Annotated in this window: 59 protein-coding genes and 1 pseudogene (2 of these 60 cut by a window edge); all 60 read left to right on the forward strand. The window is 39.3% G+C overall.

The window, feature by feature from the left end:
* On the forward strand, positions 1-335 hold the 3' portion of the coding sequence (xerC, locus tag ACNHOZ_RS03625; protein ID WP_014458427.1) for a tyrosine recombinase XerC. It extends 568 nt beyond the left edge of the window; 335 of the gene's 903 nt are visible here — the last part of the coding sequence; the start codon falls outside the window, past its left edge; the stop codon is at positions 333-335.
* A gap of 14 nt (positions 336-349) precedes the next feature.
* Positions 350-892, forward strand: a complete 543-nt coding sequence (gene hslV, locus ACNHOZ_RS03630; protein WP_013058884.1) for an ATP-dependent protease subunit HslV — start codon at positions 350-352, stop codon at positions 890-892.
* Positions 893-908: 16 nt separating this feature from the next.
* Positions 909-2,309 carry an HslU--HslV peptidase ATPase subunit gene (hslU, locus tag ACNHOZ_RS03635; RefSeq protein WP_013084801.1) on the forward strand — a complete coding sequence of 467 codons (1,401 nt, stop codon included), beginning with the start codon at positions 909-911 and terminating at the stop codon, positions 2,307-2,309.
* Between the two features lie 28 nt (positions 2,310-2,337).
* The gene (codY, locus tag ACNHOZ_RS03640; RefSeq protein WP_013058882.1) at positions 2,338-3,117 is read left to right on the forward strand and encodes a GTP-sensing pleiotropic transcriptional regulator CodY; all 780 of its coding nucleotides are present in this window, start codon (positions 2,338-2,340) and stop codon (positions 3,115-3,117) included.
* 443 nt (positions 3,118-3,560) lie between these two features.
* Positions 3,561-3,950 (forward strand): flagellar basal body rod protein FlgB, encoded by a 390-nt coding sequence (flgB, locus tag ACNHOZ_RS03645; RefSeq protein WP_028411435.1) that lies wholly within the window; start codon positions 3,561-3,563, stop codon positions 3,948-3,950.
* 2 nt (positions 3,951-3,952) lie between these two features.
* Positions 3,953-4,402 carry a flagellar basal body rod protein FlgC gene (flgC, locus tag ACNHOZ_RS03650; protein WP_028411434.1) on the forward strand — a complete coding sequence of 150 codons (450 nt, stop codon included), beginning with the start codon at positions 3,953-3,955 and terminating at the stop codon, positions 4,400-4,402.
* A gap of 12 nt (positions 4,403-4,414) precedes the next feature.
* Positions 4,415-4,705 carry a flagellar hook-basal body complex protein FliE gene (gene fliE / locus ACNHOZ_RS03655; RefSeq protein WP_028411433.1) on the forward strand — a complete coding sequence of 97 codons (291 nt, stop codon included), beginning with the start codon at positions 4,415-4,417 and terminating at the stop codon, positions 4,703-4,705.
* Positions 4,706-4,754: 49 nt separating this feature from the next.
* Positions 4,755-6,347 (forward strand): flagellar basal-body MS-ring/collar protein FliF, encoded by a 1,593-nt coding sequence (fliF, locus tag ACNHOZ_RS03660; RefSeq protein WP_048019845.1) that lies wholly within the window; start codon positions 4,755-4,757, stop codon positions 6,345-6,347.
* A gap of 11 nt (positions 6,348-6,358) precedes the next feature.
* On the forward strand, positions 6,359-7,378 hold the full coding sequence (fliG, locus tag ACNHOZ_RS03665; RefSeq protein WP_025750326.1) for a flagellar motor switch protein FliG: 1,020 nt from the start codon (positions 6,359-6,361) through the stop codon (positions 7,376-7,378).
* Complete coding sequence (gene fliH, locus ACNHOZ_RS03670; RefSeq protein WP_033579779.1) at positions 7,371-8,159, forward strand: flagellar assembly protein FliH; 789 nt, start codon at positions 7,371-7,373, stop codon at positions 8,157-8,159. The genes fliG and fliH overlap by 8 nt, the downstream gene beginning before the upstream one ends.
* Positions 8,134-9,447: a flagellar protein export ATPase FliI gene (fliI, locus tag ACNHOZ_RS03675; protein ID WP_028411430.1), complete on the forward strand. Its 1,314-nt coding sequence runs from the start codon at positions 8,134-8,136 to the stop codon at positions 9,445-9,447. The genes fliH and fliI overlap by 26 nt, the downstream gene beginning before the upstream one ends.
* Positions 9,448-9,449: 2 nt before the next feature.
* Positions 9,450-9,893 (forward strand): flagellar export protein FliJ, encoded by a 444-nt coding sequence (gene fliJ / locus ACNHOZ_RS03680; RefSeq protein ID WP_028411429.1) that lies wholly within the window; start codon positions 9,450-9,452, stop codon positions 9,891-9,893.
* A gap of 9 nt (positions 9,894-9,902) precedes the next feature.
* Positions 9,903-10,535, forward strand: coding sequence for a MotE family protein (locus tag ACNHOZ_RS03685; protein WP_033579781.1), 633 nt, complete (start codon positions 9,903-9,905; stop codon positions 10,533-10,535).
* A gap of 17 nt (positions 10,536-10,552) precedes the next feature.
* Positions 10,553-13,171 (forward strand): flagellar hook-length control protein FliK, encoded by a 2,619-nt coding sequence (locus ACNHOZ_RS03690; protein WP_255904309.1) that lies wholly within the window; start codon positions 10,553-10,555, stop codon positions 13,169-13,171.
* Positions 13,172-13,180: 9 nt separating this feature from the next.
* On the forward strand, positions 13,181-13,609 hold the full coding sequence (flgD, locus tag ACNHOZ_RS03695; RefSeq protein WP_048019847.1) for a flagellar hook assembly protein FlgD: 429 nt from the start codon (positions 13,181-13,183) through the stop codon (positions 13,607-13,609).
* A 25-nt stretch (positions 13,610-13,634) separates the two neighbouring features.
* Positions 13,635-14,429 (forward strand): flagellar basal body rod protein FlgG, encoded by a 795-nt coding sequence (flgG, locus tag ACNHOZ_RS03700; RefSeq protein WP_033579783.1) that lies wholly within the window; start codon positions 13,635-13,637, stop codon positions 14,427-14,429.
* A 35-nt stretch (positions 14,430-14,464) separates the two neighbouring features.
* Entirely contained in the window at positions 14,465-14,674 is a 210-nt protein-coding gene (locus tag ACNHOZ_RS03705) for a flagellar FlbD family protein (protein WP_025750317.1), read from the forward strand.
* Positions 14,675-14,677: 3 nt separating this feature from the next.
* Entirely contained in the window at positions 14,678-15,109 is a 432-nt protein-coding gene (fliL, locus tag ACNHOZ_RS03710; RefSeq protein WP_028411424.1) for a flagellar basal body-associated protein FliL, read from the forward strand.
* A 20-nt stretch (positions 15,110-15,129) separates the two neighbouring features.
* Complete coding sequence (gene fliM / locus ACNHOZ_RS03715; RefSeq protein WP_243495118.1) at positions 15,130-16,131, forward strand: flagellar motor switch protein FliM; 1,002 nt, start codon at positions 15,130-15,132, stop codon at positions 16,129-16,131.
* Complete coding sequence (gene fliY / locus ACNHOZ_RS03720; RefSeq protein WP_230683450.1) at positions 16,121-17,251, forward strand: flagellar motor switch phosphatase FliY; 1,131 nt, start codon at positions 16,121-16,123, stop codon at positions 17,249-17,251. Before fliM ends, fliY begins: the two co-directional genes overlap by 11 nt.
* Positions 17,252-17,272: 21 nt before the next feature.
* The gene (locus ACNHOZ_RS03725) at positions 17,273-17,635 is read left to right on the forward strand and encodes a response regulator (RefSeq protein WP_033579786.1); all 363 of its coding nucleotides are present in this window, start codon (positions 17,273-17,275) and stop codon (positions 17,633-17,635) included.
* Between the two features lie 63 nt (positions 17,636-17,698).
* Positions 17,699-18,340 (forward strand): flagellar biosynthetic protein FliO, encoded by a 642-nt coding sequence (locus ACNHOZ_RS03730; protein WP_028411421.1) that lies wholly within the window; start codon positions 17,699-17,701, stop codon positions 18,338-18,340.
* Positions 18,333-19,001: a flagellar type III secretion system pore protein FliP gene (gene fliP, locus ACNHOZ_RS03735; RefSeq protein WP_048019849.1), complete on the forward strand. Its 669-nt coding sequence runs from the start codon at positions 18,333-18,335 to the stop codon at positions 18,999-19,001. Before ACNHOZ_RS03730 ends, fliP begins: the two co-directional genes overlap by 8 nt.
* Positions 19,002-19,011: 10 nt before the next feature.
* On the forward strand, positions 19,012-19,281 hold the full coding sequence (fliQ, locus tag ACNHOZ_RS03740; protein WP_033579787.1) for a flagellar biosynthesis protein FliQ: 270 nt from the start codon (positions 19,012-19,014) through the stop codon (positions 19,279-19,281).
* A 2-nt stretch (positions 19,282-19,283) separates the two neighbouring features.
* Positions 19,284-20,060 (forward strand): flagellar biosynthetic protein FliR, encoded by a 777-nt coding sequence (gene fliR, locus ACNHOZ_RS03745; RefSeq protein WP_048019850.1) that lies wholly within the window; start codon positions 19,284-19,286, stop codon positions 20,058-20,060.
* A gap of 2 nt (positions 20,061-20,062) precedes the next feature.
* Positions 20,063-21,145: a flagellar biosynthesis protein FlhB gene (gene flhB, locus ACNHOZ_RS03750; RefSeq protein WP_033579789.1), complete on the forward strand. Its 1,083-nt coding sequence runs from the start codon at positions 20,063-20,065 to the stop codon at positions 21,143-21,145.
* A 30-nt stretch (positions 21,146-21,175) separates the two neighbouring features.
* Positions 21,176-23,212 carry a flagellar biosynthesis protein FlhA gene (gene flhA, locus ACNHOZ_RS03755; protein ID WP_048019851.1) on the forward strand — a complete coding sequence of 679 codons (2,037 nt, stop codon included), beginning with the start codon at positions 21,176-21,178 and terminating at the stop codon, positions 23,210-23,212.
* Positions 23,212-24,309, forward strand: coding sequence for a flagellar biosynthesis protein FlhF (gene flhF / locus ACNHOZ_RS03760; protein ID WP_028411416.1), 1,098 nt, complete (start codon positions 23,212-23,214; stop codon positions 24,307-24,309). The genes flhA and flhF overlap by 1 nt, the downstream gene beginning before the upstream one ends.
* Positions 24,302-25,171 (forward strand): MinD/ParA family protein, encoded by an 870-nt coding sequence (locus ACNHOZ_RS03765; RefSeq protein ID WP_028411415.1) that lies wholly within the window; start codon positions 24,302-24,304, stop codon positions 25,169-25,171. The genes flhF and ACNHOZ_RS03765 overlap by 8 nt, the downstream gene beginning before the upstream one ends.
* A 9-nt stretch (positions 25,172-25,180) precedes the next feature.
* A complete protein-coding gene (locus ACNHOZ_RS03770; RefSeq protein WP_447697046.1) occupies positions 25,181-26,224 on the forward strand; it encodes a protein-glutamate methylesterase/protein-glutamine glutaminase in 1,044 nt (347 codons plus the stop codon).
* Positions 26,225-26,238: 14 nt separating this feature from the next.
* A complete protein-coding gene (locus ACNHOZ_RS03775; RefSeq protein WP_255904162.1) occupies positions 26,239-28,218 on the forward strand; it encodes a chemotaxis protein CheA in 1,980 nt (659 codons plus the stop codon).
* A 30-nt stretch (positions 28,219-28,248) separates the two neighbouring features.
* Positions 28,249-28,677: a chemotaxis protein CheW gene (locus ACNHOZ_RS03780; protein ID WP_014458457.1), complete on the forward strand. Its 429-nt coding sequence runs from the start codon at positions 28,249-28,251 to the stop codon at positions 28,675-28,677.
* Positions 28,678-28,727: 50 nt separating this feature from the next.
* Positions 28,728-29,222 (forward strand): chemotaxis protein CheD, encoded by a 495-nt coding sequence (locus tag ACNHOZ_RS03785; RefSeq protein WP_028411411.1) that lies wholly within the window; start codon positions 28,728-28,730, stop codon positions 29,220-29,222.
* A 56-nt stretch (positions 29,223-29,278) separates the two neighbouring features.
* A complete protein-coding gene (locus tag ACNHOZ_RS03790; protein ID WP_255904143.1) occupies positions 29,279-30,040 on the forward strand; it encodes a FliA/WhiG family RNA polymerase sigma factor in 762 nt (253 codons plus the stop codon).
* A 15-nt stretch (positions 30,041-30,055) separates the two neighbouring features.
* Positions 30,056-30,583 carry a hypothetical protein gene (locus ACNHOZ_RS03795; RefSeq protein ID WP_033579793.1) on the forward strand — a complete coding sequence of 176 codons (528 nt, stop codon included), beginning with the start codon at positions 30,056-30,058 and terminating at the stop codon, positions 30,581-30,583.
* Positions 30,584-30,741: 158 nt separating this feature from the next.
* Positions 30,742-31,461, forward strand: coding sequence for a 30S ribosomal protein S2 (rpsB, locus tag ACNHOZ_RS03800; protein WP_013058850.1), 720 nt, complete (start codon positions 30,742-30,744; stop codon positions 31,459-31,461).
* Between the two features lie 107 nt (positions 31,462-31,568).
* A complete protein-coding gene (gene tsf / locus ACNHOZ_RS03805) occupies positions 31,569-32,450 on the forward strand; it encodes a translation elongation factor Ts (RefSeq protein ID WP_013058849.1) in 882 nt (293 codons plus the stop codon).
* 76 nt (positions 32,451-32,526) lie between these two features.
* Positions 32,527-33,249 (forward strand): UMP kinase, encoded by a 723-nt coding sequence (gene pyrH, locus ACNHOZ_RS03810; RefSeq protein WP_028411409.1) that lies wholly within the window; start codon positions 32,527-32,529, stop codon positions 33,247-33,249.
* Positions 33,250-33,251: 2 nt separating this feature from the next.
* Complete coding sequence (frr, locus tag ACNHOZ_RS03815; protein ID WP_013058847.1) at positions 33,252-33,809, forward strand: ribosome recycling factor; 558 nt, start codon at positions 33,252-33,254, stop codon at positions 33,807-33,809.
* Positions 33,810-33,943: 134 nt separating this feature from the next.
* The gene (locus tag ACNHOZ_RS03820; RefSeq protein ID WP_048019854.1) at positions 33,944-34,726 is read left to right on the forward strand and encodes an isoprenyl transferase; all 783 of its coding nucleotides are present in this window, start codon (positions 33,944-33,946) and stop codon (positions 34,724-34,726) included.
* Positions 34,727-34,744: 18 nt separating this feature from the next.
* The gene (locus tag ACNHOZ_RS03825; RefSeq protein WP_028411407.1) at positions 34,745-35,536 is read left to right on the forward strand and encodes a phosphatidate cytidylyltransferase; all 792 of its coding nucleotides are present in this window, start codon (positions 34,745-34,747) and stop codon (positions 35,534-35,536) included.
* 35 nt (positions 35,537-35,571) lie between these two features.
* Complete coding sequence (gene dxr, locus ACNHOZ_RS03830; protein ID WP_033579795.1) at positions 35,572-36,720, forward strand: 1-deoxy-D-xylulose-5-phosphate reductoisomerase; 1,149 nt, start codon at positions 35,572-35,574, stop codon at positions 36,718-36,720.
* Positions 36,721-36,798: 78 nt separating this feature from the next.
* The gene (rseP, locus tag ACNHOZ_RS03835; RefSeq protein WP_028411405.1) at positions 36,799-38,058 is read left to right on the forward strand and encodes an RIP metalloprotease RseP; all 1,260 of its coding nucleotides are present in this window, start codon (positions 36,799-36,801) and stop codon (positions 38,056-38,058) included.
* Positions 38,059-38,162: 104 nt separating this feature from the next.
* Positions 38,163-39,860, forward strand: coding sequence for a proline--tRNA ligase (locus ACNHOZ_RS03840; RefSeq protein ID WP_048019856.1), 1,698 nt, complete (start codon positions 38,163-38,165; stop codon positions 39,858-39,860).
* Positions 39,861-39,978: 118 nt separating this feature from the next.
* Positions 39,979-44,289, forward strand: coding sequence for a PolC-type DNA polymerase III (locus ACNHOZ_RS03845; RefSeq protein ID WP_048019857.1), 4,311 nt, complete (start codon positions 39,979-39,981; stop codon positions 44,287-44,289).
* Positions 44,290-44,653: 364 nt separating this feature from the next.
* The gene (gene rimP, locus ACNHOZ_RS03850; RefSeq protein WP_013084764.1) at positions 44,654-45,124 is read left to right on the forward strand and encodes a ribosome maturation factor RimP; all 471 of its coding nucleotides are present in this window, start codon (positions 44,654-44,656) and stop codon (positions 45,122-45,124) included.
* Positions 45,125-45,161: 37 nt separating this feature from the next.
* Positions 45,162-46,274: a transcription termination factor NusA gene (gene nusA / locus ACNHOZ_RS03855; protein WP_013058839.1), complete on the forward strand. Its 1,113-nt coding sequence runs from the start codon at positions 45,162-45,164 to the stop codon at positions 46,272-46,274.
* Between the two features lie 13 nt (positions 46,275-46,287).
* Entirely contained in the window at positions 46,288-46,569 is a 282-nt protein-coding gene (gene rnpM, locus ACNHOZ_RS03860) for an RNase P modulator RnpM (RefSeq protein ID WP_013058838.1), read from the forward strand.
* Entirely contained in the window at positions 46,569-46,868 is a 300-nt protein-coding gene (locus tag ACNHOZ_RS03865) for a YlxQ family RNA-binding protein (protein ID WP_013058837.1), read from the forward strand. The genes rnpM and ACNHOZ_RS03865 overlap by 1 nt, the downstream gene beginning before the upstream one ends.
* 22 nt (positions 46,869-46,890) lie before the next feature.
* Positions 46,891-48,759: pseudogene (gene infB, locus ACNHOZ_RS03870) on the forward strand (translation initiation factor IF-2); the annotation flags it as partial.
* Positions 48,756-49,034: a DUF503 domain-containing protein gene (locus ACNHOZ_RS03875; protein WP_013058835.1), complete on the forward strand. Its 279-nt coding sequence runs from the start codon at positions 48,756-48,758 to the stop codon at positions 49,032-49,034. The pseudogene infB and the gene ACNHOZ_RS03875, both read left to right, overlap by 4 nt.
* Before the next feature lie 14 nt (positions 49,035-49,048).
* The gene (gene rbfA / locus ACNHOZ_RS03880; protein WP_013058834.1) at positions 49,049-49,414 is read left to right on the forward strand and encodes a 30S ribosome-binding factor RbfA; all 366 of its coding nucleotides are present in this window, start codon (positions 49,049-49,051) and stop codon (positions 49,412-49,414) included.
* Positions 49,415-49,506: 92 nt separating this feature from the next.
* The gene (gene truB, locus ACNHOZ_RS03885; protein ID WP_033579797.1) at positions 49,507-50,424 is read left to right on the forward strand and encodes a tRNA pseudouridine(55) synthase TruB; all 918 of its coding nucleotides are present in this window, start codon (positions 49,507-49,509) and stop codon (positions 50,422-50,424) included.
* Positions 50,425-50,452: 28 nt separating this feature from the next.
* Complete coding sequence (ribF, locus tag ACNHOZ_RS03890) at positions 50,453-51,409, forward strand: bifunctional riboflavin kinase/FAD synthetase (RefSeq protein WP_048019858.1); 957 nt, start codon at positions 50,453-50,455, stop codon at positions 51,407-51,409.
* 149 nt (positions 51,410-51,558) lie between these two features.
* Complete coding sequence (gene rpsO, locus ACNHOZ_RS03895) at positions 51,559-51,828, forward strand: 30S ribosomal protein S15 (RefSeq protein ID WP_013058831.1); 270 nt, start codon at positions 51,559-51,561, stop codon at positions 51,826-51,828.
* Between the two features lie 168 nt (positions 51,829-51,996).
* Positions 51,997-54,123, forward strand: a complete 2,127-nt coding sequence (gene pnp, locus ACNHOZ_RS03900) for a polyribonucleotide nucleotidyltransferase (protein WP_014458473.1) — start codon at positions 51,997-51,999, stop codon at positions 54,121-54,123.
* A 142-nt stretch (positions 54,124-54,265) separates the two neighbouring features.
* Complete coding sequence (locus ACNHOZ_RS03905) at positions 54,266-55,246, forward strand: polysaccharide deacetylase family protein (RefSeq protein WP_033579798.1); 981 nt, start codon at positions 54,266-54,268, stop codon at positions 55,244-55,246.
* A 28-nt stretch (positions 55,247-55,274) separates the two neighbouring features.
* Positions 55,275-56,519 (forward strand): M16 family metallopeptidase, encoded by a 1,245-nt coding sequence (locus ACNHOZ_RS03910; protein WP_028411394.1) that lies wholly within the window; start codon positions 55,275-55,277, stop codon positions 56,517-56,519.
* 98 nt (positions 56,520-56,617) lie between these two features.
* Entirely contained in the window at positions 56,618-56,884 is a 267-nt protein-coding gene (locus ACNHOZ_RS03915; protein ID WP_013058827.1) for a YlmC/YmxH family sporulation protein, read from the forward strand.
* A 188-nt stretch (positions 56,885-57,072) separates the two neighbouring features.
* On the forward strand, positions 57,073-57,671 hold the 5' portion of the coding sequence (dpaA, locus tag ACNHOZ_RS03920) for a dipicolinic acid synthetase subunit A (RefSeq protein WP_013058826.1). Its footprint extends 301 nt past the window's final position; the window shows 599 of its 900 coding nt (coding positions 1-599); it begins with the start codon at positions 57,073-57,075; the stop codon falls past the right edge of the window.

Genomic DNA, 57,671 nt, shown 5'->3' on the forward strand with positions numbered 1-57,671 from the left:
TTAGAGTATATATAGATAATGGAAGAAAGCTTCTTTTAAAAAAGGCTCCTTCTGATACTCATTCGCTCTTTTTAAATTATAAGGGGACACCGTTGACAGACCGAGGCATACGCTTAGTCATTGATCAGTTAGTAAAGAAAACCGCTGAGAATATACATATTAGTCCACACGTTTTGCGGCATACTTTTGCGACTCATATGTTAAATGAAGGGGCAGATTTACGTACAGTTCAAGAAATGCTAGGTCATGAACATTTATCAACCACTCAAATATACACACATGTGACGAAGGATCGTTTAAAGGCAGTTTATATGAATCACCATCCTCGCGCATAAAAGGAGGAGTTAATTTGTCTACTTTCCATGCTACTACGATTTTTGCAGTTCAGCATAACGGTCAATGTGCCATGTCTGGGGACGGACAAGTAACGTTTGGAAATGCTGTTGTGATGAAACATACTGCTCGAAAAGTAAGACGTCTATTTCAAGGGCAAGTTCTTGCCGGCTTTGCAGGTTCAGTAGCTGATGCATTCACTCTTTTTGAATTATTTGAAACGAAGCTTGAAGAGTATAACGGAAATCTTCAGCGTGCAGCCGTGGAGCTTGCTAAACAATGGAGAAGTGACAAAGTATTGCGAAAGTTAGAAGCAATGCTTATTGTTATGAACAAAGATAACTTACTGTTAGTATCAGGAACGGGTGAAGTTATTGAACCGGACGACGGCATTTTAGCAATTGGATCAGGCGGAAATTATGCTTTATCAGCGGGACGTGCATTAAAACAACATGCAGGCGAACATTTAACAGCTAAAGAAATTGCAAAAGCAGCTTTAGATGTAGCAAGTGAGATATGTGTTTATACAAATGATCATATTATTGTAGAAGAACTGTAGGAAAGGGGATTTTTTTATGAATTCTCATTTAACACCTCGACAAATTGTAGAAAAGCTCGATCAGTATATTATTGGTCAAACGAAGGCAAAGAAAGCGGTCGCTGTTGCGCTGCGAAATCGCTATCGCCGCGGTCTGCTAGACGAATCTTTACGTGATGAAGTTGTGCCGAAAAACATTTTAATGATTGGTCCTACAGGTGTGGGTAAAACCGAGATTGCACGCCGCTTAGCTAAGCTTGTCGGTGCACCTTTTATTAAGGTTGAGGCAACAAAATTTACGGAAGTTGGATATGTAGGACGCGATGTGGAATCAATGGTTCGTGATTTAGTGGAAACGTCAGTTCGACTTGTGAAAGAAGAAAAAATGAACGGCGTGCGTGATCGTGCAGAAGAAAATGCAAACAAGCGGATAGTGGAGCTTCTTGTTCCAAGCAAAAAGAAGCAGCAATCGTTTAAAAATCCGTTTGAAATGATTTTTTCAAACGGTACACAGTCAAGCGATGCGGATCCTGATCAAGATGAGGAAACGAATATTGCAACGAAGCGCAAGCAGATTGCTCATCAGCTTGCTCTAGGAGAGCTTGAAAATCATTATGTCACAATTGAAGTAGAAGAGCAACAGCCTTCTATGTTTGATATGTTACAAGGTTCGGGTATGGAACAAATGGGCATGAACATGCAGGATGCCTTAAGCAATTTTATGCCTAAAAAACAAAAAAAGCGCAAACTTACTGTTAAAGATGCACGAAAAGTATTAACAAATGAAGAAGCGCAAAAATTGATTGATATGGATGAAGTGACGCAAGAAGCTGTGAATCGTGCAGAACAATACGGAATTATTTTCATTGACGAAATTGATAAAATTGCTCAAAAAAGTGGTAATTCATCTTCCGCTGATGTTTCACGTGAAGGCGTGCAGCGAGATATTTTACCAATTGTAGAAGGATCAACGATTGTTACCAAATATGGTGCAGTCAAAACTGATCATGTTTTATTTGTAGCAGCTGGTGCTTTCCATGTATCAAAACCGTCGGATTTAATTCCAGAATTGCAAGGTCGATTCCCAATTCGCGTTGAATTAACGAAGCTAACCGTTGAAGATTTTATAAACATTTTAGTAGAGCCAGATAATGCGTTATTAAAGCAATATGCGGCATTATTGGAAACTGAAGGTATACAAATTGAATTTTCTGACGATGCTATACGTAAGATTGCAGAAATTGCATATCAGGTAAATCAAGATACAGACAATATTGGTGCAAGAAGGCTTCATACGATTTTAGAACGTTTGCTAGAGGATTTATCGTTTGAAGCACCAGAAGTAACATTAGAGAAAATTGTGATTACTCCGCAGTATGTGGAAGAAAAATTAGAAAAAATCGCTAAAAACAAAGATTTGAGTCAATTTATTTTATAGAACTGAAATCGCAGGAGGAAGAGTACTAATGGATTTATTAGGGAAAACTAGAAAGATTAATGCAATGCTACAAAAAGCAGCTGGTAAACCAGTAAACTTTAAAGAAATGGCTGAAACACTTTGCGAAGTGATCGAATCAAACGTATTCGTAGTAAGTCGTCGCGGTAAATTATTAGGAATCGCTGTTAAACAGCAAATTGAGAATGCGCGCATGAAAGATATGTTAGAAGCACGCCAGTTCCCAGAAGAATATACTCAAAGCCTATTTAACATTCAAGAAACATCTTCTAATTTAAACATTGAAAGTCAATATACAGCTTTCCCGGTTGAAAATAAAGACTTATTTGATGCAGGACTAACAACAATCGTTCCAATTATCGGAGGCGGAGAGCGTCTAGGTACGCTTGTACTATCTCGTTTAGACCGTCAGTTCGAAGACGATGATTTAATCCTTGCTGAATACGGTGCAACGGTAGTAGGTATGGAAATTCTTCGTGAAAAAGCAGAAGAGATTGAAGAAGAAGCGCGTAGCAAAGCTGTTGTACAAATGGCAATTAGCTCATTATCATACAGTGAGTTAGAAGCTATTGAGCACATCTTTGAAGAGTTAAATGGAAATGAAGGACTATTAGTCGCAAGTAAAATTGCTGACCGCGTTGGAATTACACGTTCAGTAATCGTAAATGCGCTACGTAAATTAGAAAGTGCTGGCGTTATCGAATCACGTTCGCTAGGAATGAAAGGAACTTACATTAAAGTTCTTAACAACAAATTCTTAGTAGAGCTTGAAAAATTAAAATCTAACTAAGTTTATGAACCAAAAAGCACACGGGCAAAGCCCGTGTGCTTTTTTTATATGCTCTCAGTATGAAAAGGTTCGCTCTGGGTTAAGACGATTCGTTCACTATTTTTATAAATCTTTAACAAACTTCATATAAAAATCTAAAAATTATATTATAGAATCTTTAAATAGTAAAAAGATACTAGTTGATTACAAATCGTTACTTTTATTACATATTGTTCAGGACTTATGGTATGTATTTTGATTTTAAATTAAAAAAATAGAGCTAAAGTACAGCATTGATGTTAAAATATGCTTGGAAATCGAATGAAAATTTTGGTTTATAGTCCAAAAGTTCTTAAAAAAGGATAGACATTGCATGAAGTTTTTCTTACAATAAGTTCTATGGTACTAAAGTCGAAATTTGTCTCATTTTTGAGAAAAATAGAATAGGTAAGCAGGTGTAAGAATTGAGTTTGTTTTCAACTACTTTTCAAACAATTGAAAATGGAATTAGCTACGCGTCACAAAAGCAGCAGACGATTGCACAAAATATCGCAAACGTTGATACTCCAAATTATAAATCGAAAACAGTATCGCGTACGAGTGAATTTCGAGATTTATTACATAACGAGTTAGAAGCATATCAGACTGATTCAAAACATATCCCATTTTCCGATTCATCCCAGCGAGTGATTACCCAGCAAGGAAACACTTCCTATCAAGCAAATGGAAACAATGTGGATATGGATAAAGAGATGGCGGATATGGCTGAAAATCAAATTTACTATGAGGCGCTAGTAGATCGTTTAAACGGAAAATTTAATTCTCTTCAAACAGTCATTAGAGGGGGGAAATAAGTTTGACAATTTTTCAAAATATGAATATTACATCTTCAGCTTTAACTGCCAATCGTTTAAGGATGGACGTTGTTTCATCTAACATGGCGAATGCTGAAACGACAAGAGGGACGTACGTTAATGGTGAGTGGCAGCCTTACAAAAGAAAAATGGTTGTCATGCAGTCTGATCGTTCGCCTTCTTTTTCGTCTCTCTTACACTCCGAAATCAATAAAAGTCAAAACAATGGTGTAAAAGTCACAGATATCGTAGAAGATAATACTCCTTTTAATTTAGTATATAATCCGACGCATCCAGATGCTAATGACCAAGGGTACGTGCAGATGCCGAACGTAGATCCCTTAAAGGAAATGACGGATTTAATTAGTGCTACTCGATCCTATGAAGCAAACGTGACGGTCTTTAATACAAACAAAAATATATTAACAAAGACGTTAGAAATTGGAAAATAAAGGAGCGATAAAATGATTAATGGTATCAGCAATCAAATAGCAATAGCAAAAACAGCCGCTTCGACTGGCACTGGACAAACAACTCAACAGTTTTCAACGTTTTTAAAAGACTCAATCAATGAGTTAAACAATGCTCAACGCGCTTCGGATATAGCGACTGAAAAGCTTGCTAAAGGAGAAAATGTCGAACTCCAAGATGTAATGATTACTGCTCAAAAAGCAAGTATTACGATGCAAACGGCTCTTGAAATACGCAATAAAGCTGTTGAAGCCTATCAGGAAATGATGAGAATGCAAATGTAATTGAGCGGTTATTAAAGAAAATGAAAATAGTAATAACCGGAGGAATACCATGAATGAAAGAATAGCTCTTTATCGAGATAAGATGAAAGTCTTTTGGAATAACCGCAAAAAAGGACAGAAAATAGCCCTTATCGCTGCTCCTCTTGCGGCTATTCTAGTCATTAGTTTAGCATCTGTTTTCTTAAACAAAGATAAATTTGTCCCTCTTTATAGCAATCTATCGGCTCAAGAAACAGGACAAATCAAAGCAGAGCTTGATGCTAGAAGCGTCCCTTCAGAAATCTCTGATAATGGAACAACCATTTCGGTGCCTGAACAAAGCGTTGACTCGCTAAAAGTTGATTTAGCTGCACAAGGAATTCCTGATAGCGGAAGTATCGACTATTCGTTTTTTGGGAAAAATGCGAGCTTTGGTATGACAGACAATGAATTTGATGTGTTAAAACTCGATGCGATGCAAACTGAATTGGCTAACTTAATGAAAAACATTCAAGGAGTCAACGATGCAAAAGTGATGATTACCCTTCCCAATGAAAGTGTATGGGCGAATGAAAAGCAGGGAGAAGCCTCTGCATCGATTGTGCTTAATACAAAGGCTGGTTATAAATTTGATGATCAGCAAATTAAATCTCTTTATCATTTAGTATCCAAAAGTGTGCCAAACCTTCCTACAGATAATATCGTCATTATGAACCAATATTTTGAGTACTTTGATTTAAAAGGAAATGAAACGGATTCAGCTTCTAGCTCATTTGCTTCGCAGAACGAAGCGAAAAAAGAAGTTGAGCGGGATATTCAGCGTCAAGTACAGCAAATGCTAGGAAGACTGGTCGGTCAAGACAAAGTAATGGTCTCGGTTACAGCAGATCTTGATTTTACACAGGAAAATCGCGAAGAAAAGCTAGTAGAGCCTGTTGATAAAGATAATATGCAAGGAATTGCCGTTAGCGCTGAAAAAATCAATGAAACATTTTCTGGTAAAAATGCTCAAGATGGAGGCGTTGCTGGAACAGGAGAAGAAGATACAACAAATTACTCATCTAGCACAGCAAGTGGAGACGGAGACTACGAAAAAAACGAAGAACGTATTAATTATGAAGTGAATCGAATTCATAAAGAAATCGTTGAAAGTCCATACAAAATTCAAGACCTTGGCATTCAAGTAATGATAGATCCCTCCAATGCAAAAGGGAAATCACAAGTGTCCGATACGCTTGAGTCAGACGTTCAAAAAATGTTAGGTACAATTGTCCGTACTTCTATTTCAAAAGATGCAAATACGAAAGCTCTCTCGGATAACGCGGTCAGCGATAAGATTACCGTTTCCGTTCAGCCGTTTAATGGACAAGAAACAGCTGACAGCACAGCAAGTTCGATTCCATTGTGGATGTATATAATCGGAGGAGCACTGCTGCTTATTATTGTTGTTCTTATTGTGCTGTTGGTTAGGAAAAGGCGTCAAGACTTAGATGAAGACGAATATGATGAAGAGTATGATGAAACTTTTGAAGCATATGAAGCGGCACAAAAAGCCCCTGTTTTAAGTGCTGAACAGCAAACAAAAAGCAATCTTGAAACGTTAGCGAAGCAAGACCCAGAAGAGTTTGCAAAGCTGCTACGAACATGGATTAGTGAGGATTAGGAGGAAAGCTAATGGTAAAGGCTATGCAAAAAAATGAGTTAACTGGAAAGCAAAAAGCAGCAATTTTGTTGATTTCTCTCGGTCCGGATGTATCAGCTTCTATCTATAAACATCTTAGTGAAGACGAAATTGAGCAACTAACGCTTGAAATTTCTTCAGTGAGAAAGGTAGAGCCGTCCCTAAAAGAAGCTGTGCTTCATGAGTTTGAACAAATAACGCTTGCTCAAAACTACCTTGAAAAAGGAGGAGTAAGCTATGCGAAACAGGTGTTAGAAAAAGCACTTGGACCAGAGCAGGCTATGATGATTATCAATCGATTAACTTCTTCTTTGCAAGTTCGTCCGTTTGACTTTGCCAGAAAAGCTGATCCTATGCAGCTGTTAAATTTTATTCAGCATGAGCATCCTCAGACGATTGCCCTTATTTTATCTTACTTAGAACCGCCGCAGGCAGGACAAATCTTATCATCACTGCCTCAGGAAAGGCAAGCGGATATTGCAAGGCGGATTGCAACGATGGGAAGTACGTCTCCGGAAGTCATTAATGAAGTGGAGCAAATTTTAGAGAGAAAGCTTTCAGCTACCGTTACCCAAGACTATACCCAAACAGGTGGTTTAGAAGCAGTAGTTGAAGTATTAAATGGAGTGGACCGAGCGACTGAAAAAATTATTATTGATACGCTTGAAATTCAAGATCCGGCATTAGCAGAAGAAATCAAACAGCGAATGTTTGTATTTGAGGATATCGTAACGCTCGATAACCGTTCTATTCAGCGTGTGATACGAGATGTAGAAAATGATGATTTATTGTTGAGCTTAAAAGTAGCAAGTGAAGAAGTGAAATCTATTATTTTTAAAAATATGTCTAGCCGTATGGTGGAAACGTTTAAAGAAGAAATGGAATTTATGGGCCCTGTGCGTTTGAAAGATGTAGAGGAAGCCCAGTCACGTATCGTTGCTGCAATTAGACGTTTAGAAGATGCTGGTGAAATTGTACTAGCTCGAGGTGGAGGAGACGATATTATTGTCTAATATCATTAAATCAACTTATACGAACAAACTTTCAGACGAAAATGCTAAGCACATTCAAGTCATTCCATTTGGTTTTCCGATACAAGATGAGCCGACAGAAGAACATCTTCAGCAAGAAAATGCACAGCACGTTATTGAACAAGCGCATAGTGAAGCTGAAATGATAAAGGCCGAGGCAGACGCTTACCGCAAACAGGCTCAAAACGAAGTTGAACGTTTGAAAAAGCAGTGGGAAGAAGAGAAGGTGCTGCTGTTTCAACAAGAAAAAAAACGCGGCTATGAAGAAGGGTACGAAGAAGGGCTGCTTCAAGGGAAACAAGAGTACGAACATGTATTAGCCATGTCGCGAAACATCGTTGACGAAACAAAGAATCAGTACTACGAATATATAAATCAATCTGAAGAAGTCATTTTTGAATTAGGTTTCACCCTAGCAGAAACGCTTTTAAATGAGCAGCTTCAAAGAGATGAATCATTTTTATCACTTGTTGCAAGGTCTTTAAAAGAAGTTAGAGAACATAAAGAAATCCAGCTTTTTGTTTCTCCCAAAAAATATGCATATGTATGTGAACATAAACGAGAACTGTTCGATTTATTAAACGGAGAAACCGGGCTGTTTATTTATGCAGATGAAAATCTTCAGGAAATGGATTGTGTCATCGATTCCTCTTATGGGCGTCTTGTTGCTTCTTTTGATAGTCAGTTAACGGAAATGAAGAAAAAATTAAAAGAACGTTTGTTAGAGGGGAGTAAACATGAAAGTCGCACAACTCATTCATGAAATCCCGCGCACATCTTCTTTTAAACGGTACGGGAAAGTCAGCCGAGTAGTAGGAATGATGATTGAATCTAAAGGACCTAGAACGTCAATAGGAGATGTTTGTTTTATTCATCTCAGTGAACGAGGAGATAAAATTCGTGCAGAAGTTGTTGGTTTTAACGGTGAGCACGTCGTTTTAATGCCTTATACGTCTGTTCGATATATCGGACCTGGCTGCCTAGTGGAAACAACAGAAAAACCTCTGCAGGTAAGCGTGGGGAAAGAGTTAATAGGTCAAGTGCTTGATTCGTTAGGCAACCCTTTAGATGGGTCTGAACTTTCTCATTATTTGCCTTTTGTTTTAACCGATCAAGACCCCCCTAATCCTTTAGAGCGCCCGCCTATTGAACAGCCTATTGAAGTAGGTGTACGGACGATTGATAGTTTGTTAACCGTAGGCCGAGGGCAGCGCATAGGTATTTTTGCAGGAAGCGGTGTTGGGAAAAGTACGCTGCTTGGGATGATTGCTCGTAATACAAAAGCAGATATCAATGTCATTGCCCTTGTAGGCGAGCGAGGAAGAGAAGTTAGAGAATTTATTGAACGAGATCTTGGAGAGGAAGGGTTAAAGCGCTCCGTTGTAGTAGTTGCTACCTCGGATCAGCCTGCTCTACTTCGAATGAAAGCAGCATATACAGCTACTTCTATTGCTGAATACTTTCGAGATGAGGGGCTGAGCGTCATGATGATGATGGATTCTGTTACCCGTGTAGCAATGGCTCAGAGAGAAATTGGATTAGCCGTAGGTGAACCTCCGACTACCAAAGGTTATACACCATCTGTTTTTGCTAGCTTGCCAAGGCTGCTTGAACGTACAGGGACTAATCAACATGGATCTATTACCGCTTTTTACACTGTATTAGTAGACGGTGATGATATGAACGAACCTATTTCGGATACGGTGCGAGGCATTATAGACGGACATATTGTACTAGACAGGGAGCTTGCCAATAAAGGTCAATATCCGGCCATCAATGTCTTAAAAAGCGTTAGTCGCGTGATGAACCATATCGTAAGTGAACGGCATAAAGAAGCAGCTGAAAAACTGCGTTCATTAATGGCTACCTACGCTAATTCTGAAGACTTAATTAACATAGGTGCCTACAAAAGAGGATCTTCTGTTTACATTGATGAGGCAATCCACTATCATCCTGTCATTGAGGCATTTTTAAAGCAAAAAACGAACGAACATCCATCGTTTGAAACAAGTGTAACAAAGCTCTGTGAACTGTTTGTGAAAGGTGAGTAAATATGGCATATGAATTTAGGTTATCTAAAATAATGGCAATTAAGTCAAATGAAAAAGATGAACTGCTATCTCAATATAATCAGTCCCTACAGCAGTTTGAAACAGCGGGTGAAAAGCTTTATAAAAAGTTAAAAGAAAAAGAAACGCTGATTGAACAGCATACGGGCAAAATGAAGCAGGGGCTTTCTATTTTAGAAATTACATCATTTCAGCAGTTTTTAACAAGTGCCGAACGAGTGATTGAAAGGCTGCAACAAGAGGTCATGTTTGCCAGACAGCAAATGAACTTAAAGAAACTGAAGCTAGAAGAAAAGAATATAGAAGTAAAGAAGTATGAAAAATTAAAAAAGAAAGACTACGATTCTTATATAACAGCGGAAAAACAATTAGAAGCGAAGCAAATGGATGAGCTGTCTTTACAGCAGTACATGCTGCATAGAAATTAGGTGAAAAACATGGCTAAACGAAAAGAATTAAGAGAAGAGTACGAAGAAGAAAACTATGAAGATGGGAAATCTTACAGTAAAAGCCAGGTGTTTTTATTTTTAATCTTTATTCCAGCGGTGTTCCTCATCTTGGCAGCTTACATTGTCCTGACACTTTTAGGCGTCAATATAAATGATAAGGTTTCTGCTGTTACACACGCCATTCCATTTGTATCAAGTGAGCAGTCACAAAAAAATGAAAATATTCAAGAAAGCAATGAAGAAATACAAAAGCAGGTTGAGAGCCTTCAAAAGAAGCTGAGCACGAAAGAAAAGCAAATTTCAGCCTATGAGAAAACGATCAGTACAAAAGATCGTCAAATGGATGAACTAAAAATTGAAATGCGTGATATGGAAGAAAAAGCCGATGACGAAGCGAAAAAACAAAAGAACAATCAGCTGGCGAAAAAAGATGTCATTGCTACCTATGAAAACATGTCTCCTAAAAATGCAGCGCTCATTTTTGCCGAATTAAAAGAAGACAAAGCGGTCGCGATGCTTAAGCAGTTCAAAGCAAGTACAAGAACGGCAATCTTAGAAAAAATGGATCCGAAAGTAGCTGCACGCTATACGACATTGTTAACAGATCAGATTGATGAATAAAAGCAGAGGTGAAAACAGTGGAAATTTCACTACGTCCAGCAGCTGCATCAAAGGTAAACTGCGATGAAAAAGCGGCTGTTATTCAGACTCAGGGTTTTTTTGAAGAAATCGTTCAACAGCTTCAGCAGCTAAATGCGCAACCTTTAGCGAGCCGGGAAAAATCATTGAATGAACAAGCGATAAATCAAGACGTCTTTAACGCGGTCGGGTTAATTGCGATTCAGTTAAGCGAAGCAGAATATGAAGGAGATGAACCGTCTGTCTTATACGAACATCTAGCCGAGATGATCAGTAGTATTCCAAGTAGTCTAGATTTGGAACAGCCGCTTCTAAAGCTGCAGCACGTGTTAACAGAAATGCAGCAGGAACCTGTTTCATCTAAAACAGACAGTCAAGAACAATATTTGTCTTCTATTTCCAGCTTGTTGACTATATGCAAAAACACGTCGTCTGCGTTTCAAACAGAGTTTGCTCAGCTGATGGAAGAACTACAAAAACCGCAGCTACAGTCAGTGAAGATTTCAGATTCGCAGCTTCAAGGCTTGCGGAAAGCTGCTGTTGAAAAAATAGAGAAAATTCATAAACAACCACGTGTATTAACCGATACCTTACATGAAAAGCGCTCAGCTGGTTTTTTCGCCGTTGTTCATTCAACTTCAAAAAATTCTCTAAAAGATATGAGCGCTGTTCGTAAAGAAGAAAAAGGGCCGCTATTTAATCAGCTTCCATGGAAAAAAGATGTGGTTTTAGGTAACCCAAGTATAGATAGTGAAAGTTCTTTCACTGCTAAAACAGCCGGGTTGACGTTAAAAAATAACCCATCAGCTTTTGGAGCTGGAGAAATGCTTAAGATTCAAGAGTTTTCTATTGATCTAGGGCAAGCAAACTCTGATCATCAACAGTCTGACGATCTGGTAAATGAGCTGCAAAAAATATGGAGTAAAGCTTCGATCAGTACTGAAGAAGGAGCATCTAAGCTTTCCATTAAATTGTTTCCAAAGCAGCTAGGTACGATTTCGATTGAAGTGCTTCAACAAGACAATGAAAAAATTGCGCAGGTTGTGGTAACGTCAGCGAAAACAAAAGAGCTGTTAAATTCCAACCTTTTCAGTTTACGACAAGCTCTTGCGTCTCAACGCGTAGCGGTTGATCAAGTGGATGCGGCGGGCGTTCAAGTAGCTCCAGAAAGTTCTGTAACAGAGATGAATGCTTTTGGTAAAGAAGAAGAAGAGCCGCAGTTTTCTATTGATTTAAGCCAAGCAAAATCAGACTATCAGCAGTCTAGGGATTTGGTGAATAATCTGGAAAAAATATGGAGTGAAGCTTCCATCAGTATTGAAGAAGGAGCATCAAAGCTTTCCATTCAGTTATTTCCAAAGCAGCTAGGTACGATTTCAATTAAAGCGTATCAACAAGACAATGAAACGGTTGCACAAGTAGCTGTATCGTCAGTGGAAACAAAAGAGCTGTTAAATTCCAACCTTTTCAGTTTACGGCAAGCTCTCGCTTCTCAGCATGTATCGGTTGAACAAGTGGATGCGGCGGACGTTCAAGCAGCTCCAGAAAGCTCTGTAACAGATATGACTGCTTTTGGTAAAGAAGAAAAAAGGCCGCAGTTTTCTATTGATTTAGAGAAAGCAAAATCAGATTATGAACAGTCTAGCGATCTGGTAAACAAGCTGGAGAAAATATGGAGTAAAGCTTCGATTGGTTCTGAAGAGGGAGTATCCAAGCTTTCCATTCAGCTATTTCCAAAGCAGCTAGAGGCAATATCAATTGAAGTGCTTCAACAAGACGATGAAACGATTGCGCAGGTTGTGGTAACGTCAGCGAAAACAAAAGAGCTGTTAGATGCCAATCTTTTCAGATTACGGCAAGCTCTCGGGTCTCAGCATGTATCGGTTGAACAAGTGGATGTGGACGCTGTTCATACAGCTTCAGAAAGTTCCGTGAAAAATATGACTGCTTTTCCTAAAGAAGAAAAAGCACCGTTTTTTAATCAGCTTCCATGGAAAAAAGATGTGGTTGTACCCAGCGGAAGTATAGATACCAATAGCTTTTTGGAAAACAGCGAAAGTCCGGCAGGTACACACACAACCGGGGCGCCAGTAGGGAATCAGGCATCATCCTTTGGAAGTGGAGAAATGCCTAAGCTTCAGCAGTTCTCTATTTATCTAGGGCAAGCAAAATCTGACTATCAGCAGTCTAGCAATTTGGTAAACGAGCTTGAGAAAATATGGAGTAAAGCTTCGTTTAGTGCCGAAGAGGGAACATCCAAGCTTCTCATTAAGTTATTTCCTAAACAGCTAGGTGCGATTTCAATTGAAATGCTTCAGAAAGACAGCGAAACGGTTGCGCGAATTGTCGTATCGTCAGCAAAAACAAAAGAGTTATTGGACTCCAATCTTTCAACTTTGCGGCATGGTCTCGCGTCTCAGCATGTATCAATTGATAAAATCGATGTGCTACTGTCAGAACAAGCGATGTCGTTTAACAATGAAAACGACCAGCAAAAAGAAAGACAGGAAAAAGAAGCGTTTAAAAAAGAAGAAGAAGATCAAGATTCACAACAATTGGAAGAATCGGCTTCCTTTCTATCTTCTTTTGAATCAGCGCTCATTAACTACAACGTATAGGTGATAACAATGACAAATGAAATTACGTCTGACTTGTATTTAAGCAATAGGGACACACAAGTGAAGCAAACGGGAAACAGCTCGCTTGGCAAAGATGACTTTTTGAAGCTTTTGATTGCTCAGCTTCAAAATCAAGATCCAATGAATCCAATGGAAGACAAAGACTTTATTGCTCAAATGGCTCAGTTTTCTTCCCTTGAACAAATGACAAATATGAGCACATCGCTCAATACGTTTGTAACGCAGTCTCAGGCTTCTCCTATTTTAAAAGGAAGCGAATTAATTGGTAAAACCGCTGCATGGTTAGATGAAGAAGGAAATAAAAAGCAAGGAGTCATTTCAACAGCATCCGTCAAAAACAATGAGGTATCGTTTACGATCAACGATGAAAATCATACGGTACTTTCGCTAAACGATATCTTAGAAGTAAGCAGTTAACCAACCAAATTTAAGGAGTGATTTTATGTTACGTTCGATGTATTCAGGAATCAGCGGCATGAAAAATTTTCAAACCAAATTAGATGTCCTAGGAAATAACATTGCCAATGTTAATACATACGGCTATAAAAAAGGACGTACAACGTTTCAAGATTTAGTAAGTCAGCAGGTAGCAGGAGCGACGGCACCGGGAGCTAACCGTGGAGGTGTTAATGCTAAACAAGTCGGGTTAGGTTCACAGATTGGCACGATTGATACAGTTCAAACGGCAGGGAGTATTCAGTCAACGGGACGTCCGCTTGATTTGGCTATTTCTGGGGATGGGTATTTTGTTGTAAATGATGGAAACACAAATTATTACACAAGAGCAGGTAATTTTTATTTGGATAGCAGCGGTAATTTGGTAACGGGTGATGGACTGTATGTACAAAAAACCGGAGGAGGGAATATTAATATTCCTTCAACAAGTAAGAGCTACAGTATAGGAGCAAATGGGAAGGTTAATATCATAGATGCTAACGGAAATATAACTCCAAATACACCAACAATTGAACTTGCTAAATTTGCAAATAATGAAGGACTCCAAAAGGCAGGAGGAAATTTATTTACTCAAAGCGTAAACTCAGGAAATCCTTTGCTAGGAGCTCCAGGAGCCAACGGTACAGGAACCTTCGTCTCAAGCGCCCTTGAAATGTCCAACGTTGATTTATCGGAGGAATTCACGGACATGATTGTTGCACAGCGCGGATTTCAAGCGAATACAAGAATTATCACAACATCCGATGAAATACTGCAAGAATTAGTGAATCTAAAACGATAGGCGGGAGGAAGGAGTAGGTATTACTCCGGTTGATTATGATCACTTTAACGAGGCTAAACGGCAAAACATTTACGTTAAATGCTCTTTACATCGAGCAGGTTGAGGCATTTCCAGATACAACTATTACGCTAACAAATAACAAAAAGCTAGTGGTAAAGGATTCAGTTGAAGAAGTGAATGAGAAAGTGACGAGTTATTATCAGCGAATTAACGTATTAGGACTGCAGCAAACGACGGAGGAATAAAGTGTGTTCAAAAATAAGCTAATTAGTAAGATGATTATTATCCTGCTTTCTCTTACTTTAATAGGAAGCATTGCGGTTATTGTGACGTTAAAGTATACGGAGCAGGCAAGTACCGAAAAAGGTCCATCTATCGACGATGTGATTAAAGCTTCTGTGGATGTAACGGATATTAAAACCAATTTAAAAAGCAATAACTACATCAGCATCTCCTTTAAAATTCAAATGGATAGTAAAAAAGCGGCAGCAGAGCTTCAAAAAAGAGACTTTCAAGTAAGAGACATTATTATCAAACGGCTCTCCGATATGAGTGCTCAAGATTTTGAAGGAACGCAAGGGCTCAGTACGTTAGAAACAGATATTGCAAAGCAAATTGATCAATTAATGGAAAACGGACATGTTGTTAAAATTTATACAACGTCTAAAGTGTTGCAGTAAAGAAAAAGGGAGGGAAGCTAGTGGCTGGGGATGTATTATCACAAAATGAAATTGATGCACTATTATCCGCGTTATCAACCGGAGAGATGGATGCGGATGAGCTAAAAAAGGAAAATAAAAAACAGCGCATTCGTACATATGATTTTAAACGCGCGCTGCGTTTTTCAAAAGATCAGATTCGCAGTTTGACGCGAATTCATGAAAATTATGCGCGCATGCTCATCAACGTCTTTTCGGCACAGCTTCGTAACGTTGTACAAGTGTCCGTTGTATCAGTGGATCAAATTCCGTATGAGGAGTTCATTCGCTCTGTTCCGAAAGTAACCATCTTAAATGTGATAGCTGTCCCTCCTTTAGAAGGGCATATCATTATGGAAGTCAATCCGAACATTGCCTATGCGATGCTTGACCGCTTGCTCGGGGGACAAGGCGAGAGCGGTGGGAAAATTAGTAACTTAACGGAGATTGAAACGAGCTTGGTTCGAAACTTGTTAGAGAAAACGTTAGACAGTATGAGAGAAGCTTGGAGTTCTATTGCGGAAATTGAACCTGAAACATCAGAGTTTGAAGTGAATCCTCAGTTTTTGCAGGTGATTTCACCAAATGAAATTGTCATCGTCATTTCATTAAACGTACAAATTGGAGATGAAACGGGCATGATCAATCTATGTATTCCGCACGTGACGCTTGAGCCGATTGTGTCCAAACTGTCCGTTCATTACTGGATGCAATCTTCGAAAAAAGAACCTAACGTACAAGAGGTTGAGCAGCTAAAGGAACAAATTAAGGATGCGGAATTGCAGGTTGTAGCCGAGCTAGGAAAAGCGGATATTTCCATTGAAGATTTCCTAGCATTAGATGCGGGAGATGTTATTCGACTGCAAACAAGCGTTCATAATCCGTTAACTATTTACGTCGGAGAACAACCTAAATTTATTGCACAGCCTGGAAAAGTCAGTCGGAAAGTCGCTGTGCAAATTCTAGATGATGTTAAGAGGAGGAACGAAAGGAATGAACGATGACATGCTTTCGCAAGATGAAATTGATGCGTTGTTAAAAGGAACTTCTTCACTTGACGAGTTTTCAGAGCCGAATAAGTCAAGTCAAGTAGATGATTACTTTACGGAAATGGAAAAAGACGCGCTTGGCGAAATTGGAAATATTTCGTTTGGCAGTTCAGCAACAGCGTTATCGGCTTTATTGAATCAAAAAGTCGATATTACCACACCGTTTGTATCGCTCGTATATAAAGAAGAGCTGACGGATGAATTTCCAAATCCTCATGTCGCTGTGCAAGTTCAGTACACAGAAGGCTTTTCTGGTACGAATTTGTTAGTTATTAAACATGAAGATGCAGCTGTTATTTCAGATTTGATGCTTGGTGGAACGGGAGAGAATCCGACGGAAATCATGGATGAAATTAAGCTGAGTGCAGTGCAGGAAGCGATGAATCAAATGATGGGTTCTGCAGCGACGTCTATGTCTACGGTATTTCAAAAGAAAATTGATATCTCTCCGCCGAGCTTAGATATTTTAAATATTCAAAAAGGAGAAGGCACAGAGCTGATTCCCCAAGATGACGTCTTTGTAAAAGTCTCTTTTAATTTGAAGGTAGGCACATTAATCGATTCGAATATTATGCAGCTGTTATCGATATCTTTTGCCAAAAGTTTGGTGGAAGAGCTCTTAGTTCCAAGCGCAGAAGGTACCGCAGCTTCTATTGAAAAAGAATCAGACCTTAACGAAAAGCAAACAGAACCGCTGACAGCTGAATACATACAGCATGAAGAAACACAGCAGGCAGAACCTGTTCATGTACCAGTTGATGTTCAGCCCGCATCGTTTTCAGAGTTCGAGCACGTGTCTTCTCCTCAAGGGGATTCGCGAAATTTAGACATGCTGCTTGATATCCCGCTTCAAGTTACCGTGGAGCTTGGAAGGACTAAGCGAACGGTTCAAGAGATTTTAGCATTATCTTCTGGTGCAATCATTGAACTTGATAAACTAGCAGGCGAACCGGTAGATATCTTGATTAATAGCAAATTAATTGCAAAAGGTGAAGTGGTCGTCATTGACGAGAATTTTGGCGTTCGCGTAACTGATATTATTAGTCAAAGAGACCGTATTAACAAACTAAAGTAATGATTTTTAGGAGGAGTAGAGATGGGAAACCGAATTTTAATTGTAGATGATGCTGCATTCATGCGCATGATGATTAAAGATATTTTAACGAAAAATGGATATGAAGTAGTAGCGGAAGCGGCAGATGGCCAGCAGGCTGTGGAGTTATTTAAAGAGCATGCACCAGATCTTGTCACAATGGATATTACGATGCCTGAAATGGATGGAATTACGGCCTTAAAAGAAATTAAAAACATAAAAAGTGATGCCAAGGTGATCATGTGTTCAGCGATGGGACAGCAGGCAATGGTGATTGATGCCATTCAAGCAGGGGCAAAAGATTTTATCGTTAAGCCGTTTCAAGCAGATCGTGTATTAGAGGCAATTTCAAAAGCAATTGGATAAACAACAGATTGGCGGGACTTTCCCGCTAATCTTACACTATGTTGAAGTAAGAGGTGGCAGACATTGCTGCGAAAGTTCGTAATTGTTGCGCTGTTAATAAGCGTATTAGCAGGATCAAATCAAATCGTCTATGCAGAAAGTGGATCTGCATCGGTAAAAGAATGTTTGGAGAAAACGGAGAAGTGTTCAGAGAGTGAGAGTACTGATTCAAAAGAAAAAACTGAACTCCAGGCGACGCCTGCGCTTTCAGCTGGAGATATCGTGAAGATGATATTCGCGTTTTTACTTGTAATTGGGCTGCTTTTTGCGCTCTTAAAATTTGTAAATAAAAAAGGAAGGCTGCTACAAAAAAATAAAGTCGTACAAAACTTGGGTGGTACAAATGTTGGAAGCAGCAAGTCTGTACAAGTAGTCAAAGTTGGAAATCAGCTTTTTGTTATTGGAGTCGGTGAAAATGTGCAGCTTCTTTCAGAAATTACAGGGCAAGAGAAACAGCAGCTGCTTACGCAGTATGAGGAACAACAGAAAAACGAGGGCGAATATAAAGTCGTACTACCGTCTTTTTTAGAAAAATTCACTTCTAAAAAAGAAGAGAAATCTAGTCATTCTTTTCAGCAGCTTTTTCAGCGAGAAATGAATGAAATGAAAATAAAAAGACAAAACGCACTGAAAGAGTTAGAAAGGAACAAAAAGAACGATGAATGAAGTGATGAATCTCTTTAACTCGAGCAGTCCTACAAATATTTCAACTTCTGTCCAGCTTTTGTTGCTGCTGACGGTGTTTTCAGTAGCTCCTGGAATTTTAATCATGATGACCTGCTTTACACGAATTGTCATTGTGCTTTCATTTGTACGTACGTCGCTTGGGACACAGCAAATGCCTCCTAATCAAGTATTAGTTGGTTTATCGCTGTTTTTAACATTTTTTATTATGGCACCAACTTTTTCTCAGGTAAATGAACAGGCGCTTCAGCCGCTTTTAAAAGAAAAAATCACGTTGAATCAAGCCTATAAAAAAGCAGCTGAACCAATGAAAGAATTTATGAGTGCTCATACAAGACAAAAAGATTTAGCTCTTTTTTTAGAATATGCGGATATAGATAAACCATCCTCTGTTCAAGAAATTCCCTTAACTGCGCTCGTTCCAGCTTATGCGATCAGTGAGCTAAAGACGGCATTTCAAATTGGATTTATGATTTTTATTCCTTTTCTCATTATCGATATGATTATAGCAAGCGTGCTGATGTCTATGGGAATGATGATGCTTCCTCCCGTTATGATTTCGCTCCCATTTAAAATTTTACTATTTGTACTGGTTGACGGCTGGAATTTAGTTGTTAAATCATTATTAATAAGTTTTCAATAGGTGATAGACAATGAATGGAGAATTTGTCATTTCGTTAGCAGAAAAAGGCGTGTATACAATTTTAATTGTATCTGGTCCTCTATTACTGCTGGCCCTTGTAGTTGGGCTCATTATTAGTATTTTTCAAGCAACTACCCAAATTCAAGAGCAAACTCTTGCTTTTGTTCCTAAGATTGTAGCGGTCTTAGTAGGGATTGTATTTTTTGGTCCGTGGATGTTATCGAAAATGATTTCATTTACATATGAAATTTTTGCAAATCTGTATCGGTACGTAGGATAGCTATGAGTCAGTTGATCTTATCCTATCCCGCGTTTTTACTAGTACTAGTGCGGGTAACGTCTTTTTTCATCACTGTTCCGCTATTTTCATACAAAACGATTCCCGCAGTTCATAAGGTAGGTTTGTCTGCCTCGCTATCCGTCATTATTGCGACAACGATTGATTTACCCGTCGTTTCGTTAGATGCACAGTTTGTACTTTTAGTAGTAAAAGAATGTGCTGTTGGGTTGTTTATTGGTTTGACTGCGTATGTATTTATTATGGCTATTCAAATCGCCGGAGGTCTCATCGATTTTCAAATTGGGTTTGCCATTGCCAATGTAATAGACCCGCAGACAGGGGCGCAAAGTCCGATACTAGGTCAATATTTATATGTATTTGCTCTTCTATTTTTATTATCGACCAATGGGCATCATTTATTAATAGACGGCATTTATAATAGTTATTTAATTATTCCGTTAGACAAAGTAGCTTTCCCTGTGGGAAGCCAAGCATTTGCTACACACATCATAACTGTTTTTTCATCGATGTTTTTAGTAGCCGTTCAAATGTCTTTGCCTTTGGTTGGTTCATTATTTTTAGTCGATATCGCGCTTGGCATCATCGCGAGAACGGTTCCGCAGTTAAATATTTTCGTAGTTGGATTTCCGGTGAAAATCATCGTTGCTTTTATTTTACTAATTGTAGTGATGGGGAGCATGTTTTATATGATGCAAATCATATTTGAACAAATGATAGAAGCGATGCGCGCGATGATCCGCATATTAGGAGGGGTGTAGCTTTGTTTTTAGTAAAAGTTGATTTGCAATTTTTTGCAGGAGAAAAAACGGAAAAAGCTACACCTAAAAAAAAGCAGGACTCTCGAAAAAAAGGACAGGTAGCTAAAAGTCAAGACGTTACCACTGCGCTCATTCTTTTAATGGTTTTTCTTTATTTTTTGTTTGGAGCCAAACAATTTTTACAGCAAATGATGAAGCTGTTAAGAGAAGCTTTTCAAACGTATATGCTTGAGGAAGTGACGGCAGAGCGCGTATTTGCGATGTTTAAGCATCTTCTTCCTTCAATTGCTCTTGCAGCGGGTCCTGTCATGCTCGCAGCTTTTGTTGCTGCGCTCGGAGCGAATTATATGCAGGTTGGCATTCTTTTTTCCACGGAGTCCCTTCAGCCTAAGTTAGAAAAGATTAACCCTATTAGCGGAGCCAAACGAATTTTTGCCATGAGAGCGCTGGTAGAACTAATCAAGTCAACGCTGAAAATTATGTGTATCGGAGCCGTCACGTTTTTTATCTTATGGATTCACATAGAAGATGTATTAAATTTATCTCAAAAAAGTATAGGGGACTCGCTGGTTGTTCTGTCTAAGCTTGTTTTTCAAATGGGACTTGCAGCTTCGCTTATGCTTTTATTTTTATCGCTGCTTGATTATTTGTACCAAAAGTTTGATTTCGAGAAAAATATTCGAATGTCAAAGCAAGATATCAAAGATGAGCATAAAAACATTGAAGGAGATCCTCTAATCAAATCAAAAATAAAGCAAAAGCAGCGTGAAATGGCAATGTCTCGCATGATGCAAGAAGTTCCAAAAGCAGATGTCGTCATTACAAACCCTACTCATTATGCCATTGCTTTAAAATATGATGAAGAAAAAATGGATGCTCCCTATGTTGTAGCCAGCGGCGTAGATTTTATTGCTCAAAAGATCAAAGGAATTGCCAAAAGTCATGAAATTATCATGGTAGAGAACCGCCCGCTGGCAAGAGCGCTTTTTGATCAAACCAAAGTAGGGGATGCGGTTCCAGAAGAGTTTTTTAAAGCGGTGGCTGAAATATTAGCTTACGTATACCGCATTCAAAATAAAATGTAACGTTACGCTATTGTAAGGAGAGAAAAATTAATGTCTGCAAGAGAACTGCCAGTTGTTATAGGTGTTGTACTCATTATCGTTATGCTTGTTATTCCGTTGCCTTCATGGTTATTAAGTATTTTAATCATGATTAACATTTCTCTTGCGCTGCTTGTACTGCTCGTTTCCATGAATATGAAAGAACCTTTAGAGCTATCGGTGTTTCCGTCTTTGCTGCTGGTTCTTACGCTGTTTCGATTAGGTTTGAACGTATCGACAACCCGTTCAATTTTAGGAACAGGAGAAGCAGGCGGAGTAGTGGAAACATTTGGCCACTTCGTGATTGGTGGAAATCCGTTGGTGGGGTTTGTTGTCTTTATTATTTTAATTATCATTCAGTTTCTCGTTATTACAAAAGGAGCGGAGCGTGTTTCTGAAGTAGCCGCACGTTTTACCTTGGATGCGATGCCAGGGAAACAAATGAGCATTGATGCAGATTTAAATGCAGGTATGATTTCAGAAAAACAAGCAATTGACCGCCGTGAAAAAATTCAGCGCGAAGCAGATTTTTACGGAGCAATGGATGGAGCTAGTAAATTCGTCAAAGGTGATGCCATTGCAGGGATTGTCATTACCCTTATTAACATCTTGTTTGGAATTATTATCGGCATGCTGCAAATGGGAATGTCCATCACTGAAGCATCCCAAACGTTTACTTTGTTAACAGTAGGCGATGGATTAGTGAGTCAAATTCCAGCCCTCATGATTTCAACAGCGACGGGAATTATCGTCACGAGAGCTGCTTCAACAGGCAATTTGAGCGAAGATATTACACGGCAGCTGTTTGCTTTTCCCGTTATGCTTTATGTAACTGGAGGAACAATTGCCGCTCTTGGTTTAATCACGCCAATTAATGATGTCATTACAATGCCTATTGCTATTTTATTAGGGGTGGGAGGCTATTATTTGTCTCAGGCTAAAAATCAGGCGGTTCGTGAAGAAATGGCCCCTACTGAAGAAGAGCTAGAAGACAATGAAATGAAAAGTCCAGAGAGTGTTGTCAATCTATTAAGCGTTGATCCGATTGAATTTGAATTTGGGTATGCATTAATTCCGCTTGCTGATACGAATCAAGGAGGCGATTTACTCGATCGAATTGTTATGATTAGGCGCCAGCTGGCACTTGAGCTAGGATTAGTCATTCCAGTTGTTCGTATCAGAGATAACATTCAGCTTCAGCCCAACGAATACTGTCTTAAAATAAAGGGCAATGAAGTGGCGAAAGGGGAGCTGCTGCTCGATCACTACTTAGCAATCAGTCCCGGAATGGATGATGAGTTGATTGAAGGAATTGATACGTTAGAACCAGCTTTTAAAATGCCTGCGAAATGGATTAGCGAGTCGGTGAAGGAGCAGGCTGAGATGTTTGGGTATACCGTTGTGGACCCACCGTCGGTTGTGTCTACGCACATAACAGAAGTTATAAAATCGTATGCGTATGAGCTGATTGGAAGGCAGGAGACAAAGCAACTAATTGATCACACAAAAGAAACATATCCTATTTTAATTGAGGAAGTAACGCCTAATCCGCTTTCCGTTGGAGACATTCAAAGGGTACTGGCAAAACTTTTAAAAGAGAGCGTCTCAATTCGAAATTTACCCATTATTTTTGAGGTGCTGGCCGACTACGGAAAAATGACGTCAGACACCGATTTGTTAACTGAATATGTCAGGCAAGGACTTGCAAGGCAAATTACCAGTCAATATACGGTCCAAGAAGGTCTGCTTCGAGTTCTTACCCTTTCAGGAAAAGTTGAAAAAACGATGGCGGAAGCTGTTCAACAAACGGAACATGGGAACTATTTATCACTAGACCCTAACGTTTCACAAGCTATTGTGGAAAGTATAGCTAAGCAAATAGAAACACTTTCTTTTCAAGAACAGTCTCCAATTGTGTTATGTTCTCCTGCAGTGAGGATGTACGTGCGTCAAATCACTGAGCGGTATTTTCCTCATATGGCGGTTTTATCATATAACGAGTTAGAAGCAAATGTTGAAGTTCAAAGTGTTGGAGTGGTGGATATCTGATGAAAGTAAAAAAATATGTAGTAGAATCTATGCCGCAAGCTATGAAAGCCATTCGTTCAGATTTAGGTGAGGAAGCGGTTATTTTACATTCGAAACAAATTCGAACAGGAGGTTTTCTTGGCTTATTTACTAAGGCGAAAATAGAAGTATTGGCAGCTGTCGATCCCGTAGAAAAGCTGAGCGTAAAGAAGAACTCAGCGCCGCCAGAACCCAGTATGGAAGATAATCAATCTTTTATGAAACAGCAGCTCAGTGAGTTAAATACTCTTGTCTCACAAATGAGTCAAATGCCAAAGGTTTCTTCAGGTTCATATCCAAAAGTAGTGGAAGATGTGCTTGCTTATTTGCGTTTGCAAGAAATAGACGAAGCTATTTTAGAAAACTTGGAGGCTCCTATGCTAGAATACTACTACTTACATCGCCCTAACTCAAACCAACTCATGAAGTGGACGAAAAACTGGTTTACCAATCAGTTTAAAGCAAGTGAATGGAGCGGTCCTTTCAAAAAATATGTAAGTGTAGTAGGGCCAACAGGTGTCGGTAAAACAACCACTCTTGCTAAATTGGCTGCAAAGTGTGTCCTAGAACAAAATCAAAAAATAGCATTTATCACAACGGACACCTATAGAATTTCAGCGATTGAGCAGCTCAAGACGTACGCTTCGATCTTAAATGCGCCTTTAACGATTTGCTATAACGGAGAAGATTTTAAAAAAGCTTTGCTGGAAACAAAAGCATACGATGTGATTTTTATTGACACAGCAGGCCGTAACTTTTTAGAACCGCAATATGTAAATGATTTAAAGAAAATTATTACGTTTCAAGAAGATTTGCAAACGTTTCTTGTTCTAGCACTAACGTCAAAAGCATCAGATATGAAAGCTATATATGAACGTTTTGCTAGTCTCCCTGTTGATCAACTGATTTTTACGAAGCGAGATGAAACAACTCACAAAGGTTCGCTTTTAAATATGTTGTATCGTTACGGCCAACGAGCTGCTTTTACAACAAACGGGCAGGATGTACCAGAAGATGTTTCGTCATTTAAAATAGAAGAGTTTATCGACGATGTGTTTGGAGATTGGAAAGATGAATGATCAAGCAGCAGTTTTAAGAGAAAAAGTGTTAAAGAAACATCAAAACTCTTTAAGGAATTGTAAAACGATAGCCGTGTTAAGCGGAAAAGGAGGAGTTGGAAAGTCGAATCTATCATTAAACTTATCTCTTGCGCTAACGAAGCAAAAGCAAAGAGTTCTTCTTTTTGACATGGATATAGGGATGGGGAATATTGATATTTTGATTGGACAAACTGCTTCCTATACGATGGTTGATTTGCTAGAAAAAAAGCTTTCCATCCAGCAAATTATTAAAAAAGGTCCTGAAGATTTAGCTTATGTGGCTGGTGGAACGGGAATTTCCTCTGTATTTGAATGGTCTCCATCGGACCTTGCTCATTTAATACAAGAATTGAGTTCTTTGACAAATCAATACGATTACATGATTTTTGATATGGGAGCGGGCATGTCAGAGAGTGTGCTTAAGTTTTTAAAAGCTGTAGATGAAATGATCGTGGTCACAACACCCGAACCTACATCTATCACAGATGCTTACGCTGCTATTAAGCTAGCAGCTTCCTATTCTGTATCAGCACCGGTTCGTCTTATTATTAACAAAACGCTTTCTGACAAAGAAGGAAATGAGACGTATGAACGATTTAACCGAGCTGTTCAGCAGTTTTTGAACATATCTATTTCTCTATTAGGTATTGTGCCAAACGATCAAGCTGTCCAGAAAGCGGTCAATCGCCAAATGCCTTTTTTGCTTCAAAACCCAACATCTAAAGCAAGTGTATCACTAATAGAAATGGTGAATATTCTTATTCCTCAAGACAATAGGATAACGGCTAAAAACGAGGGAATGTTTATTCGGCGCCTCAAACGATTTTTTCTTGAAAGGTAGGAAATGAGAGTGAATGAAATAAAGGTGCTTATTGTAGATGATTCTGCATTTATGCGAAAGCTAATCGGCGATTTTTTAGCATGTGACAGTCGTTTTCACGTTGTGGGTACCGCACGTAACGGTGAAGAAGGGTTGAAAAAAGCGCTCGAGCTGTCGCCAGACATTGTGACACTTGATATCGAAATGCCTAAAATGAATGGCTTAGATATGTTAAAGCAGCTTATGCGTGTGAAGCCCCTTCCTGTTGTCATGTTATCGAGTACAACAATAGAAGGTGCTGAAAATACGCTGACCGCTATGCAGTACGGCGCAGTTGATTTTGTTGCTAAACCTTCGGGAGCTATTTCGCTGGACTTACATAAAGTGAAAGATGAGCTTATCTCTAAACTATTGCTTGCTAGTAAAGCCAACATATCTTCAAGCAGTCATCAGCACGTGCAAAACAGAAGTGTATATAACCTCCCGATGGGGACGAAAGTGAACAAAATGATTTGTATTGGCACTTCTACTGGAGGACCGCGTGCGCTGCAAGAAGTATTATCAACTGTTTCAAAAGACATAAACGCACCTATTTTTATTGTGCAGCATATGCCTCCAAATTTCACAAAATCATTAGCGGTTAGACTAGATCAGCTAGCTGATATTGAAGTGAAAGAAGCACAAGACAATGAAATCGTGCGCTCAGGATGTGCGTACATTGCGCCTGGAGGTTTTCATATGACGGTTGTAGAGAAAGAAGGACAGCTCAGCATTTGTTTAGACACTTCTTCACCTGTAAAGGGACATCGCCCCTCAGTGGATCGTTTGTTTCAGTCGATTAGTAAAATTTCAGGTTATCAAAAACTTGCTATTGTGTTGACGGGAATGGGGGCGGATGGAACGGAAGGCATTATTGATTTAAAGAAAAATAAAGACGCGCTTATATTGGCTGAATCTAAAGAAACAGCTGTCATTTATGGGATGCCCAAATCAGCTGTTTCTACAAAGCTTGTTGATTATATTGAACCGCTGCGAAGCGTTGGAAGCTTTATTTCTCGCTACGCACAGAAATAGGAGGGAAAGTTACGATGGATATGAATCAATATCTAGAAGTGTTTATTGAAGAAAGCAAGGAACATCTTCAAAACGTTAACGACCAGCTAATGCGTTTTGAAAAAAATACCGATGATCTTGGTTATGTAAATGAAATTTTTCGGTCTGCTCATACGTTAAAAGGTATGTCTGCAACAATGGGATTTGATGATTTAGCACAATTAACTCACAAAATGGAAAACGTGCTAGATGCCGTTCGAAATCATCAAATCGACGCTCACACGGAAGTTCTTGATGCTTTGTTTGAATCAGTCGATGCGCTAGAAATAATGGTTCAATCTATTTCTGAAGGGGGCGATGGTCAGCTTGATGTCAAATTGCTTGTTCAAAAGCTGCAGCGTATTGTAGCAGAGGAACCCGTAGCAGAGCATGCGGCTTCTTCTATTGAGTATGATGAGTTCGTACAAACGCTGCTCAGTCAAACAGCAGGGCAAGGATTTGATGCGTTTGAAATAACCGTACAGCTCGAACGCACCTGTCTGTTAAAAGCTGCGCGTGCATATATGGTATTTGATGTGTTAGAGCAAGCGGGAGACGTCATTAAGTCAGCGCCAACTGTTCAAGATATCGAACAAGAAAAATTTGAATCATCTTTTATCGTTATATTAGTAACAAGCGAATCGCAAGAAAAGCTGAAGGCGAGCATTATGGAGGTCTCTGAAGTAGAAAGCGTGAAAATTGCTGCGGTCCCCATAAAAAAGGAGACAGAAATGCAGGAGCTTGTTTCACAAGAAGAAGCAGCAGCTATACAGGAAGTTACTGTGTCAGCACCTTCTAAATCGCCTGTTGAAGAGAAAAGACAGCTCTCAAATAACAAGACGATTCGAGTCAATATTGACCGTTTGGACAGTCTCATGAACTTGTTTGAAGAACTAGTTATTGATAGAGGCAGGTTAGAACAAATATCAAAAGAATTGAATAATAGCGAATTAGACGAAACGGTAGAGCGGATGTCCCGTATTTCTGGAGATTTGCAAACGATTATTTTAAATATGCGTATGGTGCCTGTAGAAACCGTTTTTAATCGGTTTCCCCGTATGGTGAGACAGCTTTCAAAAGATTTAGGGAAACAAATTGAACTTCAAATTGTCGGAGCTGATACAGAGTTGGACCGGACCGTCATTGATGAAATTGGAGATCCGCTTGTTCACTTATTAAGAAATGCCGTTGACCACGGAATTGAAATGCCTCAAGCACGCTTAAAGAATGGAAAGAATGAAAAGGGAACGATTCGCCTTAAATCTTATCATAGCGGAAATCATGTCTTTATTGATTTAGAAGATGACGGGGCGGGCATCAATCGTGAAAAGGTACTGCAAAAAGCGTTAGATCGAGGAATTATCGATGGGAAAACTGCTGAAACGCTGACGGATAAACAAGTGTACGAGCTCATTTTCGCTTCGGGCTTTTCGACGGCTGAACAAATTTCAGATGTTTCCGGACGAGGAGTAGGTCTAGATGTCGTGAAAAACACGATTGAATCGCTAGGGGGTTCTGTAACGATCGATTCTAACGAAGGATACGGTTCGCGTTTTTCTATTCAACTGCCGCTCACTCTGTCTATCATTTCTGCTTTACTCGTGCAAATGAGTGAAGAGCGCTATGCCTTACCGCTTTCTTCGATTATTGAAACAGCTATTGTTCAGCTGAAAGAGGTCATGCATGTACATGGTCAAAAGGTTATTGACTTTCGAGGAGCCATTATTCCTCTTATTGATTTAAAAGAACTATTTACTGTGCCTAACCCGGTACAAAGAGATCATTATTCCGTCGTTATTGTGAAAAAAGGAGAAAAGACCGCCGGGCTAATTGTTGATTCTTTTATCGGTCAGCAGGAAATCGTTTTAAAATCTTTAGGTCATTATCTGCCGGGTGTATTTGCTATTTCAGGAGCCACGATTTTAGGCGATGGACAAGTAGCACTTATCATTGATTGCAACGCTTTGATCAAATAACAAATGCTGTAAAAAGAAAGGGAGAAAGGCATGAAAATTATTGTGTTTCAATTGGGGGACGAGGAGTACGGAATTTCAGTAGAAGAAGTGCAATCGATTGAAAAGATTCAGCACATAACACGCGTTCCTGGAGTAAAAGAATATGTAAAAGGTGTTATTAATCTTCGCGGTGTTATTACACCGATTATTGATTTGCGCACTCGTTTTAACTTACAAGAACAGCTTAACCATGAGCTGACACGTATTATTATGGTTCGTCTTAATGATGTAGAAGCAGGTTTGATTGTGGATGCGGCAAATGATGTAGTAGACATTGATGAAAAAACGATTGCTTCAGTGCCTGAAACAGTTGAAGGAACAGCTGTAGAATACTTGAACGGAGTTGTTAAAGTAGATAGCCGTTTAATTGTTCTTCTAAATTTACCTAAAGTTCTCTCTTTAGAAGACCACCTCCAGTGAGCCAAGCGAATAATGGATATCACGCTGAAGTTTCTAGGAGTTGAAGAATCGTGAGAGATGATAAACAAGTGATTAAGGTAGGAATTGCCGAGATGAATGTTACACATGCACCCGCAGTGCTTCGAACAGCGGGATTAGGGTCATGTGTAGGAGTTGTCGTTTACGACTCTGTTCACTCAGTAGCTGGGCTCGCTCATGTAATGCTTCCCGATTCAAGCGGGGCTAAATGTCCTTTTAATAGAGCTAAATATGCAGATACAGCCATTTTTGATTTGATAAATATGTTGATTAAACAAGGTGCACATAGAAGATTATTAAAAGCAAAAATAGCAGGGGGCGCACAGATGTTTCAATTTGAACCAAGAAATGATGTGATGCGAATTGGCCTTCGAAATGTTCAAGCAGTGGAGAGAGAACTGCATAGAAACAGTGTAGAAATTGCAGCAAAAGCTACAGGAGGACACAACGGACGCACAATTGAATTTGATCCTCAAACGGCTATTTTAAAGGTTCGTACGATTAATGAAGGGATAAAAACGATATAAAGCGCGCTCTGACCGTTGACCGTTTAATAGCGCTATAAAAAGGAGTTGAAAGACCCTTGAAAAGTATACAAGAAGTTGAAGAACATAAAATTTGGCAGGAATGGATAGAGACGAGAGACTCCCATGCGGGAAACATGCTTGTTAAAAAGTATATGCCGCTTGTTAACTATCACGTTCAGCGGATTAGTGTAGGGCTGCCGAAGAATATTCATAAAGAAGAGCTTCGTAGTTTAGGATTAATCGGCCTTTACGATGCTTTGGAAAAGTTTGATTACGGTAGAGACTTAAAGTTTGATACATATGCGTCTTTTCGAATTCGAGGGGCGATAATAGACGGGCTTCGTAAAGAAGATTGGTTATCAAGAAGCGCAAGGGAAAAGACGAAAAGAATTGAGCAAGCAACAGAAGCACTTGAACAAAGATACTTGCGCAGAGTTGCACCAAGTGAGGTTGCAAAAGAAGTAGGCATGACAGAAGCAGATGTTGTTCATACAATGAATGAAGGCTTCTTAGCTAACGTTTTGTCAATGGAAGAACAGCCAAAAGAGTATGAAGATGGAGAGCCAAAATACACGATTAAAGATGAAAAAACGCTCTCTCCTGAAGAGGAGCTAATTAACGACGAACGATATCAAGAGCTCGCTGAAGTTATCGAGCAGCTAAATGAAAAAGAGCAGCTTGTTGTTTCATTATTTTATAAAGAGGAGTTGACTTTCACAGAGATCGCGCAGCTGTTAGGGCTATCCACTTCACGCATTTCTCAAATTCATTCGAAAGCGCTGTTTAAAATGCGTACGAGTTTAAGCAAAATAATTTAACAAAGAGGTAAAGTGATGGGGTTTTTACTCACAGTTAGTTTTTTAATTCATGGTCTATCACTGTTTTGCATTATTCTTTTATATATGCAAGTGACCAAAGTGAAAAGGATTGAACGCTTGCACCAGCAAAATATAAATAAAATGGAAGCTGCAATGAGTTCATATCTCGCTGAATTTCAGGAACAAAACGAGCAGTTTTTACGGCAGCTTCGTGAGCGTTCAACTTCGCTTTCTTCCGAAATGGAAGAAAGCAGCGCCAAATCACCTTTGGTAGATGAAGAAGACGTGCCTGTTCAAAGGGTGGATCTAAAAAGTGAGCCTTCCCAGTCGCTGCATGAACTTCTCTCTATAGAAGAAAATCAGAAACATATAAGCACATCTTTTGATGAATTAACTACAGACCAAATTCAAGATTTGTCAGGTGAAGAGATAAAAGAATTTTCCGTTTATTTAAAGGGAAAAGGTTTAACAATTGAAGAAATTGCAAAACATTTACACAGAGGGAAAACTGAAATTGAATTATTATTGAAATTTCATCAATAAACTTAATGAAACGCTTGCTTGTGAAAAAGGAGTATGCTATATTAGTTTTTGGTGTTATTACACACGCTTGTTGATTCGGTTGATGGTGCTACTTTTTGTAGTTTCGGCTGAAGATGATATAAGCGGAGGAGACTTAAAACCATTAGGAGGAAAAACACATGTCAGTAATTTCAATGAAACAATTACTAGAAGCTGGTGTACATTTCGGTCACCAAACTCGCCGTTGGAACCCAAAAATGAAGAAATATATCTTCACTGAGCGTAACGGCATCTACATTATCGATCTTCAAAAAACAGTTAAGAAAGTAGAAGAAGCGTACAAATTCGTTAAAGAATTAGCTGCAGACGGCGGTACTGTTTTATTCGTAGGTACGAAAAAACAAGCTCAAGATTCTGTTAAAGAAGAAGCAGCTCGCGCTGGTATGTACTTTGTTAACCAACGTTGGTTAGGTGGTACATTAACTAACTTCTCAACTATCCAAAAACGTATCAAACGTTTAAAAGATATCGAAAAAATGCAAGAAGACGGTACTTTCGAAGTACTACCTAAGAAAGAAGTAGTTCAACTTAAAAAAGAGTTAGAGCGTCTTGAAAAATTCTTAGGCGGCATTAAAGATATGAAACAACTTCCAGATGCATTATTCATCATTGACCCTCGTAAAGAGCGTATTGCAGTAGCGGAAGCTAAAAAGTTACACATTCCAATCGTTGGTATCGTAGACACTAACTGTGATCCAGACGAAATTGATTATGTAATCCCTGCAAACGATGATGCAATTCGTGCTGTTAAACTTTTAACTTCTAAAGTTGCTGATGCTATTCTAGAAGCTAAACAAGGTGAAGAAACAGCAGTTGAAACTGAAACAACTACTGCTTAATTCCGTGAAAGGTGATAAGAGGGAATAGCCTTTTATCACCTTTTTTTGAAAAGATTTAACCCATTTATATACATTAATTACATACCCAAACAAGGAGGCTACACATTATGGCAATTACTGCTCAAATGGTAAAAGAACTACGTGAAAAAACAGGCGCTGGTATGATGGATTGTAAAAAAGCGTTAACTGAAACTAACGGTGATATGGAGCAAGCAATCGATTTCTTACGTGAAAAAGGTATTGCAAAAGCTGCTAAAAAATCAGACCGTATTGCTGCTGAAGGTCTAACTTACATCGAAACTCAAGGTAACGAAGCTGTTATCTTAGAAGTTAACTCTGAAACTGATTTCGTTGCGAAAAACGAAGGTTTCCAAAAATTAACAAAAGAATTAGCTGCTCACATCTTAGCTAACAAACCAGCTGACGCTGCTGAAGCTGCTACTCAAAAAATGGAAAACGGTGCAACTGTTGAAGAACACATCAACTCTGCAATCGCTACAATCGGAGAAAAATTATCTCTACGTCGTTTCGCTGTAGCAACAAAAACTGATGCTGATGCATTCGGTGCTTACCTACATGCTGGCGGACGTATCGGTGTGTTAACAGTATTATCTGGTACAACTGAAGAAGCTGTTGCAAAAGACGTTGCTATGCACATCGCTGCAATCAACCCTAAATACATCTCTCGTGACCAAGTTTCTGCTGAAGAAACTGAGCGTGAGCGCGAAGTGTTGACTCAACAAGCATTAAACGAAGGCAAACCAGAAAAAATCGTTGCAAAAATGGTTGAAGGTCGCCTTGGCAAATTCTTCGAAGATATTTGCTTACTAGATCAAACATTTGTTAAAAATCCTGATCAAAAAGTACGTCAGTTCGTTGAGAGCAAAGGCGCTACTGTTGAAAGCTTCGTTCGTTTTGAAGTAGGAGAAGGTATTGAGAAACGTCAAGACAACTTCGCTGAAGAAGTAATGAACCAAGTTAAAAAGTAAGGGTTTGACCGTATAGGGAACACTGTGTGTTCCCTTTTTTACAAAAGAGATCTCACCGTTAACGATGGAGGTAAGCATGAGTCAAGCAAAATATAATCGTATCGTATTAAAGTTAAGTGGAGAAGCATTAGCTGGTGAAGATGGTTTTGGTATTAACCCATCCATCATCAAATCTGTTGCTGAACAAGTAAAAGCCGTTTATGAATTAGGTGTGGAAATTGCTGTAGTCGTTGGTGGTGGAAACATTTGGCGTGGTAAAATTGGTAGTGAAATGGGTATGGATCGTGCAGCTGCTGATTATATGGGAATGCTAGCAACAGTAATGAACTCGCTGGCTCTTCAAGATAGCTTAGAGAACATTGGTGTGCAAACACGAGTTCAGACTTCTATCGAGATGAGACAAGTAGCAGAGCCTTATATTAGAAGAAAAGCTGTTCGACATCTTGAGAAAAAACGCGTTGTTATTTTCGCTGCGGGTACAGGAAACCCTTATTTCTCTACAGATACAACAGCAGCTTTGCGTGCAGCTGAAATCGAAGCTGACGTTATCTTAATGGCTAAAAACAACGTAGATGGCGTTTATAATGCAGATCCTAAGCTTGTACCTGATGCTGTAAAATATGAAACATTAACATATATTGATGTTTTAAAAGATGGACTAGCTGTTATGGATTCTACAGCTTCTTCATTATGTATGGACAACGATATTCCGCTAATTGTTTTCTCAATTACGGAAGAAGGCAATATTAAACGTGCCGTTACAGGCGAAAACATTGGAACAATTGTAAAGGGGAAATAAACATGCCAAAACAAGTGTTGCAAAACGCAAAAGAAAGAATGGAAAAAGCAATTCAATCATTTAGCCGCGAACTAGCATCAATTCGCGCTGGACGTGCAAGCGCGTCACTTCTTGACCGCGTAACGGTAGAATACTACGGTGCTCCAACACCGATTAACCAATTGGCGCAAGTAAGCGTACCGGAAGCTCGTATGCTTGTTATTCAGCCTTATGACAAATCACAAATTGGTGAAGTTGAAAAAGCTATTTTAAAATCTGATTTAGGATTAACACCTACAAGCGATGGAACTATTATCCGTTTATCGATTCCTGCTTTAACGGAAGAGCGTCGTCGTGAGTTAGTGAAAATGGTTAAAAAATATGCTGAAGAAGCAAAAGTTGCGGTTCGTAACGTACGCCGTGATGCAAACGATGATTTCAAAAAGTTAGAGAAAAAAGGTGAAATTACTGAAGACGATCTACGCGGCTACAGTGATGACATTCAAAAACTAACAGATGACCATATCGTAAAAGTGGATAAAGTGGCAAAAGATAAAGAAGAAGAAATTATGGCAGTTTAAGTCATTTCAAGGTAAAATATATTGTAAAAGACCCTCTATTGTTTACAGGGGGTTTTTTTGTTAATAATGTGTAGTAAGAAAAAACTCACATAAGCTACACGTTTATGTGAGAGCGTACAACGGGGGACCTTTGCATGTTAAGAAAATTTCAAGCATGGAAGAAAAGTCAAGATTTAAATACACTGTCTTTGTCAGAACGAAAAGATCAAGTGAAACAGCACCCTGTTCCTGAACATATTGCAATTATTATGGATGGGAACGGTCGTTGGGCGCAAAAACGAGCTCTTCCTCGCATGATGGGCCATCATGAAGGAATGAAAGTAGTACGTCATGTGACCAGACTGGCCAATGAATTAGGTGTTAAAGTATTAACTTTATATGCATTTTCCACTGAAAATTGGAAGCGCCCCAAAACTGAAGTTGAGTTTTTAATGAAACTGCCAGAGGAATTTTTAACAACCTTTTTGCCTGAGCTAATTGAAAAAAATGTGCAAGTTCGTATTATGGGAGATAAAAGTGAGCTCCCTTCCCATACGATTCGAGCCGTGGATAAGGCAATTGAAAAAACAAAGCATAACACGGGGATGATTTTAAACTTCGCGCTTAATTACGGTAGCCGTCACGAAATTGTGGGCGCTATTCGGTCATTGGCAGAAGATGTAGAACAGGGAAAAGTGGCTTCCTCTTCTATTTCAGAAAATTTATTTTCTTCCTATTTAATGAGCAAAAGCCTTCCAGATCCGGATTTGCTTATTCGCACAAGTGGTGAGCTTCGCTTAAGTAACTTTATGCTTTGGCAGCTAGCGTACACAGAGTTTTGGTTTACAAAAGTATTATGGCCAGATTTTAAAGAAAATCATTTAATCGAAGCAGTCGAGGCGTTTCAAAAGCGCGGTCGCCGCTTTGGTGGTGTATAAGAAGGTGTGGAAAACAAGATGAAACAGCGCATTATCACCGCGATTGTAGCACTTGCGGTATTTGTGCCGATTGTTTTAATTGGAGGGTTACCTTTTACCCTTATCATGTATGTGATCGGAACAGTTGGTGTAATTGAGCTTTTAAAAATGAAACATTTGAAAGCAATGTCTTTTCCAAGTATCATTAGTTTATTACTAACTTGGGTGTTTTTACTACCAAACGGAAGAGATGTTGCATTTCAATTCTTAAGTGAACATAAGATAGAAGTAGCGCTTGCTGCTGTCCTTCTTTTATTAATGTACACGGTTGTAGTTAAAAATAAATTTACCTTCGATGACGTTGGGTTTATTTTATTAACAACAGTATATGTTGGCTTTGGCTTTCATTATTTTATCGAGGTTCGTCAAGAGTTCGGGTTAGCTTATTTGTTCTTTGCTTTCCTTATTATTTGGGCGACGGATTCCGGAGCTTATTTTATTGGACGAGCAATGGGGAAACGAAAGCTATGGCCGGAAATCAGTCCCAATAAAACAATTGAAGGTTTTGTTGGTGGCGTCGTATGCGCTATTATAGTAGCCGTTGTATTTAAGCTGTTAGCAAATATTGATCAAACTATGATCGAGCTACTTGTAATTGGTATTATCGTATCGTTATTTGGACAGATGGGTGATCTTGTACAATCAGCGTTCAAACGTCACTATGGCGTAAAAGATTCAGGGAAAATTTTACCGGGTCATGGTGGGATTTTAGACCGTTTTGACAGTTTAATGTTCATCATGCCAATTTTAGCTTTTTTATTATCTCTATAAAAAAGATGTCTTTGTTTTAATAGGAGTGAATATACTTGAAGAAAATTTCCTTGTTAGGAGCTACAGGTTCAATCGGTACTCAAACCGTTGATATTGTTCGAGCGCATCCTGAGCATTTTGAGCTCTCAGCAATCTCTGTAGGTCGAAATATTAACGAAGCAAGAAAGATTATTCAGCAGTGTAAGCCAGCCCTTGTTTCTGTAATGAAGAAAGAAGATTGTTTGTCACTGCAAGCAGAATTCCCTTCTATTCGATTTGTTTATGGAGAAGAAGGACTTGTGGAAGTAGCAACTCATCCTTCTACAGAAGTGTTGGTAAACGCTGTTCTTGGAAGTGTAGGGTTGACTCCTACGCTAGAAGCAATCAAAATGAGAAAAACAATTGCTATTGCAAATAAGGAGACACTTGTTACCGCTGGTCACCTTGTCATGGAAGCAGCCAAGGAATATGGCGCTGATATTTTACCGGTAGACAGTGAGCATTCAGCTATTTTTCAAAGTTTGCAAGGGCAAGATCAAAAAGCAATAGACCGTTTAATTTTAACGGCTTCTGGAGGGAGCTTTCGAGATAAGACGAGAGCAGAACTACAGGGAGTAACGGTTGAAGATGCGTTAAATCATCCAAACTGGTCAATGGGAGCTAAAATTACAATTGATTCGGCAACGATGATGAATAAGGGACTAGAAGTGATTGAAGCACATTGGCTTTTTGATCTTCCCTATGAGAAAATTGATGTATTGTTACATAAGGAAAGCATCATTCATTCTATGGTAGAGTATTCTGATACAAGCGTTATTGCTCAGCTTGGAACGCCCGATATGCGCGTGCCAATTCAATACGCGTTAACGTATCCAAGACGCATGTCTTTGCCTGACACCAAGCGTTTAAGTTTGGCGGATATTGGTCAGCTTCACTTCGCTAAAATGGATGAAGAGCGTTTTCGCTGTTTAGCTTTTGCATTTGAGGCTGGCAAAGCGGGTGGAACACTTCCGACTGTTTTAAATGCAGCTAATGAAGAAGCTGTTCAAGCCTTTCTAGATGGTCACATTACATTTTTACAAATTGAAGATGTGATTGAAAAAGCAATGAATGAACATACTGTAATACAGAAACCTTGTTTATCTACTATTAAAGAAGTAGATTTAGAAGCAAGAGAGTTTGTTAGATCCGCCATCTCTCGATAATGTGCGTGCGAGAGAAGCCACTCCCTTATTTTTGGTGGGTGGAGGTTTGACTCTATTACATGAAGGGGGTAATACCCATTGAACACAGTCATTGCGTTTGTCGTCATTTTTGGAGCTCTTGTATTCTTTCATGAGCTTGGTCATTTAGTTTTTGCAAAGCGTGCAGGCATCTTATGCCGTGAGTTTGCCATTGGGTTTGGTCCCAAAATCTTTTCATTTAAACGAGATGAAACAGTTTATACCATTCGCTTACTGCCTCTAGGTGGATTTGTTCGAATGGCTGGAGAAGACCCGGAAATGATTGAAGTTAAGCCTGGTCAAATGGTGGGCCTCATGTTTGATAAGGAAGGCAAAGTAAATAAAGTCATTATTAATAACAAGGAACAGCATCCAAATGCAAAAGTTATTGAGGTAGAGCAAGCAGACTTAGAGCATAATCTATTTATTTCAGGTTATGAAGAAGGTGAAGATGAACATCTGCAAAAATTCGAGGTAGCAGAAGAATCTTACTTTGTTATGGACGGAGAAGACATTCAAATTGCACCTTACAGCCGTCAGTTTGCTTCCAAAACTCTTGGTCAGCGTGCGCTAGCCATTTTCGCTGGTCCGCTAATGAACTTTATATTAGCCTTTGTTATTTTTATCGTTCTTGGGATTTCTCAAGGATATGTTGTTGACAAACCTGTGATGGGCAAATTAACATCAGATGGAGTAGCCGTTGATGCGGGACTTAAACAAGGAGATAAAGTTCAAGCAATTGATGGACAAAGTGTTTCAACGTGGGATGATGTCGTAAAAGTAATTCAAAAACATCCTGAACAGCAAATTACATTCACGGTTCAGCGCGGCGGCAAAACCCTAGATATTCCAATTACACCTGAAAGCCGCAAGGTTGGGGAACAGACAATTGGATTAATTGGCGTATATGCACCGGTTGAAAAGTCATTCATTGGTTCGATCACGCACGGAGCTACTGAAACATATACGTGGATGAAAGAAATTTTAACGGGCCTTGGGAAGCTTGTGACAGGACAGTTCAAACTGGATATGCTTTCTGGTCCTGTAGGTATTTACGCAGCAACCGATCAAGTAGCACAGTCAGGCATTTATTACCTAATGAAATGGGCAGCCGTTTTAAGTATTAACTTAGGGATTGTCAATTTGCTTCCACTTCCTGCTTTAGATGGAGGACGACTATTATTCTTCGCTGTAGAAGGAATTCGCGGTAAGCCAATTGATCGTCAAAAAGAAGGGATTGTTCATTTTATCGGCTTTGCTTTATTAATGCTGCTGATGCTCGTTGTAACGTGGAACGATATTCAAAAGTTCTTTTTATAAGACATACGCTCAGCGAGGGATATTCCCTCGCTGATTATATGAAAATTGCGGCATGGTCCGCCTTAAAAAATAAGATAGAGAAGTAAGCAAAGAGGTGCGAGGTTATGAGACAAAGTTCTACATTGATTCCTACATTAAGAGAAGTGCCAGCTGATGCGGATATAAAAAGCCATCAGCTTCTATTGCGCGCAGGTTATATGCGCCAAAATGCAAGCGGCGTGTACAGCTTTTTACCGCTTGGTAAGCGTGTATTGCAAAAAGTTGAACAAATTGTTCGTGAAGAGATGGACCGTGCAGGTTCTGTCGAATTATTGATGCCTGCTTTACAACAAGCTGAATTGTGGCAAGAGTCTGGCCGCTGGTATTCATATGGGCCTGAGTTAATGCGTATGAAAGATCGTCACGGCCGTGAATTTGCTTTGGGAGCAACACACGAAGAAGTTATCACAAGCTTGCTTCGTGACGAAGTGAAGTCCTACAAACGTTTACCGCTAAATTTATATCAAATTCAAACGAAGTTCCGCGATGAAAAACGTCCACGCTTTGGCTTATTACGCGGTCGTGAATTTATTATGAAAGATGCATATTCGTTTCATGCTTCTCAAGAAAGTTTAGATGAAGTGTATGATAAAATGTTTGCTGCCTACAGCCGCATCTTTGAGCGCTGCGGATTAAATTTCCGTGCGGTTATCGCTGATTCAGGTGCAATGGGCGGAAAAGATACGCATGAATTTATGGTTCTTTCTGAAATCGGGGAAGATACAATTGCTTATTCAGATACATCTTCTTATGCAGCAAATGTTGAAATGGCACCGGTTGTAAATACGTATGAAAAATCAGATGAAGCTGAAAAAGAATTAACAAAAGTGGAAACACCAAATCAGCATAGCATTGAAGACGTAGCTGCTTTCTTAAATGTTGAAGCGACTTCTTGTATCAAGTCCCTTTTATTTAAAGTAGATGATCGTTTTGTGCTTGTACTTGTTCGCGGGGATCACGAAGTAAACGATATTAAAGTGAAAAACTATTTTGAAGCTTCCGTTGTTGAACTGGCAACTCCAGAAGAAACAAAAGAAGTATTAAAATGCGCAGTTGGTTCAGTAGGACCGATTGGAGTAAGTGATTCAGTAGAAGTGGTAGCTGATCATGCGGTAAAAGCAATTGCTAACGGTGTATGCGGAGCAAATGAAGAAGGTTATCACTACACAAATGTGAATGAGCGTAACTTTAATGCAACTTACGAAGATTTCCGCTTCATCCAAGAAGGGGATCAGTCACCGGATGGACAAGGCGTTATTAAGTTTGCTAAAGGTATTGAAGTCGGACACGTCTTTAAGCTGGGAACGCGCTACAGTGAAGCGATGGGAGCAACGTATCTAGATGAGAACGGACGCAGCCAGCCAATGATTATGGGCTGCTATGGTATCGGTGTTTCTCGTACAGTAGCTGCGATTGCAGAACAATTTAATGATGAAAACGGTCTTCTATGGCCAGAAGCTGTTACGCCTTATCAAGTGCACGTTATTCCAGTTAACGTGAAAAATGATGAACAGCGTGAACTAGGTGAGAAATTATATAATGAGTTATTAGATAATCGCTTTGACGTGCTGTTAGATGACCGCCAAGAGCGTGCAGGAGTAAAATTTGCAGATTCAGATTTAATTGGTCTTCCTGTTCGAGTAACAGTTGGTAAACGTGCATCTGAAGGAATTGTAGAAGTAAAAGTACGGAAAACTGGGGAGTCACTAGAAGTGTCAGTTGACAATCTTGTTTCAACAGTGAAAGAACTGCTAGCGAAGTAATGAAGCAGCGGGGATTTGTATCCCTGCTGTTTTTATGTTTATAAACAGAACATATGACAGAATAGAAGTCATTTATGTTAAAATAGATTGCACTCATTTATAAAAGGAGGCAGAAAACTTGGAAGCACAAACGCTAGGAAAAAAAGAGCGTTTTAAGTTGCTGCTGCAGCAGTTAGAGCTGACGAGTGATCAAATTGTTCCTTATTTTGAAAACGCAGCGATTGAAAAGCTCGTCATTCAGAAAGAACAAAAAAAATGGCATTTTCATTTTTCTTTAGAAGGGTTATTACCTTTTGAGATCTATGAGTTATTCCATGCTCGCATGTCTTCAGCTTTTTCTCATATTGCGAGTGTTTCTTTTTCTGTTCAAACCGTTAATAAAGAATGTACGGAAGAGCATGTACAGTCATATTGGAAGCATTGTATTGGAGAAATGCAGGGAATATCCCCGCTTTTACAGTCGCTTTTACAAGATCAAATGCCGAGATTGAACGGTGCCAAATTGATTGTGAACGCACGACATGATGCAGAAGGAACGGCTTTACGTAAAAAGTACAGTCAGTTAATTGCTGATCAGTATGCGTCCTATGGCTTTCCGAACCTTCAGCTAATGACGGAAGTTGTACATTCAGAAGAAGCATTTCAGCAGTTTGTAGAGCAACGAAAACAAGAAGATACAGAAAAAGTATTACAAGCCATCACAGAAATGCAAAATAAAGAAAATGAAAAAAGTGATGGACCAGACCTACCAAAAGGTCCGCTTACAATTGGATATACGATTAAAGACGAGACGGTTCGCCTAGACTCCATTGTGGATGAAGAAAAGCGAATTGCCGTTGAAGGATACGTATTTGATGCAGAAACTAGAGAATTACGAAGCGGACGTACGCTTCTTATTTTTAAAGTGACAGATTATACAAACTCTATTATGGTTAAAATGTTTTCACGTGACAAAGAAGATATTCCTTTACTTCAAGCGATTAAAAAAGGAATGTGGGTAAAGGTTCGCGGAAGTGTACAAAATGATACATTTGTCCGTGATTTAGTTATGATTGGAAATGATGTCAACGAGATTACCGGTCCTGCTAGACAAGATACAGCGCCTGAAGATGAAAAGCGTGTGGAGCTTCACTTGCATACGCCAATGAGTCAAATGGATGCCGTTTCATCTGTTGGAGCTTTAGTCGGACAAGCTAAAAAATGGGGACATCCGGCTGTAGCGATAACTGATCATGCGGTTGCGCAGTCGTTTCCTGAAGCATATGGAGCCGGGAAAAAGAACGGCATTAAAATACTGTACGGAGTGGAAGTTAATTTAGTAGACGACGGCGTGCCGATTGCCTATAATCCGAAGCATGTGGATTTGACAGAAGCAACTTACGTAGTATTTGACGTCGAAACAACCGGTTTGTCAGCCGTATACGATACCATTATTGAACTTGCTGCCGTGAAGATGAAAGAAGGAGAAATCATCGATCGATTTGAACGGTTTGCAAATCCTCATCATCCTCTGTCTGCAACAACAATTGAGCTGACGGGTATTACAGATGATATGGTCCAAAATGCGCCTGAAATCTCAGAAGTACTTCGTGATTTTCACGAGTGGATGGGTGACAGTATTTTAGTCGCTCATAATGCAAGCTTTGATATGGGATTTTTAAATATGGGACTGCAAAAAATCGGTTTAGAAAAAGCAGCTAACGGCGTTATTGATACGCTTGAACTCGGAAGATTTTTGTACCCGCATATGAAAAACCATCGTTTGAATACTCTTGCTAAAAAGTTTGATATTGAACTTGTGCAGCATCACCGCGCGATTTATGATGCGGAAACAACTGGCTATTTGTTAAATAAAATGCTGAAAGATGCATTTGAACGGGAAATTACAATGCATGATCGCTTAAATGATTATATGGGAGAAGGGAATGCCTATCAGCGGGCCCGTCCTTATCATGCGACTCTTTTAGCACAAACCGACGTAGGATTAAAAAATCTATTTAAACTTGTTTCGATTTCTCATTTAAATTACTTTTATCGAGTTCCGCGAATTCCAAGATCTCAGCTCGACAAATATCGAGAAGGCATCTTGATTGGAACCGCATGTGACCGAGGCGAAGTATTCGAAGGCATGATGCAAAAAGGAATTGATGAAGTAGAAGGAGTAGCTGAATTTTATGATTACATCGAAGTACAGCCTCCTGACAACTACAAGCACTTAATTGAACTAGATTTAGTGCGAGATGAGAAAGCCTTAAAAGATATTATTAGCAATATTGTGAAGCTTGGTGAAAAGATTGGAAAGCCGGTTGTAGCAACAGGAAATGTTCACTATCTCAATCCGGAAGACAAAATTTACCGAAAAATTTTAATTGGTTCACAAGGCGGGGCTAATCCTTTAAACCGTCATCAGCTGCCGGATGTTCACTTTAGATCGACGGATGAGATGCTGAATTGTTTTTCATTTTTAGATGGGGACAAAGCGAAAGAAATTGTTGTTCATAATACGCAAAAAATAGCCGATATGATCGATGATATTAAACCAATTAAAGATGATTTATATACGCCGAAAATTGAAGGTGCGGACGAAGAAATGCGTGAAATGAGTTATGCGATGGCACGCAGCATCTACGGTGAAGAGCTGCCTGAAGTAGTAGAAGCTCGTCTAGAGAAAGAGTTGAAAAGTATTATCGGCCACGGGTTTGCCGTTATTTACTTGATCTCGCATAAACTCGTTAAAAAATCATTAAATGATGGTTACTTAGTTGGTTCACGTGGTTCCGTAGGGTCTTCATTTGTTGCGACGATGACGGAAATTACAGAAGTAAACCCACTGCCGCCGCATTATGTGTGTCCAAAATGTAAGAAATCCGAGTTTTTTAATGACGGTTCCGTAGGTTCTGGATTCGATCTGCCGGACAAAAGCTGCGACGATTGTGGCGTACCGTTTATTAAAGATGGACACGATATTCCGTTTGAAACGTTCTTAGGATTCAAGGGAGACAAGGTTCCCGATATCGATTTGAACTTCTCCGGAGAGTATCAGCCTCGAGCTCATAACTATACAAAAGTACTGTTTGGAGAAGATAATGTATACCGTGCGGGAACAATCGGTACAGTTGCCGAAAAAACAGCTTATGGCTATGTAAAAGGCTATGCTGGTGACCGTGATTTACATTTACGAAACGCAGAAGTGGATCGTTTAGTAGCAGGATGTACGGGCGTAAAACGTACAACTGGTCAGCATCCAGGAGGAATTATTGTTGTACCGGACTATATGGATATTTTCGATTTTTCACCCATCCAGTTTCCAGCTGACGACCGTAATTCCGAATGGAGAACAACTCATTTTGACTTCCATTCGATTCATGATAATTTATTAAAACTTGATATACTCGGACACGATGATCCGACCGTGATTCGCATGCTTCAAGATTTAAGTGGAATTGATCCAAAAACAATTCCGACGGATGATCCTGAAGTGATGAAAATTTTTAGTGGAACGGAATCACTTGGCGTAACAGAAGAACAAATTATGTGTAAAACAGGAACGCTTGGCATACCTGAATTTGGAACGCGCTTTGTGCGTCAAATGTTAGAAGATACGAAGCCAACGACGTTTTCAGAACTTGTTCAAATCTCGGGACTGTCGCACGGGACGGACGTATGGCTTGGTAATGCGCAGGAGCTAATTCGCAATGATATTTGCAACTTAAGTGAAGTAATTGGCTGTCGTGATGACATCATGGTTTATCTAATTTATCAAGGTCTTGAACCTTCACTTGCTTTTAAAATTATGGAGTCTGTGCGTAAAGGGAAAGGGCTAACACCTGAATTTGAAGAAGAAATGATCAAAAATGGTGTTCCGGACTGGTATATTGATTCTTGTAAAAAGATTAAGTATATGTTCCCTAAAGCCCATGCGGCTGCTTATGTATTGATGGCCGTGCGTATTGCTTATTTCAAAGTGCACCACGCGCTTCTTTATTACGCAGCATACTTTACGGTTCGTGCAGATGACTTTGATATTGATACGATGATCAAAGGGTCAACTGCCATTCGAGCGAAGATGGAAGAAATCAATGCCAAAGGTTTAGATGCATCTCCTAAAGAGAAAAACTTATTAACGGTGCTTGAGCTTTCTTTAGAAATGTGCGAACGAGGCTATTCATTTAAAAAAGTAGATTTATATGAATCTAGCGCAGACGAATTTTTAATTGACGGCACGTCTTTAGTTCCACCGTTTAATGCCATTCCCGGTCTTGGCACAAATGCAGCGCTGAACATTGTAAAAGCTCGTCAAACGGGAGAGTTTTTATCGAAAGAAGACTTGCAGCAGCGAGGCAAAGTATCGAAGACGATTTTAGAGTATCTAGACAACCATGGATGCCTTGAATCATTACCTGATCAGAACCAGCTTTCTCTTTTCTAACATTTGCATAAAATAAGCGGTTATGATATAGTAATTGTGGAAATGCTAAGGATACGGACGAGAAAGAGTGGGGAAACCCGCTCTTTCTTATTGATATGAACTTACTGACATAGTAAGTAGTATGGAGAACGAATCGGCTTCTAGCATGATTCGTTTTTTCTGTAGATTTTCAATCACCATGATTGATTTATTATGTGACGTTTAAAATCCTGCAACACAAATGACAACATTTCCACTCTAGTAGGTTAGACCTCTTATAGAGTGCAAAATAAAAATAGCAAATAAACCACTCTTTTTTGATATAAGAGACATAAAAAACGCGTAACCTAAACATACCATGCAATGTCTCGAAGGGAGGATTAGAATGAGTAAAAATGTAAAACAAACAGTGGAAGAAATGGTTTCCCCTATCTTAGAGGAAATGAATTTAGAGCTTGTTGAAATTGAATACGTAAAAGAAGGAAAAGATTGGTTTTTACGTGTGTTTATCGACTCTGATACCGGCGTGGATATCGAAGACTGCGGAGCAGTAAGTGAAAAATTGAGTGAGAAAATGGATGCAGTAGATCCAATCCCTCATAACTATTTTTTAGAAGTATCATCGCCTGGTGCGGAACGCCCATTAAAAAAAGATAAAGATTTTGAACGTGCAATTGGTAAGCATGTATACATAAAAACATATGAACCAATTGAAGGTGCAAAAGAATTTGAAGGCGAATTACAATCATTTGACGGAGAAACTGTCACATTATCTATTCGTATCAAAACACGCACAAAAACGGTGGTTTTACCATATGACAAAGTCGCTTTTGCTCGATTAGCGATTGTATTTTAATGTGTAGGGGCCAATATTAAAGGGGGATTATCCAACGATGAGCAGTGAGTTATTTGATGCCTTAGTCATTCTTGAAAAAGAGAAAGGCATTAGCAAAGATGTAATTATTGAAGCAATTGAAGCAGCGCTAATTTCTGCTTACAAACGCAACTTTAACCAAGCGCAAAACGTACGCGTTGATTTAAATTTAGAAAGAGGTTCAATGCGCGTGTTTGCTCGCAAAGATGTGGTTGATGAAGTATATGATCCACGCCTGGAAATTTCGGTTGAAGAAGCACAAACAATCAACCCTAACTTCCAACTAGACGATGTGGTTGAAATCGAAGTAACGCCAAAAGACTTTGGACGCATCGCGGCTCAAACAGCAAAACAAGTTGTTACACAGCGTGTTCGTGAGGCGGAACGAGGCGTTATCTATTCAGAGTTCAGCGATCGCGAAGAAGATATTATGACAGGTATTGTTCAGCGTCAAGATTCTCGCTTCATCTATGTGAGCCTTGGCAAAATTGAAGCATTGCTTCCTCAAAGCGAGCAAATGCCAAATGAGCAGTATAAACCTCATGATCGTATTAAAGTGTATATTACGAAAGTAGAAAAAACAACAAAAGGCCCGCAAATCTATGTTTCACGTACACACCCAGGTCTTTTAAAACGTCTTTTTGAAAAAGAAGTACCGGAAATCTATGACGGTACAGTTGAATTAAAATCAGTAGCTCGCGAAGCTGGAGACCGTTCAAAAATCTCTGTTCATTCTGAGTATGCTGAAGTAGATCCGGTCGGTTCTTGTGTTGGGCCAAAAGGTCAGCGCGTACAGGCTGTTGTAAATGAACTAAAAGGTGAAAAAATTGACATTGTTCGCTGGTCAAATGATCCAGTTGAATTTGTTGCCAACGCTTTAAGTCCATCTAAGGTAGTAGATGTGATTGTAGATGAAAATGAAAAAGCAACAACTGTTATCGTTCCTGACTATCAGCTGTCACTTGCAATTGGTAAACGTGGACAAAATGCACGTCTAGCTGCTAAGCTGACAGGCTGGAAAATTGATATTAAAAGTCAATCAGAAGCTGAACAAGAAGGTATGGTTGTAAAAAACAGCGATGATATGCTAGTAAGTCAACATGCATTTGATTCAGATGAAGATATGGAATAAGAGGTGAGCCAAGGTGAACAATCGTAAAAAAGTCCCGATGCGAAAATGTGTGGCCACTGGAGAAATGAAGCCTAAAAAAGAGCTAGTACGCGTTGTACGCTCAAAAGAAGGCGACGTTTCAGTTGATGTAACGGGTAAAAAGTCCGGGCGCGGAGCTTATGTAAGCAAGGATAAAGAAGCAATTTTATTGGCAAAAAAGAAAAATGTGCTTTCGACACATTTAGGCGCGTCAATAGATGAAGCGGTTTATGAAGAGTTGCTAGCGCTTGTAGAAAAGGAGAAACAGTCACGCTAATGAATGAACAATGGATCTCCTTTTTAGGGCTTGCAAACCGTGCACGCAAATTGATTTCTGGAGAAGAACTTGTGGTTAGAGAAGTTCGGAAACAAAAAGCAAAGTTAGTACTTTTAGCAAGCGATGCGTCTGAAAACACAAAGAAAAAAGTAACGGATAAATGTTCTTACTATAACGTTTCGGTTAAAATCGTTCCCGATCGCTACACGCTAGGTCAAGCGATTGGTAAAGATGCTCGAGTTGTGGTAGCCGTTATGGACGAGGGATTTGCTAAAAAGCTAGCAACGATGCTCGGTTAATTTTATGGGGGTGAAAGTATTGAATAAAAATACAAAATCAACAGCTAACAAAGGAAACAATAAAGGTAACAAAAAGCCACAGGCACAAAAGTCACAGGCACCAAAAGGTAGACCAGCTCCAGCAGCTGCAAAAGAGTTACCGGAAAAAGTAACGTTTGTCGGAAGCTTAACGGTTTCTGAGTTAGCAAAAGAATTAGGCAAAGAGCCTTCTGAAATTATTAAAAAATTATTTATGCTTGGTGTAATGGCAACAATTAACCAAGAGTTAGATAAAGATTCTATCGAACTAATTGCCGGAGAATACGGTGTAGAAGTTGAAGAAGAAGTAGTAGTAGATGACACTGCTTTTGAATCATTAGAAATTATTGACGACGAAAAAGACCTTCAAGTGCGTCCTCCAGTTGTTACAATCATGGGTCACGTTGACCACGGTAAAACGACGCTTCTTGACTCTATCCGTAACACAAAAGTAACGGCTGCAGAAGCAGGCGGTATCACGCAGCATATCGGTGCTTATCAAGTTGTGGTTGATGAAAAGAAAATTACATTCCTTGATACACCAGGGCATGCTGCATTTACAACAATGCGTGCTCGCGGTGCGCAAGTAACGGATATTACAATCCTTGTTGTTGCAGCAGACGATGGTGTAATGCCTCAAACAATTGAAGCGATTAACCATGCAAAAGCGGCAGAAGTGCCAATTATTGTTGCGGTTAACAAAATGGATAAAGAAGCAGCAAATCCAGATCGCGTTATGCAAGAACTAATGGAGCACGGCCTTGTAGCTGAAGAGTGGGGCGGAGAAACAATCTTCTGTAAGCTTTCAGCCATTTCAGGTGAAGGGATCGATCAATTACTTGAAATGATTTTACTTGTAAGTGAAGTAGAAGAGTTAAAAGCAAATCCTAACCGTCGTGCAGCAGGTACAGTTGTAGAAGCACAGCTAGATAAAGGCCGTGGGTCTGTAGCAACGCTTCTTGTTCAAACTGGTACACTACGCGTAGGTGATCCAATCGTAGTCGGAAATACGTTTGGCCGCGTTCGCGCAATGGTAAATGATATCGGCCGCCGTGTGAAGGAAGTAGGACCATCTACTCCGGTTGAGATTACTGGCTTAAACGAAGTTCCATTAGCTGGAGATCGTTTCTTAGTATTTGAAGATGAGAAAACAGCTCGTCAAATCGGAGAAGCTCGTGCTCAAAAGCAGCTTGAACAACAGCGCGGTGAAAAATCTCGCGTAAGCTTAGATGATTTATTTGAAAAAATTAAACAGGGTGAAATGAAAGACTTAAACCTTATCGTAAAAGCAGACGTACAAGGTTCTGTAGAAGCATTGGCTGCTGCTCTTCAAAAGATTGATGTAGAGGGTGTAAATGTTCGTATTATCCATACGGGTGTAGGCGCAATTACAGAATCTGATATCATTCTTGCAACTGCTTCTAACGCAATCGTTATCGGCTTTAACGTGCGTCCAGATGCTGGAGCAAAACGTACAGCTGACGTAGAAAACGTAGATATTCGTCTTCACCGCATTATTTATAAAGTAATTGAAGAAATTGAATCTGCGATGAAAGGAATGCTTGACCCTGAGTTTGCTGAAAAAATCATCGGTCAAGTGGAAGTACGTCAAACATTCAAAGTATCAAAAGTTGGTACAATCGCAGGAAGTTACGTAACAGACGGTAAAATTACGCGTAACAGTGGAATTCGTTTAATCCGTGACGGAATTGTTATCTTTGAAGGTGAAGTAGATGTGCTAAAACGCTTTAAAGACGATGCAAAAGAAGTCGCTCAAGGATATGAGTGTGGTATTACAATTAAAAACTTCAATGATATTAAAGAAGGAGATATTATTGAAGCATATGTAATGGAGCAAATTGATCCTAAATGATTGGACTAGTGGAGTGTGAATGCTTAATTTACGATGCTGCTTCTCTTAAAGAAAAACGTGCCGTGCTTCAGCGCATCTTGATGCGCTTGAAGCAGCGGTTTAACGTATCGGTTTCAGAAACTGATTTTCAAGATGTGTGGCAACGAACAAAAATTAGCATTGTCGCAGTCTCATCTAGCCGTGTCACAACGGAACAAGAACTGCAAAAAGCGCTAAGCTTGATTGATTCTTTTCCAGAGATTGAACGTACCATTACAACTTTTGATTGGTTATAAAAGGGGTGACACAGATGAACATAAGAGCAACTAGAGTCGGAGAACAAATGAAAAAAGAGATGGGCGAGATTTTAAATCGTAAAATCAAGGATCCGCGCATCGGTTTTGTGACTGTAACAGATGTTCAAGTATCAGGCGATTTACAGCAAGCGAAAGTTTATATCTCTGTTTTAGGAGATGCTGAGCAGCGTGAGAATACGTTAAAAGGCCTTGCGAAAGCAAAGGGATTTATCCGCTCAGAAATCGGTCAGCGCATTCGCTTACGTAAAACACCTGAAATTACGTTTGAGTTTGATGAATCAATTGATTATGGTAATCGAATTGAATCATTGCTTCATGAAATAAAAAAAGAAAGCGATGACCATCAAGAGAACGAATAAGATCAGTGAATGTAGAAACAAAAAAGGGTGTCTCAAAAGTGGTTTTTGCTTCTGAGACACCCTTTTTTAAATGAAAAGGAGATGAAGAATGAGTGGACGGTGTTTTAGTTTTACATAAACCAGCTGGCCTGACTTCGCACGACTGTGTGTTTAAAGTCCGAAAGCTGCTTCGCACTAAAAAAGTAGGGCATACAGGCACATTAGACCCTGACGTTACAGGGGTATTGCCTATTTGTATCGGTAGAGCTACCAAGATTGTAGAATATCTAACAGGAGCTACTAAAACCTATGAAGGGGAAGTTACACTCGGGTTTTCTACAACAACAGAAGATTCTTCCGGAGAGGTTGTAGAAGAAAAGAAAGTAGCGGATTCTTTTTCACGTGCTCAAATCGAAGAAGTGCTGTCTTCGATGACAGGAGAACTTCAGCAAGTCCCTCCAATGTATTCAGCGGTAAAGGTCAAAGGTAAAAAACTATATGAATATGCAAGGCAAGGGATCGAAGTAGAGCGCCCAGTTAGAACCATTCATATCTATAACTTTGAACTGCTGGATGATCGCGCTACATTTGAGGGAGAACAAATTTCCTTCAAATTCCGCGTAACGTGCAGCAAAGGTACATATGTGCGAACGCTTGCTGTGATGATTGGAGAAGCTCTTGGCTATCCATCTCATATGTCGTATTTGCAGCGAACGGGTTCCGGGCAGTTTTCACTCGAAGATTGTGTGACATTTGAAGATATTGAACGGGCGGTAGAAGAAGAAACGATCAATGAGAAACTACATTCGATCGAAGAAGCTCTTAATCATTTGCCGAAACTTCAAATTAGTGATACATTAGCAGAGAAAGTGAAAAATGGCGCGGTATTGCCGTGTACGGAAGATGAAGAGTTAAAAAAAGAACCCTTCTTTTTAATGATAAATTCTGCAGGCAAGTGCTTAGCAATTTATGCTCAGCACCCAACAAAAAAACATTTAATGAAGCCGGTTAAAGTGTTGGCAATCGACTAGACCGGTTAGGGAAAAGGTGAACTGTGTTTTGGAAACGATTGAAATTCGACATCCACACCACTTTCAACGAGAAGCTGTTCAACAATCAGTGTTAGCGCTTGGTTATTTTGATGGTGTGCATTTAGGGCATCAGCAAGTGATAAATTCAGCAAAACAGTTAGCCGATGAAAAAGGCATAGCTAGTGCTGTGATGACGTTTACTCCTCACCCTTCTGTGGTGCTCGGGCGCAATGTGCAGCACATTGATATGATCACACCGCTTCAAGAAAAAAAGAAACTCATTGAGGAAATGGGAATTGACTTTTTATATATCGTTCATTTTGATAAACAGTTTGCAGCACTATTGCCTCAAGAGTTTGTTGATCAGTATATTATTGGACTGAATGTACAGCATGTGGTAGCTGGATTTGACTATACGTATGGAAAGTTAGGTAAAGGAACAATGGAAATACTACCATTTCATTCTCGATCAAAATTCACGCAAACAACAATTGATAAGTTAACAAATGGCGAAGAAAAAATTAGTTCAACGCTTATTCGCGAAAGTTTAGCAAATGGAGATATGCATCGAGTAAAAGAGCTGCTTGGCCGCTATTATGAAGTGTCAGGTACAGTGACTCATGGAGAAAAGCGAGGCAGGCAAATAGGTTTTCCTACTGCTAACATCGCTTTAGACGATGAGTATTTACTTCCACGCATCGGTGTGTATGCTGTTGAGCTTCAGCTTCACGGTAAGTGGTATGCAGGAGTGTGCAACGTGGGCTACAAGCCGACTTTTCACGATAATTTAGAAAAGCCAACAATCGAAGTCCACTTATTATCATTTGACGAGCAAATCTACGATCAGCACGTAACGGTGAAATGGCACCGAATGATTCGCTCAGAAAAAAAGTTCAGCGGCATCGAAGAGCTTGTCGGTCAGATCTCAAAGGACAAGGAAGAAGCCCTTGCTTATTTTGAAGGAATTCAAAATAACAATAAATAAAAAAATATATATAAATAGCTGCTACGACTTGCTTTTTGTTCTAATAAGTAGTAACATAACACTTGTATGTAAAACAACCATTGCTTGGCATTACGATTCACCAACGTTTTGCTCGGTAACTGGGGTTTAATAATAAGGAGGTGAATAGGATGGCTATCACACAAGAGCGTAAAAATGAAATCATTAGTGAGTACAAAACTCATGCGAACGACACTGGTTCTCCAGAAGTTCAAATCGCTGTCCTAACAGAGCAAATTAACAATCTAAACGGTCACTTACGTACTCATAAAAAGGATCACCATTCACGTCGTGGTCTTTTAAAAATGGTAGGTCGACGTCGTAACTTACTTAACTACCTACGTAACAAAGACGTTACTCGTTATCGTGAGTTAATCAACAAACTTGGTTTACGTCGATAATAAGAAGAAAGCGGGAGCATTCCCGCTTTTTTAGTATGTACATTTAAGAAACATTAAAGATGCTACATAATGTGAAAAAAGCTATTGTTTTTGGATATTTCGTTTATAATAAAACTATCACATTTGATTACATACATATTTTATATGTAGAGAGGGGTACTCGTCGATATGGAACAAGAAAAACGAGTGTTCTCTGTAGATCTAGCTGGACGAAAGCTAGAAGTTGAAGTTGGCCAGTTGGCAAAACAAGCAAATGGCGCAGCATTAATCCGCTATGGAGACACAGTTGTATTAAGTACAGCAACGGCTTCAAAAGAGCCTAAAAATGTAGATTTCTTCCCGTTAACAGTAAACTATGAAGAGCGTTTATATGCAGTCGGTAAAATCCCAGGTGGATTCATTAAGCGTGAAGGCAGACCAAGTGAAAAAGCAATCTTGGCTAGCCGTTTAATCGACCGTCCGATTCGTCCTTTATTCGCAGATGGTTTCCGAAACGAAGTTCAAGTTGTCAGCGTTGTAATGAGCGTAGACCAAAACTGTTCTTCAGAAATCGCAGCAATGTTTGGTTCTTCATTAGCATTATCAGTATCTGATATTCCATTTGAAGGTCCTATTGCAGGCGTAATCGTAGGCCGTGTAGACAATGAATTTGTTGTAAACCCAACGGTAGATGAGCTTGAAAAAAGCGATATTCATCTGACGGTTGCTGGTACAAAAGACGCGATCAACATGGTTGAAGCAGGCGCTGATGAAGTACCGGAAGAAGTAATGTTAGAAGCAATTATGTTTGGACACGAGCAAATTAAAAAATTAATTGCGTTCCAAGAAGAAATTGTAGCAGCAGTAGGCAAAGAAAAAGTTGAAGTTGAGCTTTATACTGTTGATGCTGACCTTGAGCGTCAAGTTCGCGAAATTGCAGAAGGTGACATGAACCGTGCTGTTCAAGTTCAAGAAAAGCATGCGCGCGAAAATGCGATTAAAGAAGTGAAAAGCGCTGTAGCTGCAAAATTTGAAGAGCAAGATGTAGAAGAAGAAGTACTAAATCAAGTGAATGAAATTTTGTCGAAGCTTGTTAAAAGTGAAGTGCGTCGCTTGATCACAGAAGAAAAAGTACGTCCTGATGGCCGTAGTATTGACGAAATTCGTCCACTTTCTTCTGAAACAAACTTGCTTCCACGTACACACGGATCTGGATTATTTACGCGTGGACAAACTCAAGCGCTTAGCATCTGTACATTAGGTGCACTTGGCGATGTGCAAATTTTAGATGGTTTAAGTGTAGAAGAATCTAAACGCTTCATGCATCACTACAACTTCCCTTCATTTAGTGTTGGTGAAACTAGACCGATGCGCGGACCGGGTCGTCGTGAAATTGGACATGGTGCGCTAGGTGAACGTGCACTTGAGCCGGTTATTCCAAATGAAAAAGATTTCCCTTATACAATTCGTCTTGTATCTGAAGTATTAGAGTCAAACGGTTCTACTTCACAAGCAAGTATTTGTGCAAGTACGCTTGCAATGATGGATGCTGGGGTTCCAATTAAAGCACCTGTAGCAGGGATTGCAATGGGTCTGATCAAATCAGGTGAACACTACTCGATTCTAACGGACATTCAAGGAATGGAAGATCACCTAGGAGACATGGACTTTAAAGTAGCAGGTACCGAAAATGGCGTAACTGCGCTTCAAATGGATATTAAAATTGACGGGTTATCTCGTGAAATTTTAGACGAAGCCCTTCAACAAGCAAAAAAAGGCCGTATGCAAATCTTAAATCATATGATGTCAACGATTGCTACGCCTCGTCAAGAGCTTTCTCAATATGCGCCTAAGATCCTTACAATGGCGATTAACCCTGATAAAATTCGTGATGTTATTGGACCAAGCGGCAAGCAAATCAATAAAATCATCGAAGAAACAGGCGTTAAAATTGATATCGAACAAGATGGTACAATCTTCATTTCTTCTATTGATCAGCCGATGAATGAAAAAGCGAAGAAAATCATTGAAGATCTTGTACGCGAAGTTGAAGTCGGCCAAATGTACTTAGGAAAAGTAAAACGAATTGAAAAATTCGGTGCATTTGTAGAAATCTTCAGCGGAAAAGATGGGCTTGTTCATATTTCAGAGCTTGCAGAAGAGCGTATTGGAAAAGTAGAAGACGTTGTAGCGATTGGTGACGAGCTTTTAGTTAAAGTCATGGAAATTGATAAACAAGGTCGCGTTAACTTATCTCGTAAAGCAATTTTAAAAGAACAAAAAGAAAAAGAAGAAAAAGCAAAAGAAACAAAATAATCTTCTTTTACTACTATATAGATATTGTGAAATCGTCCATACATGAAGAAAATCCATGTGTAGGGCGATTTTATCGTTTGTAGATGTTTGTTCTACCTTGTCCTCTTTATACATATTTTAAATGGTAAAGGGGGAAGGATAAGTGAAGAGAACCATTGTGCAATTTACAGCATTTCTATTTTTACTGGCAATTACATATAAATCTATTTATAATCCTTTTGCTGAAGCATATATAGAAGCACTTAAATCCGATGTACAACTTGTATCAGCTCAGCATGATGCGTTATATCAAAAGATTGAAGAAAAAGCAAAAGATTATGAAAAGCCAGCGGCGAATGCACGAATCGATCCTGTTTGGAAACGGGTTCCTGGCTATAACGGCATAAAAGTTGATCTTGCTGCTTCTTATAAAAATATGAAACCTGCGGGTAAATTTGATGAAAAAAAATTAGTGTACAAACAGGTTAGACCAAAGGTTCACTTGAAGGATTTACCACAGGAACCTATCTACCGTGGACACGATGAAAAGCCTATGGTATCGTTTACAGTGAACGTAGCATGGGGGAACGAGTATTTGCCTAAAATGTTAGAAGTGCTGAAAAAGCACCATGCTAAAGCAACCTTCTTTTTAGAAGGAAAATGGGTTAAAAATAATCCAGATATGGCAAAAATGATTGTAGACGCAGGGCATGAAGTGGGAAATCACTCTTATTCTCATCCTGATATGGCCACTTTATCGGCTAGTCAAATCAATCAGCAGCTTAAAAAAACGAATGATATTATTACATCTACTACGGGACAAAAAGTAAAATGGTTTGCTCCGCCGAGCGGCAGTTTTCGCCCCGAAGTAGTAACGCTTGCTTCTCAGTTAAAAATGAGTACCATCATGTGGACAGTTGATACAATCGATTGGCAAAAGCCGAGTTCAGAAGTGTTAATTAATCGAGTAATGAAAAAGATTCATCCAGGGGCTATTGTACTGATGCACCCGACTGAATCAACGGCTGAATCGCTTGACCAATTGTTAACCGATATTGAACGCAAAGGCCTGAAAGTTAGCGATGTGTCAACGATGCTAGATGAAGAACGAATGATGAAACTACCTTCTTCTACTAAGAAGTAAGTGAGATAAGCAAAAGGGAGGCACTAGCTTGATAAAACGATATACGTGCAAAAATGGTGTAAGAATTGTATTGGAAAATATCCCAACTGTTCGATCTGTGGCCATTGGGGTATGGATCGGAACGGGTTCTCGAAGTGAACACCCTGAAATTAATGGTGTATCACATTTTCTTGAACATATGTTTTTTAAAGGAACAAAAACAAGATCTGCTCGTGAAATTGCAGAAAGCTTCGACCGCATTGGGGGACAAGTAAATGCATTCACTTCTAAAGAATACACGTGCTACTATGCAAAAGTATTAGACGAACACGCAGATCAAGCGCTAGATGTGCTGGCGGATATGTTCTTTAATTCTTCATTTGATGAAGAGGAATTAGCTCGTGAAAAAAATGTTGTATATGAAGAAATTAAAATGTATGAAGATACACCTGACGATATTGTACACGATCTATTAGGAAAAGCCGTATATGGCAATCATCCATTAGGGTATCCAATTTTAGGAACGGAAGATACGTTAAAAACATTTAACGGTGATTCGCTTCGTCAATATATGGAGCAAATGTATATTCCTGAAAACATCGTTATTTCAGTAGCTGGAAACATTGATGAGAGTTTTATACAACAGGTGGAAAACTATTTTGGTACATATACGTCAAGTCATTCCGCTCATCAATATGTTCAGCCTGAGTTCCATACAAATCATATTGCGCGCAAAAAAGAGACAGAACAAGCTCATCTTTGCCTTGGCTTTAAAGGTTTGCCAATTGGCGGAGAAGATGTATATAGCTTAATTGTATTAAACAACGTGCTTGGCGGAAGCATGAGCAGTCGTTTGTTCCAAGAAGTCCGCGAACAGCGCGGCTTGGCTTACTCTGTTTTCTCTTATCATTCTTCTTATCGAGACAGTGGTCTTGTAACGATTTATGGGGGAACTGGAAGCCATCAGCTCGACGTATTATATGATACGGTTCAAGAAACGCTTTATGATTTGAAAGACAAAGGTATTACAGATAAAGAACTTGCTAACAGCAAAGAGCAGCTGAAAGGAAACTTAATGCTGAGTCTTGAAAGTACAAATAGCCGTATGAGCAGAAACGGAAAAAATGAGTTAATGCTGGGCTATCACCGTTCATTAGATGAGATTTTAGACCTTGTTAATGCCGTGACTAAAGATAGTGTAAATGGTCTTGCACGAGATATTTTCAAAGACGAATTTGCGCTTTCATTAATAAGCCCGAGTGGAGATTTACCTAAGGGTTTTAAAGGAAATTAAACCATAAAAGTAAGGTTGGCTAAAATAATTGAGCCAGCCTTATTTTTATGTAATTTTTTGTATGGTTGTTCAATAAATTAGATGAAAGGAGGGATTTCATGAGATTAAGTGAGCTGAGTGGAAAAGAAATTGTAGATGTTAAGCGAGCAGAGCGTTTGGGTATTTTAGGGCAAACAGATCTTGAAATTAATGAACATACGGGACAAATTAATGCGCTTATTATTCCATCTGTGAAGTGGTTTGGATTTCGAAAACAAGGAGATGAAGTGCGAGTGCCGTGGGGGAATATCGAAAAAATTGGTACGGATATGGTGATTGTAAATGTTCATCAGCTAGAAGACATAAATAATGAGTCAACAAAATAACAAACGAGATGCTTCCTGCATCTCGTTTCTTTTATTTTCAGGGATAAAGATTCACCGATTCCTGTGTGTTTACATAGTATGTTGAAGAAAAGCAATAGGCATTCTAGGGCGTAATGATAGCACTTTACATCTCGATGGTTTAAGCGAAGGATACATCTATTTAATGTTAAAGAAGGTGAAAATGAAACATGTTAACGGATTTGCACATAGCTGTAATTGGCGGTGATGCTAGGCAGCTTGAAGTCATTCGAAAATTAATTCAATTAGATGCAAAAACCTCTCTTATTGGTTTTGATCAGCTAGATCATGGTTTTACAGGTGCGACGAAATATCAGATAGAGGAGCTGGATTTTTCAGATGTTGACGCCATCATCCTTCCAGTGCCTGGAACAAATCACGAAGGGCAAGTAGATACTATTTTTTCAAATGAAAAAGTAGTATTGACTGAAGAAATACTTAAAAAAACGCCTGAGCACTGCATTATTTATTCTGGTATTAGCAATGGGTATTTAAACGAATTAGTCAAAACGACAAACCGTAAACTCGTTCAGCTATTTGAGCGTGATGATGTAGCAATTTATAACTCTATTCCTACTGTTGAAGGTACCATCATGCTTGTTATTCAACATACGGATTTTACCATTCACGGTTCAAATATTTCTGTCCTAGGTTTAGGAAGAGTAGGAATGAGCGTGGCGAGGTCCTTTGCTGCACTTGGTGCCAATGTAAAAGTAGGAGCTAGAAAATCTGAACATTTAGCACGTATTGCTGAAATGGGTTTGCAGCC

Source organism: Priestia sp. D51 (assembly GCF_053345675.1).

Bases quoted from the DNA above. Each gene is read 5' to 3' on its own strand.
- ACNHOZ_RS03780 (WP_014458457.1), top strand. From the start codon at position 28,249: ATGAAAATTATTGTGTTTCAATTGGGGGACGAGGAGTACGGAATTTCA.
- ACNHOZ_RS03725 (WP_033579786.1), top strand. From the start codon at position 17,273: ATGGGAAACCGAATTTTAATTGTAGATGATGCTGCATTCATGCGCATG.
- fliP (WP_048019849.1), top strand. From the start codon at position 18,333: ATGAATGAAGTGATGAATCTCTTTAACTCGAGCAGTCCTACAAATATT.
- frr (WP_013058847.1), top strand. From the start codon at position 33,252: ATGCCAAAACAAGTGTTGCAAAACGCAAAAGAAAGAATGGAAAAAGCA.
- flhA (WP_048019851.1), top strand. From the start codon at position 21,176: ATGTCTGCAAGAGAACTGCCAGTTGTTATAGGTGTTGTACTCATTATC.
- ACNHOZ_RS03865 (WP_013058837.1), top strand. From the start codon at position 46,569: ATGAATGAACAATGGATCTCCTTTTTAGGGCTTGCAAACCGTGCACGC.
- rpsB (WP_013058850.1), top strand. From the start codon at position 30,742: ATGTCAGTAATTTCAATGAAACAATTACTAGAAGCTGGTGTACATTTC.
- nusA (WP_013058839.1), top strand. From the start codon at position 45,162: ATGAGCAGTGAGTTATTTGATGCCTTAGTCATTCTTGAAAAAGAGAAA.
- flhF (WP_028411416.1), top strand. From the start codon at position 23,212: ATGAAAGTAAAAAAATATGTAGTAGAATCTATGCCGCAAGCTATGAAA.
- ACNHOZ_RS03765 (WP_028411415.1), top strand. From the start codon at position 24,302: ATGAATGATCAAGCAGCAGTTTTAAGAGAAAAAGTGTTAAAGAAACAT.
- ACNHOZ_RS03705 (WP_025750317.1), top strand. From the start codon at position 14,465: ATGATCACTTTAACGAGGCTAAACGGCAAAACATTTACGTTAAATGCT.
- hslU (WP_013084801.1), top strand. From the start codon at position 909: ATGAATTCTCATTTAACACCTCGACAAATTGTAGAAAAGCTCGATCAG.
- pyrH (WP_028411409.1), top strand. From the start codon at position 32,527: ATGAGTCAAGCAAAATATAATCGTATCGTATTAAAGTTAAGTGGAGAA.
- ACNHOZ_RS03825 (WP_028411407.1), top strand. From the start codon at position 34,745: ATGAAACAGCGCATTATCACCGCGATTGTAGCACTTGCGGTATTTGTG.
- fliI (WP_028411430.1), top strand. From the start codon at position 8,134: ATGAAAGTCGCACAACTCATTCATGAAATCCCGCGCACATCTTCTTTT.
- ACNHOZ_RS03775 (WP_255904162.1), top strand. From the start codon at position 26,239: ATGGATATGAATCAATATCTAGAAGTGTTTATTGAAGAAAGCAAGGAA.
- ACNHOZ_RS03820 (WP_048019854.1), top strand. From the start codon at position 33,944: ATGTTAAGAAAATTTCAAGCATGGAAGAAAAGTCAAGATTTAAATACA.
- rbfA (WP_013058834.1), top strand. From the start codon at position 49,049: ATGAACATAAGAGCAACTAGAGTCGGAGAACAAATGAAAAAAGAGATG.
- fliQ (WP_033579787.1), top strand. From the start codon at position 19,012: ATGAATGGAGAATTTGTCATTTCGTTAGCAGAAAAAGGCGTGTATACA.
- rpsO (WP_013058831.1), top strand. From the start codon at position 51,559: ATGGCTATCACACAAGAGCGTAAAAATGAAATCATTAGTGAGTACAAA.
- fliF (WP_048019845.1), top strand. From the start codon at position 4,755: ATGAATGAAAGAATAGCTCTTTATCGAGATAAGATGAAAGTCTTTTGG.
- ACNHOZ_RS03795 (WP_033579793.1), top strand. From the start codon at position 30,056: ATGGGGTTTTTACTCACAGTTAGTTTTTTAATTCATGGTCTATCACTG.
- fliY (WP_230683450.1), top strand. From the start codon at position 16,121: ATGAACGATGACATGCTTTCGCAAGATGAAATTGATGCGTTGTTAAAA.
- codY (WP_013058882.1), top strand. From the start codon at position 2,338: ATGGATTTATTAGGGAAAACTAGAAAGATTAATGCAATGCTACAAAAA.
- ACNHOZ_RS03875 (WP_013058835.1), top strand. From the start codon at position 48,756: ATGATTGGACTAGTGGAGTGTGAATGCTTAATTTACGATGCTGCTTCT.
- fliG (WP_025750326.1), top strand. From the start codon at position 6,359: ATGGTAAAGGCTATGCAAAAAAATGAGTTAACTGGAAAGCAAAAAGCA.
- fliJ (WP_028411429.1), top strand. From the start codon at position 9,450: ATGGCATATGAATTTAGGTTATCTAAAATAATGGCAATTAAGTCAAAT.
- ACNHOZ_RS03840 (WP_048019856.1), top strand. From the start codon at position 38,163: ATGAGACAAAGTTCTACATTGATTCCTACATTAAGAGAAGTGCCAGCT.
- pnp (WP_014458473.1), top strand. From the start codon at position 51,997: ATGGAACAAGAAAAACGAGTGTTCTCTGTAGATCTAGCTGGACGAAAG.
- ACNHOZ_RS03685 (WP_033579781.1), top strand. From the start codon at position 9,903: ATGGCTAAACGAAAAGAATTAAGAGAAGAGTACGAAGAAGAAAACTAT.
- fliR (WP_048019850.1), top strand. From the start codon at position 19,284: ATGAGTCAGTTGATCTTATCCTATCCCGCGTTTTTACTAGTACTAGTG.
- fliE (WP_028411433.1), top strand. From the start codon at position 4,415: ATGATTAATGGTATCAGCAATCAAATAGCAATAGCAAAAACAGCCGCT.
- flgD (WP_048019847.1), top strand. From the start codon at position 13,181: ATGACAAATGAAATTACGTCTGACTTGTATTTAAGCAATAGGGACACA.
- ACNHOZ_RS03915 (WP_013058827.1), top strand. From the start codon at position 56,618: ATGAGATTAAGTGAGCTGAGTGGAAAAGAAATTGTAGATGTTAAGCGA.
- flgG (WP_033579783.1), top strand. From the start codon at position 13,635: ATGTTACGTTCGATGTATTCAGGAATCAGCGGCATGAAAAATTTTCAA.
- tsf (WP_013058849.1), top strand. From the start codon at position 31,569: ATGGCAATTACTGCTCAAATGGTAAAAGAACTACGTGAAAAAACAGGC.
- rimP (WP_013084764.1), top strand. From the start codon at position 44,654: ATGAGTAAAAATGTAAAACAAACAGTGGAAGAAATGGTTTCCCCTATC.